We start from the raw sequence: 57,671 nt of genomic DNA, 5'->3' as shown, positions 1-57,671 counted from the left end.
AGGAGGAAGCGCCGTGAGCACCCTGGCACCCACCACACCCCGGGCCGAGGCCACCCCGGCCGGCGCCGGGCGGCGGCACCGGATCGACGACTGGCGCCCGGAGGACCCCGAATTCTGGCGGACGACCGGGGCCCGGATCGCCCGGCGGAACCTGTGGGTCTCGATCTTCGCCGAGCACGTCGGCTTCTCGGTGTGGAGCCTCTGGTCGGTGACGGTGCTCTTCCTCGGCCCGGAGTACGGCATCGACCCGGCCGGGAAGTTCCTGCTCACCGCCGTACCGGCGGCGCTGGGCGCGGTGCTGCGGCTGCCGTACACGCTGGCGGTGGCCCGGTTCGGCGGGCGGAACTGGACGATCGTCAGCGCGCTGCTGCTGCTCCTGCCGGCGGTGCCGATGACCGTGCTGCTCGAACCCGGTGTCCCGTACTCCACGCTGATGGTGCTGGCCTGCCTGACCGGCGTCGGCGGCGGCAACTTCGCCTCCTCGATGGCGAACATCAACCAGTTCTTCCCGCAGCGGCTCAAGGGCCGGGCGCTCGGGCTCAACGCCGGCGGTGGGAACCTCGGGGTGCCGGCGGTGCAGCTGGTCGGGCTGGCGGTGCTGGCCACCGCGGGCGCCGCGTACCCCCGGCTGGTCCCGGCGGTCTACCTGCCGCTGATCGTGCTGGCCGCGCTCGCGGCGGCGCGCTGGCTGGACAACGTCTCCGGGGCCCGCAACGAGCCCGGCGCGCTGCGCGCGGCGGCCCGCGACCCGCACACCTGGGTCATGTCGCTGCTGTACATCGGGACCTTCGGCTCGTTCATCGGCTTCGGCTTCGCCTTCGGCCAGGTGCTCCAGCTCCAGTTCGCCGACCGCTTCCCGACCCCGGTGGACGCGGCCTGGCTGACCTTCCTCGGCCCGCTGATCGGCTCGCTGATCCGGCCGGTCGGCGGCCACCTCGCCGACCGGCTCGGCGGGGCCCGGGTGACGTTCTGGAACTTCGTGGCGATGGCCGCCGGCGCCGCCCTGGTGCTGTACGCCTCGCGGGAGCGCTCGTTCGGGCTCTACCTGACCGGCTTCCTGGCCCTGTTCGTCTTCTCCGGGATCGGCAACGGCTCGACCTACAAGATGATCCCGGCGATCTTCCGGGCCCGGGCGGTCGCCGCGGTCGACGCCGGGCGGCGCGACCCGGCCGGGGCGCAGCGCTGGTCGGCCCGCATGACCGGGGCGCTGATCGGGATCGCCGGCGCGGTCGGCGCCTCCGGCGGGCTGCTGGTCAACGTCGCCTTCCGGCAGTCCTTCCTCAGCCAGGGCAGCGCGGACGCCGCGTACCTCGCCTTCATCGCCGCGTACGCGGTCTGCGTCGCCCTGACCTGGCTGGTCTACCTGCGGCCGGGGCCCCGGCGGCTGGCCGGGGTGTGACCTCTACCATGGGTGGGCGAGCGGGCCACGCGGGGGCGGCACCCCGTTTTGACCTGCCCACCGGGCGCCGGGTATCGTTGCCTGCTGTTGTACGACATCCAGCGGCGTGCCCCTGAGGTACGCTTGGTCGTTCGTGCGCGCTGGTCACCTCGGCGCGCGACCCCAGACCGACGACGAGACAAGGTAGACCTGTGCGTACGTACAGCCCGAAGCCGGGTGAGATCGAGCGTCAGTGGCACGTCATCGACGCCTCTGATGTCGTGCTGGGCCGCCTGGCCACCCACGCCGCCACGTTGCTGCGTGGTAAGCACAAGCCGACTTTCGCGCCGCACGTCGACACGGGCGACTTCGTCGTCATCGTGAACGCGGGCAAGGTCGCGCTGACCGGCAACAAGCGGCAGCAGAAGATCGCCTACCGCCACTCCGGCTACCCGGGTGGCCTGAAGCAGGTCGGCTACGACGAGCTGCTGACCAAGCGTCCCGAGCGGGCCATCGAGCTGGCCGTCAAGGGGATGCTCCCGCACAACAAGCTCGGCCGTAAGCTGATCAAGAAGCTGAAGGTCTACGCCGGTGCCGAGCACCCGCACGGCGCGCAGCAGCCGGTGCCGTTCGAGATCAAGCAGATCGCGCAGTGAGCGCGGGCGAAGGAAACAGCATGACCGACATCACCGCCACCGAGGTTGCCCCCGAGGCCACCGAGGCGCCGGCGCCCGTCGCCCGCGCGCCTCGTGGTGACCGGCCGATCCAGACCGTGGGTCGCCGCAAGGAGGCCATCGTCCGGGTCCGCATCGTGCCGGGCTCCGGCAAGATCACCTGCAACGGCCGGGACCTGGAGGCGTACTTCCCGAGCAAGGTGCACCAGCAGCTGATCAAGGACCCGCTGGTCACCGCCGAGAAGGCCGAGGCGTTCGACGTCATCGCCAACCTGCGGGGCGGCGGCACCACCGGTCAGGCCGGCGCGCTCCGGCTGGCCATCGCCCGGGCGCTGATCGTCAGCGAGCCGGACGACCGCCCGGCGCTGAAGAAGGCCGGCTTCCTCACTCGGGACGCCCGGGTCAAGGAGAGCAAGAAGTACGGCCTCAAGAAGGCCCGTAAGGCTCCCCAGTACTCGAAGCGCTGACCAACAGCTTCACGTTGTACTTCTGACGGACGGCCGGTCCGCCTCCCCGCGACGGGAGGTGGGCCGGCCGTTCCGCTTTTCTCCTTCATCGGCAGTTTCCACGGAGGTTGGCGGGTATGGGCCGGTTGTTCGGCACGGACGGCGTACGCGGGCGGGCGAACGCGGATCTCACTCCCGAGTTGGCGCTCGCGGTGGCCGTCGCGGCCGCCCACACGCTCGCCGAGACGGACCGGAGCCATCCGCCGCTCGCCGTGGTCGGCCGGGACACCCGGGCCAGCGGCGAGATGCTGGAGGCCGCCGTGGTGGCCGGCCTGGCCAGCGCCGGGGCGAACGTGGTCCGGGTCGGCGTGCTGCCCACCCCGGCCGTGGCGTTCCTCACCGCGGAGGCCAAGGCCGACCTCGGGGTGATGCTCTCCGCCTCGCACAACCCGATGCCCGACAACGGGATCAAGCTCTTCGCCGCCGGCGGGCACAAGCTGCCGGACGAGATCGAGATGCGGATCGAGGCGGCCGTCGAGGCGAACGCCACCACCGCCTGGGAGCGGCCGGTCGGCGCCGGGGTGGGCCGCGTGCACGACCTGCTCGACGGCGCCGACCACTACGTGCAGCACCTGGTCGGCACGGTGCCGCACCGGCTGGACGGGATCAAGGTCGTGGTCGACTGCGCCAACGGCGCGGCCGCCGAGGTGGCCCCGGCGGCGTACCGGGAGGCCGGCGCCGAGGTGGTCGCGATCCACGCCGAGCCGGACGGGCTCAACATCAACGACGAGTGCGGCTCCAACCACATCGAGGCGCTGCGCGCCGCGGTGGTCGAGCACGGCGCGCACCTGGGCATCGCGCACGACGGCGACGCCGACCGGTGCGTGGCGGTGACCGCCGACGGCGACGAGGTCGACGGCGACCAGGTGATGGCCATCCTGGCGCTGGCCATGCGCGAAGCCGGCACGCTGACCGGCGACACCCTGGTGGCCACGGTGATGAGCAACCTCGGCCTGCGGCTGGCGATGTCCCGGGAGGGCATCCGGCTGGTCGAGACCAAGGTCGGCGACCGGTACGTGCTGGAGGAGCTGCGAGCGTCCGGGCTGGCGCTCGGCGGCGAGCAGAGCGGGCACATCGTCATGCCCGCGTACGCGACCACCGGCGACGGCGTGCTGACCGGCCTGCACCTGATGTCCCGGATGGCGGCGACCGGGAAGTCGCTGGCCGACCTGGCCGCGGTGGTGACCCGGCTGCCCCAGGTACTGATCAACGTGCCGGTCGGCGACCGTACCGTCGGCGCGGCCGCGCCCGCTGTCCGGGCCGAGGTCGAGCGGGCCGAGGCCGAGCTGGGCGAGACGGGCCGGGTGCTGCTCCGCCCGTCCGGCACCGAGCCGCTGGTCCGGGTGATGGTCGAGGCCGCGACCGAGGCGACGGCCCGCGACATCGCCGAGCGCATCGCCGACCAGGTCCGCACCGCCAGCCCGGCCTGATCCCACCCGCCCGCGCGGCCCCGCCGGGCGGCGGGGCCGGCCCGGACGTCGGTCGCGCCACGGTGAGGCCGCCGCCGGCCGGGCGTCAGAGGCGCAGGCCGCTGGCCCGGGCGTACGTGGTGGCCGGGTCCTCGCCGCCGGTGAGGTCCACGTCCTCCACCACCCGGCCGTCGCCGAGCCGGACCAGCCGGTCGCACCGGGCGGCGACCGCCCGCTCGTGGGTGGCCAGCAGGACCGTCATCCCGTGCCGGTCGCGCAGGCCGAGCAGCAGGTCGAGGATCTGCGCACCGGTGGCCGAGTCCAGGTTGCCGGTGGGCTCGTCGGCGAGCAGCAGGCCGGGCGCGCCCATCAGCGCCCGGGCGATCGCCACCCGCTGCTGCTGGCCGCCGGAGAGCTGCGCCGGCAGCGCCCGCTCCCGGCCGGCCAGGCCGACCGCGTCGAGCAGCTCGCGGGCCCGGGTCACGTGCTCGGCGTGGCCCCGGCGGGGGAGCACCGGGGCGACCACGTTGTCCAGCACGGTGAGCGCGGGCAGCAGGTGGTAGCGCTGGAAGACGAAGCCGACCCGCTGGCGGTAACGGGACAGCGCGGCCCGGCGCAGGCCGGTCACGTCCACCCCGTCGACGGTGACGGTGCCCTCGTCGGCCTGCTCGATCGCGCCGATCAGGTGCAGCAGCGTCGACTTGCCCGATCCGCTGGGTCCGGTCAGGGCCACCACCGAGGCGGCGGCGATGTCCAGGGTGACCCCGTCGACCGCGCTGATCTGCTCCGCGCCGCCGCCGAACCGTTTCACCAACCCGGCGATCTCGACCCGACTACCGGCGGTGCTCTCGTCCATCGCTCTCACTCCTCTGCCAGCAGTCGTGCCGTGGGTAGGCGGTGCAGCAGCGTGGCGGGTGCCAGTGCCGCGGTGGCGGTGAGCAGCACGCCGCCCGCCGCTGTGAGCCCGGCGACGAGGACCAGCGCGCCCGGGACGTCCCCGACCAGCCAGGCCGCGCCGCCCACGCCCAGCCCGGCACCGGCGAGCGCGCCGAGTGCGCCGAGCAGCAGCCCCTCGTAGCCGACCAGCCGGCCGAGTTCGGGGTCGGTCCAGCCGGTGGCGCGCAGGGCGGCCAGTTCGTTCGCCCGGTCGCGGATGTTGAGGTAGAGCACGTCGGCGACGGCGGCGGCGCCGAGCAGCACTGTCGCGGTGGCGGCGAGGGCGTCGGCGCCGCGGACGGTCAGGGCGATGGTGTCGCCGAGCAGGGTGCCGACGACCGCGCCCTGGAAGGCGTAGCTGATGGCGGCCACGATGGTGAGTGCGGCCACGCCGATGGCGAGGGCGCTGGCGCCGAGCAGGGTGCGGCCGGGGGTGCGGACCAGGTTGACCAGGGCCAGGCCGAGCAGGGTGCGGGGCCGGCGTACCCAGCGGGCGGTGGCGATCGGTGGGCGCAGCGCGGCGGCCGGGTGGGCGCGGGCGGCCCGCAGCGCCGGCACCAGGCCGGCGACCAGGCCGAGCAGCAGCGCCACCGGTACGGCGAGCGCCGCCCGCCGCCAGTCGACGTCGATGCCGAGCGCGGCACCGAGCGGCACGGCGAGCCCGAGCGACAGCACCCCGGCGGCCAGGCCGAGCACCGCGACCTCGCCGAGGATCAGCGCGCCGATCCGGCGGGCCGGCCAGCCGAGGCAGGCCAGCACGGCCAGCTCGGCGCGGCGGTCCCGGACGGCGGCGGAGACGGCGTTGCCGAGGAAGAGCACGCAGACCACCAGGACGAGCAGGAAGAGCACAGCGCTCTTGCGGTCCACCGCCCGCACGATGGTGGAGGCGACCCCGAGCGCCGACCAGTTCTCGGTGAGCCGCAGCTCCGGGCGGCCGAACGCACCGGCCGGCAGCTCCACCGTCTGCGGCGCGGCCGAGGAGCCCAGGGTGATGTCAACGTCCAGGCCGGTCGCCCGGTTGATCTGCTCGGCGATCAGCCGGACCCGCTCGGCGGACCGCTCGCTGTAGCCGTCCACCCCGGCGACCCGGACCCGGATCGCGCTGATCGGCGCGGTGCGTTGCGGGCTGTTGCCGCCCTCCAGCAGCTTGGGCACGCTGGCGAGGTTGGTGAGCACCAGCGGCGGCGCCGACAGGTAGCCGGCCGGGTTGCCGCTCGGCTCCAGGGGCCGGCCGCCCAGTGCGGCCCGACTGCGGTCGTCCGCGCCCTCGGCACGCGGCGGCTCGTACGTCTCCAGCGGAACCCCGCCCAGGTCGCTGAAGCCGGCCAGCTTCTCCGGGTCGAAGACCCCGACGGCCTGCCACTGGTGGTACCGGGTGGCCGCGCCACCCTCCTTTCCGGCGAGGGCCCGCACCGACCGGAAGCCGTTGTCCTCGGCCAGCCAGGGCCGGGGCAGGAAGTTGTGGGTGAACTGGGTGCCGTACACCTCGGGGTCGGCGGGCGGGACCGCGTCAGCGCGCAGGGTGCCGTCGGGCAGCTCGCGGTATGTCACCGGACCCGCCTGGATCACCCGCTGGAACTGGCCGCGGCAGCAGGCGTCGCCGTCGATCCCCTTCGCCAGCTGGGCCCGATAGGCGGCGCCCGCCTCGACCTCCGCCGACCCGGCCGGAATCCCGCTGGCCCGGCCCAGGGTTCGTTCCAGTTCCGTGGCCGGCACGGTTGCCGGCCGGGCCGTGGGCAGCCGGGTGAACCGGGCGCGCACCGTGCTGTCGAAGAAGGGACGGTTGGTGACCAGCGCAGGTGCGGTACGGGTGACCTGGCTGCCGCCGCGCTGCTCGGTCACCGGCTCGTCGGGCCGGACCGACCGACCGCCGACCACCGCGGCGTCCAGTCCCACCAGCCGGTTCTCGGCGACCGGGTCGACGGCGGCGATCAGCAACGGCACGGTCATCTGATAGGTCAGCACCAACCGGTCGGCGGTGGTGGGGCCGGTGCCCGGGGCGAGCAGGCCGTTGGCCGCCTCGAACCGGCCGTCCGGCAGCAGCCGTACCGAGTCGAGGCTCCACAGTTCCCGTTCCGAGAGGGTGGCCGGGTTGGCCTGGAGGGCGCCGAACTGGGGGTCGCAGACCGGCCGGCTCCGTCCGTCGGGGAGCACCTCCCGCGGCACGGGTCCGCACACGATGTCCCACGGGTACGACCGGCCGTCGGTGTACGGCGTCCCCCGCTCGGACAGCTCACCGTCGAATCGGGGATAGATGAGGCGGTGCTTCGTCACGTACACGTAGCGCGGCTTGGCCCCGGCGGTGGAGAGGCCACGTTCGGCGACGAAGGTGGGATCGACGCGGATCACCTGCCGGTCCAGGCCGCGGTCGACGGCGTCGGTGACGTCGAACGACATCGGCACCGGTGCGGTGGAGTGGCCGAGCATCGCGATGGGTGCTGCCACGTCGACGCCGGTCACCGCCCGGACCTGCTCGTACTGGGCGGTGGTGATGCCGCCGAAGAGGCCGGAGAGGTAGTTGGGGCGGACCAGCCGCCGCTCGACCTCCAGCGGCGTGCGCGTCCCCTTCGGACGGACCAGGATGTCGTACGCCGCCCGGGTGTTCCGCTCGACGGTCCCGGTGACATCCAGACGGGAGGTGGTGGTGGCCCCGGTCAGGACGACGAACCCGGTGGTCGCCACCAGGACCCCGACCAGCAGGGCCACCGACCGCCCCGCACGGCCGCGAAGCTGCCTCCAGACGAAGCTGAGCATGTCGCGCCTCCCCGTGTGCTGCCCCCACTCTGCGCGATACATTGTGACAATGCAAGACCCGACCCGGAGGTGACATGGCGATCCAGCACGCCGTCCTGGCCCTGCTCGCCCACGGCCCCAGTCACGGCTATCAGCTCAAGGGCGCGTTCGAGGCCGCCGTCGGCCCGCAGTGGGGGCCGCTGAACATCGGCCACCTCTACCAGATCCTGGACCGGCTCTCCCGCGACGGCCTGGTCGTCTCGGCACGGGAGCCGCAGCCGGTCAAACCCGACCGGGTGGTCTACGAGATCACCCCCGACGGCCGGGCCGAGCTGGACCGCTGGCTGTCCGAGCCGAGCCCGCGCAGCGGCGGCTTCCGGGACGACTTCTTCCTCAAGGTCACCGCCGCCGCCCGGACGGGCACGCCGGAGACGGTGCGGTCCGTCCTGGCCAACCAGCGCGGGCACCTGATGCGGGAGCTGCGCAACCTGGACGGGCTGCGCCGGGGGGCGGCGGACCCGGTGGTCGGGCTGCTGCTCTCGGCCGCCAGCCGGCACGTCGAGGCCGACCTCGCCTTCGTCGACGACGCCGAGTCGGCGCTGCTCGCCGACGGTGGCGCGACGCTTGCCGCGCTGGCGCGCGACCGCCCGGTGGCGGCGGCCCCGGCCGAGGGCACGGGGCCGAGCCGGGCGGCCGGCTGACGGACCGGTCCGCCCGACAGGCCGGCGGGAGCGCGAGCCGGCGGTGTTACTCCTCTGCCAGCAGTCGTGCCGTGGGTAGGCGGTGCAGCAGCGTGGCGGGTGCCAGTGCCGCGGTGGCGGTGAGCAGCACGCCGCCCGCCGCCGTGAGCCCGGCGACCAGGACCAGCGCGCCCGGGATGGCTTCCACGAGCCAGGCCGCGCCGGTCATGCCGAGTGCGGCGCCGGTGAGTGCGCCGAGTGCGCCGAGGAGTACGCCTTCGTAGCCGATCAGCCGGCCGAGTTCGGGGTCGGTCCAGCCGGTGGCGCGCAGGGCGGCCAGTTCGTTCGCCCGGTCGCGGATGTTGAGGTAGAGCACGTCGGCGACGGCGGCGGCGCCGAGCAGCACTGTCGCGGTGGCGGCGAGGGCGTCGGCGCCGCGGACGGTCAGGGCGATGGTGTCGCCGAGCAGGGTGCCGACGACCGCGCCCTGGAAGGCGTAGCTGATGGCGGCCACGATGGTGAGTGCGGCCACGCCGATGGCGAGGGCGCTGGCGCCGAGCAGGGTGCGGCCGGGGGTGCGGACCAGGTTGACCAGGGCCAGGCCGAGCAGGGTGCGGGGCCGGCGTACCCAGCGGGCGGTGGCGATCGGTGGGCGCAGCGCGGCGGCCGGGTGGGCGCGGGCGGCCCGCAGCGCCGGCACCAGGCCGGCGACCAGGCCGAGCAGCAGCGCCACCGGTACGGCGAGCGCCGCCCGCCGCCAGTCGACGCCCACGCCCAGCATGGCGCCCAGCGGGAACGCAAGACCGACGGCGAGCAGTCCGGCCACCAGGCCCAGCACCGCGACCTCGCCGAGGATCAGCGCGCCGATCCGGCGGGCCGGCCAGCCGAGGCAGGCCAGCACGGCCAGCTCGGCGCGGCGGTCCCGGACGGCGGCGGAGACGGCGTTGCCGAGGAAGAGCACGCAGACCACCAGGACGAGCAGGAAGAGCACAGCGCTCTTGCGGTCCACCGCCCGCACGATGGTGGAGGCGACCCCGAGCGCCGACCAGTTCTCGGTCAGCCGCAGCTCGGGCCGCCCGAACTCGCCCGCGGGCAGCGTGACGGTCTGCGGGGCCGGGGAGGAACCCAGGGTGATGTCGACGTCCAGGCCGGTCGCCCGGTTGATCTGCTCGGCGATCAGCCGGACCCGCTCGGCGGACCGCTCGCTGTAGCCGTCCACCCCGGCGACCCGGACCCGGATCGCGCTGATCGGGGCAGCACGCTGCGGGCCCGCCCGTTCCAGCAGTTTCGGGACGCTGTTCAGGGTGGTCAGGACCAGCGGCGGGGCCGACAGGTAGCCCGCCGGGTTGCCACTGGGCAGCAGCGGTTCGCCACCGAGCGCGGCGCGGCTGCGGTCGTCCGCTCCCTCGGCCGTCGGCGGCTCGTACGTCTCGAGCGGCACCTTGCTGAGCTCGCCGAAGCCGGTCAGCCGCTCCGGATCGAACACGCCCACCGCCCGCCAGTCGTGCAGGGCTTCGTCGCTGGGGATGACCAGCCGACCCACCCGGCGGGCGCCGGTGTCGTCGCTGAGCCAGGGCCGGGGCAGCAGGCTGATCTCCGTCCGGTCGCCGAAGATGGCCGGATCGGGCGGTGACACCCGGGCGATGCGCAGGGTGCCGTCCGCCGCGCGCTCGTAGTCCACCGGGGCCGGCTGGGCGAGCACCTGGAGTTGGCCCCGGCAGCAGCTGTCGAAGGCGTCGTCACCGAGGCCGGCGGCGAGCATGCCCCGGTAGCTCTCGGCGAGGTCGATCTCGGCACTGCCGGCCGGGGTCCCCTCGGCCCGCCCCAACGCCCCGTCCAACACGTCCGGCGTCAGCCCCGCCGGGCGGGCCGTCGGCAGCCGGGTGAGGCGGGTGCGCACCGCGCCGTCCAGGAAGGGCCGGCTCGGGACCAACGCCGGGACGCTCCGGTCGGGCACGAAGCCCGGAACCGACGTGTCGGCGAGGGTGTCCGCCGCGTTCAGCGGGCGGCCGTCGACCACCGCGTCGGCCAGGCCGACCAGGCGCTGCTCGGCGTCCGGGTCCACGGCGGCGATCAGGAACGGCACGGTCAGCGTTTCCTCCAGCGCCAGCCGCTCGACGGTGGTGGGGCCGGTATCCACGGCGCCGACGGGCGCGCCGAGCGCGCGGTGGGTTACCTCGAAGCGGCCGTCGGGCAGCAGGCGAGCGGCGAGCACCCGCCAGATCTCGCGCTCCGACCAGCCGGGGTTGCCGACGACGACGGCGCTCCGCGGGTCGCAGATCGGCCGGCTGGTCCCGTCCGGCTGGACCTCGCGGGGGACCGCCCCGCACTCGTCGGACCAGGAGTAGACGCGACCGTCGGTGTACCGGGCCGAGTCCATCGTGTCCGGCTCGATGACCGGATAGATCAGCGGGTACCGGGTGACGTACACGTACTCGGGCCGGCCCGGGGCGGTGGAGAGGCCGCGCTCGGCGACGTACGTCCGGTCGATCCGGATCACCTGGCGGTCCAGGGTGCGGTCGACGGCGTCGGTGAGGTCGACCGACATCGGCACGCGCGACGTCGAGTGACCGAGCATCGCGATCGGGGCGGCCACCTCCACCCCGGCGACCGCCCGCACCCGCTCGTACTGCTCCAGGGTGATGCCGCCGTAGATGCCGGAGAGGTAGTTCGGGCGGACCAGCCGGTGCTCGGCCTCCAGCGCGGTACGCGCCCCTGTCGGGCGGACGAGGATGTCGTACGCGGACCGGGTCTCGCGCTCGACGGCGCCGGTCACCGCCAGCCGGGAGGTGGTGGTGGTCCCGGTGAGGACGACGAACCCGGTGGTCGCCACCAGCACACCGACCAGCAGCGCCACCGACCGGCCAGCACGGCCACGAAGCTGTCCCCACACCATTCGGAACATGTCGCGCCTCCCCGTGTGCTGCACCACACTCTGCGCGATACATTGCGACAATGCAAGGGAAGGGGCGCGCGGCGGCCCGCGGCGGTCAGTCCACCGGCAGCCGGCGCAGGAGGCGCTCGCCCAGCGCGGTCACCTGGCCGGCGTCCAGCTCCGTGGCCGGGCTGGCGACGGTCACCTCGGCCGTCGCCACGCCGGGCACCTCGGTGTTCCGCCAGCCGCCCACGAACCAGACCTTCTCCTCCTCGGCGAGGGCGAGGTTGGCGTCGTTCAGGGCGTCCGCCGGATGCGGCAGCCAGAGCCGGAACTGGTGGGTGTGCGGCGGCGCCGGGAACACCCGCGCGCCGGGCAGGCCGGCCAGCGCGGTGGCCACGGTGCGGGCGTGTGCCACGTAACCGGCGAGCCGGGGCAGCTCGTGGGTGAGGCCGGCGAGCGCGGCCAGGGCGGCCGGCCACTGCTGGAACAGCGTGCCGCCGTGCCGGTGCCGCCAGGCCCGGGCGTACGCGACCAGCTCGGCGGAGCCGGCCAGGGCGGCGCCGGAGTGCCCACCGAGCGACTTGTAGAACGAGACGTAGGTGCTGTCGGCGAGGCCGGCCACCTCGGCCAGCGGGTGCCCGAGGTGGGTGGTGGACTCCCAGAGCCGGGCGCCGTCCAGGTGTACCCGGGCGCCCCGGGCCCGGGCGGCGTCGACCACCGCGACCAGCTCCGCCCAGCTCGGCAGCACGAACCCGGCGTCGCGCAGTGGCAGCTCCAGCAGCAGCGTGCCGATCGGCTCGTCCAGCGCCGCCACCTCCTCGGCGGTGGGGTTGCGCGGGGCGTCGGTGGTGGACACCGCGCGCAGGCCGCCGAGCACCGCGTAGGCGTCCCGCTCGTGCCGTACCGGGTGGCTCAGCGGGTGCAGCCCGACAGCTGTCCGGCCGGTCAGCTCCGCGCCGTAGCGCATCGCGACCTGCTGGGCCATGGTGCCGGTCGGGAAGAAGGCGGCGGCCTCCGTGCCGAGCAGCTCGGCGACCCGGCGCTCCAGCTCCGCCACGGCGCCGCCCTCGCCGTAGTAGTCCGGCAGCGCGTCGTCCGCGGCCACCGCGCGCAACGCGGCGAGCTGCTCGGCGACCGAGTCCGGGCGTACGCCGGAGAGCACCGTGTCGCAGCCGCGCAGCGCGGTCAGCCGGCGGACCCGCTCGGCGTACCCGTCGCTCATCGCGTACCCGCCAGGCGGCGCAGCCGGGTGACCGCCTCGGTGAGCACCTCGGGCCGCTTGCAGAAGGCGAACCGGACCAGCCGCCGGCCCGCCTCGGGGTCGTCGTAGAAGACCTGGGTCGGTACGCCCACCACGCCGCACCGCTCGGGCAGCGACCGGCAGAACTCCACCCCGTCCCGCCCGCCGAGGGGGGTGACGTCGGCGGTGACGAAGTACGTCCCCTCCGGCGGAAGCACCTCGAACCCGGCGTCGGTCAGCCCGCCGACCAGTTGGTCCCGGCGGGCCTGCAGGCCGGCCCGGAAGTCGGCGAAATAGTCGTCCGGCAGGGCCAGCGCCACCGCGACCGCCGGTTGCAGCGGTGCCGCGTTGACGAAGGTGAGGTACTGTTTCACCCGCAGCACCGCGGAGACCAGCGCGGCCGGGCCGCTGACCCAGCCCACCTTCCAGCCGGTGCAGGAGAACGTCTTGCCGGCCGAGGAGATGCGCAGCGTCCGCTCGCGCATCCCGGGCAGGGTGGCCAGCGGCACGTGCGGGGCGGCCGCGTCGGTGAAGACCAGGTGCTCGTAGACCTCGTCGGTCACCGCGTACGCGCCGTGTTCCTGGCACAGCTGCGCGACCAGGGCCAGCTCGGCGGGGGTGAACACCTTGCCGGTCGGGTTGTGCGGCGAGTTCAGCAGCACCAGCCGGGTACGCGGGCCGAAGGCGGCGCGCAGCGCGGCCGGGTCGAACGCGTACCGCCCGTCGGGGCCGGGGCGCAGCGTGACCGGGCGCCGGACCGCGCCGGCCAGCGCGATCGAGGCGGCGTACGAGTCGTAGTACGGCTCGAAGCAGACCACCTCGTCGCCGGGCTCGCAGAGCGCCAGGATGCTCGCCGCGACGGCCTCGGTGGCGCCGGCGGTCGCCACGATCTCGCCGTCCGGGTCGTACTCCAGCCCCCAGAACCGGCGCTGGTGCGCGGCCACCGCGGCACGCAGGGCCGGGACGCCCGGACCGGGCGGGTACTGGTTCTGCCCGGCGCGCAGCGCCTCGGCCGCGGCGGCGAGCATCTCCGGCGGGCCGTCGGTGTCCGGGAAGCCCTGGCCGAGGTTGACCGCACCGGTGCGCACGGCCAGGGCGGACATCTCGGCGAAGATGGTCGTGCCGAACGGGCGCATCCGCGCCACCAGCGGGTCGACCCGGGCGGGGGTGGTCGTCACGCCCGCCAGCCTACGGACCGCCGGCGCGGCTTCAACCCCTCGCCTCAGCCGGTGCAGTTCACCCCGTACGCGCCCTCGTCCGTCGCGACGGTGCGACCGTCCACGGTGATCCGGCAGCTGATCCGATCGGGCTGACCGTGGTCCGCCAGGACCATCACCCGCTCGGCGCTCGGCATCCGCAGGCTCCGCCGCCACGGCAGCGTGACCTGCTCGACCTGGATGAAGTCGCCGTTGGCGTCGTAGTACTCCAGGTCCGCCGGGCCGCGGCCGGTCACCTCGTAGACCACGGTGACCCTGCCCGGCCCGTCGGACGGGGTCAGCGCCGGCCGCACCGTCGGGCGCGCCTGGGTCGGCCAGACCTGCGGCTCCTCGTAGTCGTAGTACGGGTCGTAGGTCTCCTGCGCGTACGGGTCGTCGGGGTAGGGGGTGTCGGCGCTGTAGACCAGGCCGGCGATGCCGAGGCAGGCGCAGAGCCCGAACGCGAGGACGGTGGCCACGGCGACGACGACGCCCACCACGGTCGACCGGTTGCCCGAGCGGGCCGGGGCCGCCGGCGCGTACGGCGGTGGATAGCCGGGCGGCAGGTGGCCCGGGGGAAGGTAGCCGGGCGGCAGGTGGCCCGGCGGGTACCAGGCCGGGCCGGGAGCACCGGCCGGCGGCGGGAGGCCCGGCGTGCCGGGCGGCGTCCACGGGTCGGGCGCCACCCAGGGCTGCGGCGGCGGGGTCGGGTCCGGCGGGGTCCACGACGGCGGCGCGGCCGGCTCCGGTGCCGTCGGCGTTCCCGAGGCGGCGGCGTCGGGTGCGGCCGGTCCGGTCGACGGCCCCGGGTCGGGCGCGGCCGGTCCGGTCGACGGGGTGGGGTCGGGGGGTGGCGGGGCCTCGGACATCGGTCTGCTCCGGTGGGGCGGGTGGGGCGTCCGCGACGGGGGTGGCGGCGTGCCGGCGCTCCGGGCCGGCGGCTCAATGTACGCGGACGGCCGCCGCCGTGGGCAGCACCGCGACGCCCGAAACCGGGCGAACAGCGCCGCCGCCCTGGCCCGCGGCTTCCGCGCCCGGAACCGCCGCCGATCCGCGGCCGGCCGGCGGGTCCCTACGCGGCGCCGAAGCAGCTGGCCCGCCACGCGCCGCGGCCGGCCGTCTCGGTCGTCGCCGCGCTGCCGTCCACGCTGACCGAGCAGGAGACCGCCCACATCGCGTCGTCGGGCTTGCTGGCCTGCACCATCACCAGGTCGAGCCGGTCGGTACGCACGCTGGTGCGCCACGGCAGCCGCACCTCGTCCAGCCAGATCGGCGCGCCGTTGGCGTCGTGGTAGAGGATGTCGGCCGCGCCGCGCCCGGTCACCTCGTAGACCACCCGGATCCGGCCCGGTCCCTGCGACGGGGTGGCCGCCGGGCTGGCCGAGGGGCTCTCCCCCGGTGCCGGGGAGGCGTCCGGGCCCTCCGCGCCGTCGACCTCGGCGCCCAGGTCGTCGATCGTCGGCGCGGCCCGTGGCCGGTCGTCGGGGCGGAGCAGCTGGTAGCCGCCGAAGCCGAGGCCGGCGGCGAGGACGAGCGCCCCGGCGAGCACGGCGGCCACCAGGCCGCGCCGTCGGCGGCGCACGGCACCGCCAATGTGAGCCGGCTCGGCGGGAGCGGCGTGCGGCGTCGGCGGGGTGGCGTACAGCGGGGTGGCGGGGATCCAGGGGTCGGGCTGTGCCGGGTACCCCGGATCGGGCCGCGGGTCGAGCGGCGCCCAGGGGTGCGGGTCGGCCGCCGGGCGCGGGCTCGGCGGATCGGTGGGCGGGGTCGTCTCGGACACGGTCGCTCCAGGTGCCGGGTCAGGTGCGCGGCCGGCGGGCCCAGGGACGACGCCGGCTCGGCGAGCCTGTCGTACCGCCACCGGGGTACGCAACCCGGTCCCCGGCGCCGGCCCGGATGGGTCGGGATATTCGCCCGATTGATCCCGTATTTCGACCTGATTGCTCAAGTTCAGTGATTGTTTACCCGGCTTTCGAGCACACCTGGTGAGCGATACTGGGTTAGGCTGCCACCCATGTGTGGAATCGTGGGGTACGCCGGCTCGCGCCCGGCGCTGGGCATCGTGCTGGACGGACTGCGGCGGCTGGAGTACCGCGGTTACGACTCGGCCGGGGTGGCCGTCGTCTGCGACGGCGAGCTGCTGACCGAGAAGAAGGCCGGCAAGCTGGCCAATCTGGAGAAGGTCCTCTCCGAGCGGGCCGCTGACGACCCGACGTCCTGCGCGGCCAGCCCGATCGGCATCGGCGACGGCACCACCGGCATCGGCCACACCCGCTGGGCCACCCACGGCGGCCCCACCGACCGCAACGCCCACCCCCACCTGGCCCCCGACGGCCGGGTCGCGGTCATCCACAACGGCATCATCGAGAACTTCGCGAAGCTCCGCGCCGAGCTGGAGGCCGACGGCGTCCAGTTCGCCAGCGACACCGACACCGAGTGCGCCGCGCACCTGCTCTCCGCCGCCCTGGCCGACCTGCGCGCCGCCGGCCACCCGGACGGGCCGCAGCTGCTCGCCGCCGGCATGCGGGTGGTCTGCCAGCGGCTGGAGGGGGCGTTCACCCTGCTCGCCGTCGACGCCGGGGTGCCCGGCGCGGTGGTCGGCGCCCGGCGCAACTCGCCGCTGGTGGTCGGCCGCGGCGCCGGCGAGAACTACCTGGCCAGCGACGTCGCCGCGTTCATCGAGCACACCCGGGACGCGGTCGAGCTGGGCCAGGACCAGATCGTCCTGATCACCGGCGACACCATCGAGATCACCGACTTCGCCGGTCAGCCCGCCGCCGGCAAGGACTTCCACATCGACTGGGACTCCTCGGCCGCCGAGAAGGGTGGCTACGACTGGTTCATGCTCAAGGAGATCGAGGAGCAGCCGCAGGCCATCGCCGACACGCTGCTCGGCCGGCTCACCGAGACCGGCGAGATCGCGCTCGACGAGGTCCGCCTCAGCGACCAGGACCTGCGCGACGTCGACAAGATCTTCATCGTCGCCTGCGGCACCGCCTACCACTCCGGCCTGGTCGCCAAGTACGCCATCGAGCACTGGACCCGGATCCCCTGCGAGGTGGAGCTGGCCAGCGAGTTCCGCTACCGCGACCCGGTCCTCGACCGGTCCACGCTGATCGTGGTGATCTCGCAGTCCGGCGAGACCATGGACACCCTGATGGCGCTGCGCCACGCCAAGGAGCAGAAGGCCCGGGTGCTGGCCATCTGCAACACCAACGGCTCCACCATCCCGCGCGAGTCCGACGCGGTCCTCTACACCCACGGCGGGCCGGAGATCGCCGTCGCCTCCACCAAGGCGTTCCTCACCCAGCTCGTCGCCTGCTACCTGATCGGCCTGCACCTGGCCCAGGTCCGCGGGATCAAGTACGCCGACGAGGTGGCCGCCGTGGTCGCCCAGCTCCAGGAGGTGCCGGGCAAGCTGCGCGAGCTGCTGGACCGGATCGAGCCGGTGCGCGAACTGGCCCGCGAGCTGAAGAGCGAGCCGACCGTGCTCTTCATCGGCCGGCACGTCGGCTACCCGGTGGCGCTGGAGGGCGCGCTCAAGCTCAAGGAGCTGGCGTACATGCACGCGGAGGGCTTCGCGGCGGGCGAGCTGAAGCACGGCCCGATCGCGCTGATCGACAAGGGCACCCCGGTGGTCTGCGTGGTGCCGTCGCCGGCCGGCCGGGGCATCCTGCACGACAAGGTCGTCTCCAACATCCAGGAGGTCCGGGCGCGGGGCGCCCGCACCATCGTGATCGCCGAGGAGGGCGACGAGGCGGTGGTCCGCTACGCCGACCACCTGATCTACGTGCCGCGTACGCCGACGCTGCTCGCGCCGCTGCTCACCACCGTGCCGTTGCAGGTGCTGGCGGCCGAGATCGCCGCCGCCCGCGGTCACGACGTGGACCAGCCGCGCAACCTGGCGAAGTCCGTCACCGTCGAGTAGCAGCCAGCGGCACACCCGGCCCCGGTCCGTCGCGTCGGCGGCGACCGGGGCCGACCCGTACGCGGGTCGGCCCCGAGCCGGTCGGTGCCGAGCCGGTCGGTGCCGAGCCGGTCGGTGCCGGGCTGGTCGGCGCCGGGCTGGTCGGCGAGAGGCCGGTCGGTGCCGGGCTGGTCGGCGAGAGGCCGGTCGTGCCGGGCTGGTCGGCCCCAAGCCGTCGACGTGTCCGGGTGCCCACCCGTGTCCTCGCCGCCCGGGCGGTCGGCTGTGCTGGCGGCGGTCGGCGGGCTTCACCGGCCCAGCACGATCCGGGCCATGCCGTCCAGCGCGGGGTTGTCGGCCTCCCAGTAGCCGGTGTGGCCGTGCCGGCCGCTCGGGAACGTCCGCGCGCCGAAGCCCGGGTCGGTGGGGTCGCGCCCGAACCACAGCTCGTGGCCGCCGGCCACCCCCGCGGTCAGGCCCAGCGGTGACGCGCCGAGGACCGCGCGCCGGGCCAGCTCGTCCGGCGGGCTGGCCAGCCGGATGACGTCGTCGGCCGCGGTGCTCGCCCAGACCTGGCCGGCCGGCAGGCCCAGCTCGGCGGCGTGCGCGACGCCGACCCCGGGCGAGCCGACGAAGACCAGCGCGTCGGCCGCCAGCCCGTGTTCGCGGACGGCGTTGCCCACCACCAGCGAGCCGTAGCTGTGCCCCAGCACGGTCTGCCGGGCCGGTGGCCCCTCGTGGGTGGCCCGCAGCCCCTCCTGGAACCGGTGCAGCGCCGGCCCGGCGTCCCGGGCCTGCCCCGGCCAGACCGCCTCGTGCAGGAAGTCGGGGGCGTCGTAGTCGAGCCACAGCACCGCCGCGGTCTCCGCGCCCGGGTCGAGGGCGGCGCAGCGGGCCAGCACCCGGCCGGCCCGGCCCAGCTCACCCGGGGCGTCGTCGAGGCCGGCGGTCATCCCCGGCACGTACGTCAGCACGCCGCTCGACCGGTCGGGATTGCCCAGCGCGACCACCGCCCGGCCCTCGCCCCCCGGCTCCAGCCCCAGCAGGTACGCCCGGGGCGCCCCGGACGCCGCCAGCCGGGCGTCGAGCGCGTCCAGCCCGGACAGTGCCGCCCCGACCCGGAGCAGCCCGGCCACCTCGACCGGCCCGCGCGGCACCCGGCCGAGCAGCCGCGACCGCTCGGCGACCAGTTCGTCGCGCCGGGCCCCGAGCAGCAGCCGGTTGGCCTGGTCGCGGGCCGCGACCGGCACCCCGTCGAGGCGGCCGACCAACCCCGGCTCGTGCGCCACCAGCCAGCGCCGCTGCGCCGGGGTGAGCCCCGCCCACCAGGCGTGGACCAGCGCCGGGTCGCCGCCCGGCGCGGGCCGACCAGGGGGCGGGGCGTCCGCCCAGCCGGTGCCCGCCGCGGCGGACAACCCGTCCAGCCGCGCCGTGGCCTCGCGGTCGGCCGCCCTCGCCAGGTCGAGTGCGTCGCGGATGCCCGCCCCCACCCGGGCGGCCGCCGGCCCGGCCCGCTCGGTCGGTGGTCGGGCCGGATCGGCGCGGACCCGGCCGTGCCGGTCGACCAGCACCCCCGAGCCGTCGGCCAGCGCCACGGCCGCGGCCAGCCGCCCTTTGGCCGTGGCCAGCCGGGCGGCGAACTCGGCGAGCACCTGGTCGGCCTCGATCAGGGCGGGCCGCAGCGTGGTCAGCTCGGCCCGCAGCCCGGCCAGCCGGGCGTCGGCCGCCCCGGCGGCCCCGCCCGACCAGCCGCCCCGGAGCGCGGTGGCGGCACCGGCCAGCGCGGCGGACCGCCGCTCGGCCAGCCGGGTGAGCCCCGCCCAGGCGGTGCCGGCGGCCCGCCAGGCATCCGGATCGGCCGCCCACAACTGGGCGTAGCCGACGCCGCCGGCGGCCGTCGCCGGTCGCCCCGCCGGCCCCGTCCCGCCGGCCCACAGCGGTCGCCCGGCGGGCCTGGTGGGGCCCGCCGGACGAGCCGGCCTCGGCCGGGTCATCGGGGCAGGGCGGCCAGCCGGGCGGCGGCCCGGTCGTCCGCCGCCCGGTACGCCTCGTCCGCCGCCGAGACCGCGTCGCCGGTCGCCGCCACCCGCGCGCCGAGCCGGCCGCACCAGCCGTGCACCGCCGACTCCAGCCCGGCCAGCGCGGCACCGGCCGACCAGCCCGGCGCCGGCACCACCAGACCGGGCACCCCGGCCAGCCCGTGCGCCAGCCGGTAGCCCTCGTCGGCGAGCCGGCCCGCGGCCCGCCGCAACACCTCCGGTCGGACGCTGATCGCCTCGTCGCTCATCCGGCCCCCCGCCTCGCGCTGGAAACATCGACGGACCCGACGCTAGGTGGCGGCGGCACCGCGCCGGGGGCCCTGTGGACAACCGGCCCCGGCCGCCGGCCGCGGCTGTCCACAGGCATTGCCGCGGACCGTGCCGGTGGCTAATCTGCCGCCCGCCACGCCGGTAGGGTGAGCTCGTGATCGTGGCTGTCGGCATCGACGTCGTGCTGGTCGACCGGTTCGCCCGGGCCATCGCGCGTACGCCGCTGCTGGCCGACCGGCTCTTCACCGAGGCCGAGCGGTTCACCCGCTCCGGCAATCCGCGCTCGCCCGAGTCGCTGGCCGCCCGGTTCGCCGCGAAGGAGGCGGTGGCCAAGGCGCTCGGCGCGCCGGCCGGGCTGAGCTGGCACGACTGCGAGATCGTGCCGGATCCGGACGGTCGTCCCTGGCTGACCGTCTCCGGCACGGTCGCCGCGGCGGCCACCGAGCGCGGGGTCAGCCGCTGGCACCTCTCGCTGTCCCACGACGGCGGGATCGCCTCGGCCATGGTGGTCGCGGAACGGTGATCGGGGGCGTGCCGCGCCGGCACGCCGGAACGGAGTGGCATGAGACCGGTGTGGCGGGTCGCGGACGTACGGGCGGCGGAGGCGGGACTGATGGCCACCCTGCCGCCCGGGACGCTGATGCAGCGCGCCGCCGCCGGGCTGGCCCGCCGCTGCGCGTTGCTGCTCGCCGATCGGGGCGGGGTCTACGGAGCCCGGGTACTGCTGCTGGTCGGCTCCGGCGACAACGGCGGCGACACCCTCTACGCGGGCGCGCGGCTGGCCGGGCGGGGTGCCGCGGTGTCCGCGCTGCTGCTGAACCCGGGTCGGGCGCACGCCGGCGGGCTGGCCGCGTTCCGCGCCGCCGGTGGCCGGCTGGTGGACCGGCCGCCCGCCGTGGTCGACCTGGTGCTGGACGGGATCGTCGGGATCGGCGCCAGCGGCGGGCTCCGGGAGACGGCCGACCAGTTGGCGGCCAGCCTGGTGCGGCACTGCGGGCGGGACGGCGACCGGGCCAGCGTGGTCGCGGTGGACGTGCCGAGCGGGGTGGCGGTGGACACCGGTCACGTCCCGCTGGCCGCCTCCGGCCGGCCCAACGCGGTCCGCGCCGACGTCACGGTGACCTTCGGCGCGCTGAAGCCGGCACTGGTGGTCGGCCCGGCCGCCCCGCTCGCCGGCCAGGTCGAGCTGGTCGACATCGGGCTGGCGCCGTGGCTGCGGGGCACCCCGGCGCTGCGGGTCACCGAGTGGTCGGACCTGGTCGACTGGTGGCCCCGGCTGGGCGCGGCGTCGGAGAAGTACAGCCGGGGGGTGGTCGGGGTGGCCACCGGCTCGGCGACCTACCCGGGCGCCGCGGTGCTCTCGGTGGGCGGCGCGCTGGCCGGCCCGACCGGGATGGTCCGCTACGCCGGCGGCGCCCGGGCCGAGGTGCTGCACCAGCACCCGTCGGTGATCGCCACCGGCCGGGTCGCCGACGCGGGCCGGGTGCAGGCCTGGGTCTGCGGCTCGGGGCTGGGCACCGGCGAGGAGGCGGCGGCCGAACTGCGGGCCGTGCTGGCCGCCCCGGTGCCGGTGGTGCTCGACGCGGACGCGCTCACCCTGCTGGTCGACGGCTCGCTCGCCGACCGGTTGCGCAAGCGGGACGCCCCGATCGTGGTCACCCCGCACGACCGCGAGTTCACCCGGCTCTGCGGGGAGAGCCCGGGCACCGACCGGGTCGCCGCCACCCTGCGGCTGGCCGCCTGGATGAACGCGGTGGTGCTGCTCAAGGGGGACCGCACGGTGATCGGCACGCCCGACGGGCGGGCGTACGTGAACCCGACCGGCACCCCGGCGCTGGCCACCGGGGGCACCGGGGACGTGCTGGCCGGGCTGCTCGGCTCGCTGCTCGCGGCCGGGGTGCCGGCGGACCGGGCGGCCGCGATGGCCGCGTACCTGCACGGGCTGGCCGGTCGGGAGGCGGCCCGGGGCGGCCCGGTGACCGCGCCCGACGTGGCGGACGCGCTGCGCCCGGTGCTGGCCCGGCTCGGCGCGGCGGTGGGCTCGGCCGGCCCCGGCCGCCGGGATCGGCCCGGAAAGTAGGCTGGGCCCATGTGGCAGGCCGAGGTACGCGTCGACCTTGACGCGATCCGCGAGAACGTGAGCCGGCTCCGGTCCGGCACCGGTGCCGAGTTGATGGCGGTGGTCAAGGCCGACGGGTACGGCCACGGCATGGTCCCGGCCGCACGGGCGGCGCTGGACGGGGGCGCGGACTGGCTCGGTGTCTGCACCCTGGACGAGGCGCTGGGCCTGCGGGCGGCCGGCATCACCGTCCCGGTGCTGGCCTGGTTGCTCGCCCCGGGGCTGCCGCTGCACGAGGGGGTCGCCGCCGGGGTCGACCTGGGCGTGGCGAGCCTGTCCCAGCTCGACGAGATGATCGAGGCGAGCCGGCGGGCCGGCCGTCCGGCCCGGCTGCACCTCAAGATCGACACCGGGCTCTCCCGGGGCGGCGCGACCGTCGCCGACTGGCCGGCGCTGCTCGACGCCGCGGCCAAGGCCCAGGCGGACGGCGTGGTCGAGGTGGTCGGGGTGTGGAGCCACTTCGTCTACGCCGACATGCCCGGGCACCCGACCACCGACCGGCAGCTCGCCGTCTTCCACGAGGGGCTGGCCATGGTGGAGCGGGCCGGGCTGCGGCCCCGCTACCGGCACCTGGCCAACTCGGCGGCCACCCTGACCCGGCCGGACACGCATTTCGACCTGGTCCGGCCCGGGATCGCCGTCTACGGCCTCTCCCCGGTGGCCGGCGAGACCTACGGGCTGCGCCCGGCGATGACCGCCCGGGCCCGGGTGATGCTCACCAAGCGGGTGGCCGCCGGCTCCGGCGTCTCGTACGGCCACACCTACACCACCGAGCGGGACGCGAACCTGGCCGTGGTGCCGCTCGGCTACGCCGACGGGGTGCCCCGGCACGCCTCCAACAGCGGCCCGGTGCAGCTCGGCGGGCGGCGGCGGACCATCTCCGGCCGGGTCTGCATGGACCAGTTCGTGCTCGACTGCGGCGACGACCCGGTGGCCGCCGGCGACGTGGTCACGCTCTTCGGCAGCGGCGCCGACGGCGAGCCCACCGCCGACGACTGGGCCGAGGCGGTCGGCACCATCAACTACGAGATCGTCACCCGGTTCGGTGGCAGCCGGGTGCCCCGGGTCTACGACGGCGAGCGTCCGTGAGCGCGAGGAGTGAGCCGGGTTTGCGAGCCCCGCGGTCGCGAACCAGGGTGGCGCCGTGAGCGCGAGGAGTGAGCCGGGTTTGCGAGCCCCGCGGTCGCGAACCAGGGTGGCGCCGTGAGCGCGAGGAGTGAGCCGGGTTTGCGAGCCCCGGGGTCGCGAACCAGGGTGGCGGCGTGAGCGGTCAGAAACACCGCATCCCGCGTCCGCGTACCGCAACCGGCAAGGTCGCCGGGCTGGTCGGGGCCGCGGTCGGGGTGGCGGCCGCCGGGCTCGCCGCCGGCGTCGCCACCGAGCGCGCGCTGGTCCGCCGGCTCAAGGCCGACCCCACCGACCGGTACGCCCACGAGGTCTTCGGCGACCAGCGGTACGACGAGTCGTTCCGGCTGGAAATGCCGGACGGCACCGACATCCACGTCGAGGTGGTGGAGCCGACCCGGCCGGTGGCCGGCAACCCGACGGTGGTGCTGGTGCACGGCTTCTGCCTGGACATGGGCACGTTCCACTTCCAGCGCAAGATGCTCGCCGAGCGGGGCGAGCACCGGATCGTCGCGTACGACCAGCCCGGCCACGGCCGGTCGGGCCGGCTGGAGACCGGCGAGTACGACCTCACCGCGCTCGGCCGCACGCTGCGCGCGGTGATCGACCGGACCGCCCCGGAGGGGCCGCTGGTGCTGGTCGGCCACTCGATGGGCGGGATGACCATCATGGCCTTCGCCGAACTGTTCCCGGAGATGTTCGGCGACCGGGTGGTGGGCACGGTGCTGATGGCCACCTCGGGCGGCCTGCTCGCCGAGACGAAGCTGGTCGCGCCGGCGCTGCTCGGCCGGGTGGGCGCCCCGGTGCTCTACATGGTCGGCAACGTCACCCGCTACGGCGGCACCGTGATCGACCGGGCCCGCAAGTCCACCACCAACGTCGCCTGGCTGCTCACCCGCCGGTACGGCTTCGGCGCCCGGAACCCGAGTCCGGCCCTGGTCTCGTACGTGGAGACGATGAACTCGCGCACCTCGGCGGACACGGTGACCCGCTACCTGCGCACGCTGGCCACCCACTCGCGGTTCCCGGCGCTGGCCGCGCTGGCCGACACGCCGGTGCTGGTGGTGGTCGGCGACAAGGACATGATCACCCCGGTGACCCACTCGGAGGAGATCGTGCGGCGCCTGCCGCACGCCGAGTTCGTCAAGATCAACGACAGTGGGCACGTGGTGATGCTGGAGCACGCCGACGAGGTCAACGCCGCGCTGGCGCGCTTCCTCGAATCGTTGTGAGCATGGAGGAACTGTGACCCACGTGGTGAAGCTGCCCACGGCCGCCGACACCCAGGAGTTCGGCCGCCGGCTGGCCGGCGTGCTGCGCGCCGGCGACCTGTTGCTGCTCACCGGCCCGCTGGGCGCCGGCAAGACCGCGCTGACCCAGGGCATCGGCGCCGGGCTGCGGGTGCGCGGCGACATCACCTCGCCGACCTTCGTGATCGCCCGGGTGCACCAGCCCGACCGGGCGCGGGGCGGCCGGGTGGCGCTGGTGCACGCCGACGCGTACCGGCTGGGGGACGCGGCCGACCCGCGGGCCGAGATCGACGACCTCGACCTGGACGCCTCGGTGGAGGAGTCGGTGACCGTGGTCGAGTGGGGCGAGGGGATGGTCGAGCAGCTGGTCGACGCCCACCTGCGGGTGCGCATCGACCGGCGGGACGACGACACCCGGGTGGTGGAGCTGGAGCCGGTCGGTGGCGACTGGGCGCAGCGCCTGGCCGGCCTGGGCTGAGCGCTGTCGTACCCGCTGCCTAGAGTTCGGCCGACCGAACCGACCGGCGAAAGGTTGCCGATGCCCGACGACGCCCCCACCCTCGACCTGCTGGCGCTGCTGCCGGCGGACTGGCGGGCCGTGCTCACCCCCCACCTCGACCCGGCCCGCACCGCCGCGCTGGCCGATTTCGTCGCCCGCGAGTACGCGACCGCGACGGTCTTCCCGCCGGTCGAGGACCTCTTCTCCGCCTACCGGCTCTGCCCGCCCGGCGGCTGCCGGGTGCTGATCCTCGGGCAGGACCCGTACCACCGGGCCGGGCAGGCGCACGGGCTGAGCTTCAGCGTCCGCCAGGGGGTGACGGTGCCGCCGTCGCTGCGCAACGTCTTCAAGGAGCTGGGGGAGGACCTCGGCGTGCCCAAGCCGCGCAGCGGCAACCTCGACGGCTGGGCCGCGCAGGGCGTGCTGCTGCTCAACTCGGTGCTGACCGTGCGGCAGGGCACGCCGGGGTCGCACGCGAACGCCGGTTGGGAGGAGTTCACCGACGCCACCATCCGGGCCCTGGACGCGCTGGACACCCGGGTGGTCTTCCTGCTCTGGGGCGGCTACGCCCGCAAGAAGGCCGCCCTGGTCACCAACCCCCGGCACGTCGTGCTGGAGGCCGGCCACCCCAGCCCGATGAACCCCCGCGGCTTCCTCGGCAGCCGCCCGTTCAGCGCGGCCAACAAGGCGCTGGCCGACGCCGGCCTGCCCACGATCGACTGGGAACGCTCGGCCGGCTGACGGCTGACGGCTGACGGGCTGGGCCCCGCCGGTGCGGGTCCGGATCGCCGGCCCGTCAGGGGGCCTGGCCGCTCGTGGCGGTTCCTGCGCGGTGGCGGTAACGGCGCAGCAGCCCGGCGGCGGCCGGGTCGGTCAGCTCCAGGGCGACCAGCGGCACCACCCGGTAGCCGCGGTCGCCGTGCCGCACCTCGACGGTCTCGGGCAGCTCGTCGCACATCACGGCCCGCAGCTCCCCGTACCGGGTCAGCCACCGGTGGGCGCCCGGTTCCTCGGGCTCGACCGGCACCCCGCCGAACTCGCCCCACCGGTCGTGCCACCGCTGCCCGTAGGCGGCCCGCAGCCAGGCGGCGAACCGCGCCGAGTCGCGCCAGCGGACCGCGATCTCCACGGCGTCGACCGGCACCGGCGCTCCCTGCAGCAGCGCGGCGGTGCCACCCGTGAGCACGTGCGGCAGGTCGCCGAGGCGGTCCAGGAGCCGGTCGAGTCCCAGGGCGTCGACCCGCTCGGCCAGCGGCCGGGCGGCCAGCTCGGCCATCCGGGCGTCGAGCTGCGCGTCGAGCGGCTCCACCGCGACCGCCAACTGCAGGTCCATGGCCGCGAAGAGCCGGTCGACCAGGGGAAGGCGGGGTAGGCGGTCGCCCCGCTCGATACGGGCCACCGCGCCCTGAGTGGTGCCGGCCAGCTCGGCAAGCTTCTCCTGGGTGAGATACCGCGCCTCGCGTTCCCGGCGCAAGGTGGTGGCGATCTGGTTCGCGAGGTGACTCTCCGGCACCACCAGATGGTGACGTCTCGAAGTGACCCGCATTCCGCTCCGTCATATTTATGCCAGAGCGGAATGACGCTCGACGGCGACATGCCACCGGCCTGGTTCCTGAACGAGCCGGGATCACCACGGCAGTGCCCGGGGGGCGGGCGTGCGTCGGGGGTGGGGGCGGGGCGGCTAGGCTGGCATACCGTGCTCGTACTCGTGGTGGACAGCTCCACCCCCGCGGTGACCGCGGCCCTGGTGGAGGTCTCGGCCGGCGGCGTCACACTCCGCGCGCAGCGGTGCACGGTCGACGCCCGTGCGCACGGCGAACTGCTCGCCCCGCAGGTCGACGCGGTCCTCGCCGACGTCGACGCCCGTCCGGGCGACCTGGCGGCGATCGTCGCCGGCCTCGGTCCCGGCCCGTTCACCGGGCTGCGGGTGGGGCTGGTCACCGCCGCCACGATGGGCCAGGTGCTCGGCATCCCCACGTACGGCGTCTGCTCGCTGGACGCGATCGGCCACCCGGCGGCCGCCGGCGAGCCGGTGCTGGCCGCCAGCGACGCGCGGCGCAAGGAGATCTACTGGGCGGTCTACGACGGCGCCGGCCAGCGGCTGGCCGGGCCGGAGGTCTCCGCGCCGGCGGTCGCCGCCGAGCAGGCCCGGGGCCTGGCGGTCACCGTGGCGGTCGGCGACGGCGCGCACCGGTACGCCGACGCGCTCGGGTTGCCGCTGCGGGCGGAGCCGCGCTACCCGGATCCCGCGTCGCTGGCCGCCCTGGCCGCCGAGCGGGTCCGGGCCGGTGCCCCGGGGGAGCGGCTCACCCCGCTCTACCTGCGTCGCCCGGACGCCGTGGCGGCGACCGCGCGCAAGCCGGTCCTGCCGTGAGCGTGGTCCGCCTGGAGCCGTTCCGCTGGTGGCACATCGACGAGGTGCTGCCGATCGAGGCGGACCTGTTCGGGCCCGAGCAGTGGTCCGCGGCGATGTTCTGGAACGAGTTGGCCAACGGGCACTTCTACCGGGTGGCCCGCGACGACGACGGCGCGGTGCTCGGCTACGCCGGGCTCACCGCGGCCCTGCCCGACGAGGCCTGGGTGCAGAACATCGCCGTCCGCCGGGACGCCCAGCGTCGCGGCATCGGCCGGCTGCTGCTGGAGGCGCTGCTCGCCGAGGCCGCCCGGCTCGGCGCTCGCAACACCCTGCTGGAGGTCGCGGCGGACAACGCCCCGGCCCAGCGGCTCTACGCCGCGTACGGCTTCGAACCGATCGGGGTACGGCGCGGCTACTACCAACCGAGCAACACCGACGCGCTGGTCATGCAGCGCGTCGAGGCGGCGACCGGAGATGGGACCGACCGTGGCTGATGAACCACTGATCCTCGGCATCGAGACCTCCTGCGACGAGACCGGTGTCGGCATCGTGCGCGGGCACACGCTGCTCGCCGACGCGCTCGCCTCCAGCGTCGAGCAGCACGCCCGGTTCGGCGGCGTGGTGCCCGAGGTGGCCAGCCGGGCCCACCTGGAGGCCATCGTGCCGACCATGGACCGGGCGCTGGCCGAGGCGGGGGTGACCCTCGCCGACATCGACGCCATCGCGGTGACCTCCGGCCCGGGCCTGGCCGGCGCCCTGCTGGTCGGGGTGGCCGCGGCGAAGGGGTACGCGCTCGCCGCCGAGAAGCCGGTCTACGGGGTCAACCACCTCGCCGCGCACGTGGCGGTGGACACCCTGGAGCACGGCCCGCTGCCCGAGCCGGCGATCGCCCTGCTGGTCTCCGGTGGCCACTCGTCCCTGCTCCGGGTCGACGACCTCGCCCGCGGCGTCACCCCGCTCGGCGCCACCATCGACGACGCCGCCGGTGAGGCGTTCGACAAGGTCGCCCGGCTGCTCGGGCTGCCGTTCCCGGGCGGCCCGCCGATCGACCGGGAGGCGCGGGCCGGTGACCCGGCGGCGATCGCCTTCCCGCGCGGCCTGACCGCCGCCAAGGACCTCGCCGCCCACCGCTACGACTTCTCCTTCTCCGGGCTGAAGACCGCGGTGGCCCGCTGGGTGGAGGCGCGGCAGCGGGCCGGGGAGCCGGTGCCGGTCGCCGACGTCGCCGCCTCCTTCCAGGAGGCGGTCTGCGACGTGCTGACCGCCAAGGCGATCGACGCCTGCCGGGCCGACGGCATCGACACGCTGGTGATCGGCGGCGGCGTGGCGGCCAACTCGCGGCTGCGGGCGATGGCCGAGCACCGCGCCGCCAAGCACGGCATCCGGGTCCGGGCGCCCCGGCCGAAGCTCTGCACCGACAACGGCGCGATGGTGGCCGCCCTCGGAGCGCACCTGGTCGCGGCGGGCGTAGCGCCGAGCCGGCTGGACCTGCCCGCCGACTCCGCCATGCCGCTCACCACGGTCAGCGTGTGACGGGGGCCGACGTGATCGTCCGGATGTGGGAGGCGCGCGCCGAGCCGTACGGGGTGGCCGACCTGATCACCTGGGTCTGCGACACCGCCCTGCCGGAGTTCGACCACGACCCGCTGCACCTGTCCAGCGAGGTGTTCTCCTCCACCGACCACCGGGTGGTGGTCATCTCCAAGTGGCGGGGCAACCCGCGGGCGCTGCCGGATCCGCCCCCGACGCTGCTCGCCCGGCCCCCGCACTCGTGGGACTTCACGCAGGTCGACCGCTGACCGCCGGGCGGTAATTGGTTCGCGCGACGGATGGCCGTCCGTCTAGCTTCGAGGGGCTATGCGCTCCTTACCGGCCGGCGATCCCGGCGTACCCGACGCGCGGTCGGCCACCCGCTACCTGGTCTGGCTGGCGATGCGGCACAAGGCCGTGTTCAGCGCCGGCATCGCCCTCGGCGTGCTCTGGATGGTCGCCCAGGCGCTGATGCCCGCCGCCGTCGGCCGGGCCGTGGACGGGCTCACCCGCCGGGACGAGGGCGCCCTGGTCGCCTGGGGGCTGGTGCTGCTCGGCCTGGGCGTGCTCCAGGCGGTCGCCGGGATCCTGCGGCACCGGTGCGCGGTGTTCAACTGGCTGGCCGCCGCGTACCGGACGGTGCAGCTGACCGTGGAGACCGCCAACCGCCTCGGCGCCGCCCTGCCCCGCCGGGTGGCCGCCGGCGAGGTGGTGAGCATCGGCACCGCCGACATCAGCCACATCGGCCACGCCATCGACATCACCGCCCGGGGCACCGGCGCGGTGGTCGCCATCGTCACCGTCGCGGTGATCCTGCTGGGCGCCTCGGTGCCGCTCGGCCTGGTCGTGGTGCTCGGCGTACCGCTGCTGATGGCGGTGGTCGGCCTGCTCATCCGGCCGCTGCACCGGCAGCAGCAGGCGTACCGGGACTCCGAGGGAGCGCTCACCACCCGGGCCGGTGACATCGTCTCCGGGCTGCGGGTGCTGCGCGGCGTCGGCGGCGAGCCGGTGCTCTCCGCCCGCTACCGGGCGCAGTCGCAGGCGCTGCGCGCCGACGGCGTACGGGTGGCCCGGGTCGAGTCGCTGCTGGAGGCGGCGCAGGTGCTGCTCCCCGGCGCCTTCCTGGTGCTGGTCACCTGGCTCGGCGCCCGGTTCGCGCTGCGCGGCGAGATCAGCGCCGGCCAGCTGGTCGCCTTCTACGGCTACACCGCGTTCCTGGTCAGCCCGCTGCGGCAGCTCACCGAGGCGGTGGACAAGCTGACCCGCGGCCACGTGGCCGCCCGGCGGGTGGTCCGGCTGCTCCGGCTCACCCCGGAACTGGTCGACCCGGCCCGTCCGGCCCGCCTGCCGGACGGTCCCGGCGAGCTGGTGGACGTCGAGTCCGGGGTGACGCTGCGCCCCGGCCGGTTCACCGCGCTCGCCGCTACCGCGCCCGAGGAGGCCGTGGCGATCGTGGACCGGCTCGGCCGGTACGTCGACGGGGAGGCGACCCTGCACGGCGTACCGCTGCGGGACCTGCCGCTGGCCACGGTGCGCGAGCGGATCATGGTGGCCGACAACGACGCACACCTGTTCACCGGGTCGCTCCGGGCGGAGCTGGACCCGCACGACACGGCCGACGACGCGACGATCGCGGCGGCGCTGGCCGCGGCCAGCGCGACGGACATCGTCGAGGCGCTGCCCGACGGGCTGGACAGCGCGGTCGCCGAGCGGGGCCGGGAGTTCTCCGGCGGGCAGCAGCAGCGGCTGCGGCTGGCCCGGGCGCTGGTCGCCGACCCGGAGACGCTGCTGCTGGTCGAGCCGACCAGCGCTGTCGACGCGCACACCGAGGCCCGGATCGCCGACCGGCTGGCCGCCGCCCGCGCCGGCCGGACCACCCTGGTCTGCACCACCAGCCCGCTGGTGCTCGGCCGCGCCGAGCACGTGATCTTCGTCGAGGACGGCAAGGCGGTGGCCGAGGGGACGCACGCCGAGCTGCTCGACAGCGAACCGCGCTACCGGGCCACGGTGAGCCGGGAGGAGGACTGATGGGCACCGCACTGCCGGTCGCCGACGCGGCGCAGGTGCGCCGGTACGCGCGCGGCCTGGTCCGCCGGCACCCGCGCGCGCTCGCCACGGCGCTGGCCCTGCACGCGCTGGCCGCCGCGGCCGGCCTGGTCGCGCCGCGGCTGCTCGGCGACCTGGTCGAGGGGATCTCCCGGGGCACCACCGGCACCACGGTGGACCGGATCGCCCTGCTCATCGCCGGGTTCGTGGTGGTGCAGTCGGTGCTGGTGCGCTTCGCCCACCTGGCCTCCGCCCGGCTGGGCGAGCGGGTGCTGGCCGAGCTGCGCGAGGAGTTCGTCGACCGGGTGCTGGCCCTGCCGCTGGCCACCGTCGAGCGGGCCGGCACCGGCGACCTGCTCACCCGTACCTCCCGGGACGTCTCGGCGCTGTCCCGCACGGTCCGCTTCGCGGTGCCGGAGACGCTCATCGCGATCGTCACCGCCGGCTTCATCATCGGCGCGCTGGTGCTGGTCGGCCCGCTGCTCGCGCTGCCCTGCCTGATCGCGGTGCCGGTGCTCTGGGCCGGCACCCGCTGGTACCTGCGCCGCGCCCCGCAGGGCTACCTGCGGGAGAACGCCGCCTACTCCGACATCACCGACGGGATCAGCGAGACCGTCGAGGGGTCGCGGACCACCGAGGCGCTGCGGCAGCAGGCGCGCCGCCGGGCCCGCATCGACGCCGACATCCGCCGGTCGTACGCGGCCGAGCGGTACACCCTCTGGCTGCGCACCATCTTCTTCCCGGTCGCCGAGATCGGTTACGTGGTGCCGGTGGCCGCCACCCTGCTCATCGGTGGCTGGTTCTACCTGGAGGGCTGGGTCAGCCTCGGTCAGGTCACCGCCGCCACCCTCTACGTGCAGCAGCTCGTGGACCCGGTCGACCGGCTGCTCTCCTGGCTGGACGAGTTCCAGGTCGGCGGCGCCTCGATGGCGCGACTGCTCGGCGTGGCCGGTGACCAGCCAGCCAACCCGGCCGCCACCCCGCCCGCCGCCCCGACCACGACGGCCACCGCCCCCGCCGGCCCGGCGGGGGAGACGGGGCCGGGCGCGGACCGGCGGCTCGCCGCCCGCGACGTCCGGTACGCCTACCGGCCCGGCCGGGACGTGCTGCACGGGGTGACCCTGGTGCCCGAGCCGGGCGAGAAGCTGGCCATGGTGGGCCCGTCCGGCGCCGGCAAGTCCACCCTCGGGCGGCTGCTGGCCGGGGTGCACGCGCCCAACTCCGGCTCGGTGACCGTGGCCGGCCGGCGGCTGGACGAGCTGCCCCTGGACGAGCTGCGCTCGCACGTCGCGCTGGTCACCCAGGAGCACCACGTCTTCATCGGCACCCTTCGGGACAACGTGGCGATGGTCCGGCCGGGCGCCGACGAGGCGGCCGTGGAGTCCGCGCTGGCCGCCGTCGACGCGCTGGACTGGGCGCGGGCGCTGCCGGACGGGCTGGACACCGTGGTCGGCTCCGGCGGGCACCCGCTCTCGCCGGCGCAGGCGCAGCAGCTGGCGCTGGCCCGGCTGGTGCTGGCCGACCCGCACACCCTGGTGCTCGACGAGGCCACCTCGCTGATCGACCCCCGGGCCGCCCGGCACCTGGAGCGTTCGCTGGCCGCCGTACTGGCCGGCCGGACGGTGATCGCGATCGCGCACCGGCTCTTCTCGGCCCACGACGCGGACCGGGTGGCGGTGGTCGAGGACGGCCGGATCACCGAGCTCGGTCCGCACGACGAGCTGGTCGCGGCCGGTGGCCCGTACGCCGCCCTCTGGCGCTCCTGGCACGGCGACCGGCCCTGACCCACGCCCCTGGCCGGCCCTGACCAGCCTCGACCGGCCCTGACCGGCCCTGACCCGGCGCGCGGCAATTCGGACGAACGGCCGTGCGCCGCCGGTCCGCCATACCACCATGTGTGGCGGGGGTGGGGCGTGGAGGCGCTGGTACTGATCGTGGTGCTGGGCACCACCGTGCTGGTCGGCACCACCCTCGGCGGCCGGTACAGCGTGGCGCCGCCGGTCCTGCTGATCACCATGGGCGCGCTGCTCGCGCTGCTGCCCCCGCTGTCGGAGGTGGTGCTCGACCCCGAGGTGGTGCTGCTGCTCTTCCTGCCGGCGATCCTCTACCGGGAGAGCATCACCACCAGCCTGCGGGAGATACGGGCCAACCTGCTGTCGATCGCGCTGCTCGCGGTGGGCCTGGTCATCGTGACCATGGTGGCGGTGACGATCTTCGTGGAGCGGTTCGGCGTCGACCCGGCGGCGGCCTGGGTGCTCGGCGCGGTGCTCGCGCCGACCGACGCGGCGGCGGTCTCCGGCCTGGCCAAGCGGATGCCGCGCCGGATCCTGACCACCCTGCACGCGGAGAGCCTGATCAACGACGGCACCGCGCTGGTGCTCTTCTCGGTCGCCGTGGGCCTGGTCGTCGGCGGTGTCGAGCCGGGCCTGTTCGCCCTGACCGAGCGGTTCCTCGTCGCGTCGGCCGGCGGCATCGCCGCCGGCCTGGTGGTCGGACTGCTGGTCATCCTGATCCGCAAGCGGCTCGACGACCCGCTGCGCGAGGGCGGGCTGAGCGTACTCACCCCGTTCACCGCCTTCTTCCTCGCCGAGCTGCTCCACGCCAGCGGCGTCCTGGCGGTGGTGGTCGCGGGGCTGATGCTCGCCTACGCCAGTCCGCGGGTGATCCGGGCCCGTTCCCGGATCATGGCGTACGACTTCTGGGACCTGTCCACGTTCCTGATCAACGGCAGCCTCTTCATCCTGCTCGGGATGCAGATCCCGCGGGCCCTGCGCAGTCTGACCAGCACCTCCACCGCGCAGGCGCTGACCATCGCGGTGGGGGTGACCGGGGTGGTCATCGCCACCCGGCTGCTCTACGTCCACGTCACCACGGCCCTGATCCAGGCGGTCGACCGCCGCAGTTCCCGGCGGGCCATGCGGGTGCCGTGGCGGGTTCGGACCGCGGCCGGCTGGGCCGGCTTCCGGGGCGCCGTCTCCCTCGCGGCCGCCCTGGCGGTTCCGATGGCCACCACCGCCGGCGCCCCGGTGCAGGAACGCGATCTGATCATTTTCACCACCGTGGTGGTGATCGTGCTGATCATGCTGATCCAGGGCACCACACTGCCGGCCGTGGTCCGCTGGGCGGGTCTGGTCGGCGACGTCCAGCGGGAGAACGAGGTGCGGCTGGCCCGGCGGCGGGCCACCGAGGTCGGGCTGGCGGCGCTGCCCGAGGTGGCCGCCCGGCTCGGCATCGAGCAGGAGGTCGTCGACCGGCTGCGCGGTGAGTACGAGAAGCACCTGGACACGGTGGCCGCCGAGGAACGGGGCGAGGCGCCGGAGCAGACCCGGGAACTCGACCGGCAGTTGCGCCTCGCCATCCTCGACCACAAGCGCCGGGAGGTCACCCGGCTGCGCGACACGAACCAGATCGACGACATCGTGCTGCGCGAGGTGCAGGCCGTGCTGGACATCGAGGAGATCCGCCTGCTCGGCCCGACCCAGAACGAGTAGCGGCCGGGCCGGCTCAGGTGCGGCGGAGCATCCGGTAGGTGGCGATCCCGCCGGTGCCCAGCGCGGCGAGGAAGACCAGCCAGACCACCGTGCTGCTGACGCCCATCTGCGGGCCGGTGTTGGCCGAGGCGGCGGCGAGCAGCCCGTCGTTGCCGGGGGCGGGCAGCGCGGCGGGTGGCAGTTCCGGCCAGCGCACCAGCCCGGTGCTCTCCAGCATCTGCATGTGGTGCATGACGAACCGGTTGGCGTCCTCGGCGAGCTTGCGCACGATCGGGTCGCGGGTGCTGGCCCGGATGGCGCCGATCACCGGGAAGATCTTGCCGTGCGCGACCCGCAGGCGGGTGACGAAGATCTGGTCGAAGCGCGCGCCGGAGGCGTTCTGCATCTCCTTCAACCAGCCCTTCTGCTCGTCCGTCGGGTCGGTCGGGATGGTCGCGCCCAGCTTGTTGGCCGCCTCCACGGTCAGCCGGTCCAGCTCCTCGTGCTCGGTGGCGATGGCCGCGCCGATCTCCCGTACCTTGGCCGACTGGCCCTTCTCGGCGGCCATCTGCCCGGCCGGCATCTCCCAGAGCCCGGCCAGCCGGACGCCGTTGAGCAGGGCGGCGTCGGCGGCGTTGAGCTGCTGTCCGGCCGGCGCGGCGACCGCCACGCCGGGCAGCACGCCCAGCCCGGCGGCGATCGTGACGAGCAGCACCGCCACCCGACGGGTGCGGTGCCCCTGCCGACGGCGGGCGGATCTGAGCGATGCCATGACTGTGCTGCCTCCTCGGTCCGTACGCGTCCGCCGGGCGATCGCGTCCCCGCCGGTCGCCCGTCCGCCCACTGGTACGGGCTGATCGCCCGATCAGTTCATTCGGCCGGGGCGGCGGGGTCAGCGGACGGCGGCCAGCACCAGCCCGAGCAGCAGCAGGGTGAGCGCGGCGGCGGCGAAGATCACCAACAGTTCCCGCCGGCCGTGCTCGGCGGACGGGTCGGCCGCGATCGGGGCGGCGGGCGGGGGCAGGTCCCGGGTGAGCGCGGCGAGGTCGCCGAGCGTACGGGCGGTCCAGACGGCACCGGCCCGTTCGGCGAACTCGTCGAGGGTGAGCCGGCCGGCGGCGGTGTGCCGTTGCAACTCGGCGACCATCCGGTGCCGGTCGTCGTCGGAGGCGCGCAACTGGACGTCCACGGGGGACAGGCTACGCAGGAACGGCGCGCCCCGGGTCCGCCGGACAGCCGAGTGTTCGCCCGGCCGGTGCCGCCGGTCAGCCGGCGTCGAGCGGGTCGGCGAGCAGCCGCTCGAAGGCCAGCTCGGCCGCGCCGATCAACGCGGCGTCCTCGCCCAGCTTGGGGGTGCGCAGGCGGACGTGTTCCAGGCAGGCGGCCAGCCCGTTGGAGTTGAGCCGGCTGCGCACCTGGGCCGCCGCGGCGAGGTAGAGGTCGCGCATGGTGCCGCCGAAGATGACCATCTCCGGGTTGAAGATGTTGACCAGGTTGGCCACCCCGAAGCCGAGCCAGTCGCCGGCCTGGCGGACCGCCGACTGCGCCCGGGCGTCGCCCCGGTCGGCGGCGTCGAAGACGGCCAGCAGCGCCTCCCGCCCCCGGGCGTCCGAGCGGCCGGCGTGGCGCAGCAGCGCGTGCTCGCCGATCTCGGTCTCCCAGCAGCCCCGGGAGCCGCACTCGCAGTGCTCGCCGTCGCGGACCACCTTCATGTGGCCGACCTCGCCGCCGTACCCGCCGTGCCCGGTCACCCGCCGGCCGCCGGCGATGATGCCGGCGCCCACGCCGACGTCCCCGTAGAGGTAGATGACGTTGTCGCAGCCGGCGGCAGCGCCCCGGGCGTGCTCGGCGAACGCCGCCACGTCGGCCACGTTCCCGACCGTGACCGGCACCTCGCAGCCCAGTTCCGCGCCGAGCGCCGCGCCGATCGGCTCGTCCACCCAGCCGGTGGTCGGGCCCAGCCGGACCAGGCCGTCGGCGCGGCGCACCATGCCGCAGACCGCGACCCCGGCGCCGACGCAGATCGACTCGCCCGGCACCCCGTGCTGCATCTCCTTGACCGCCCCGGCCAGCAGCGGCGCGGCCTCCGCCGCGGTCAGGTCGCGGGGGCGGTCCAGCTCCCGGCGGTCGAGCACGGTGCCGCCGAGACCGACCCGCGCGGCCCGCAGCCGGTCCACCTCGATGCTGTACGCGTACGCGTAGACCCGCGCCGACTCGGGCCGGACGACCAGCGACGGTCGTCCGGCCCGGCCGGTCTCCTTCGGCGTCCCCTCGCTGACCAGCCCGGCGCCGGCCAGGTCGGCGGTCAGCGCACCGATGGTGCTGCGGTTCAACCCCAGCGCGGTGGTCAGCTCCGCGCGGGTGGTCGCCCCGTGGACGTGCACGTAGCGCAGCAGCGCACCGAGGTTCTGCCGGCGGATCTCGTCCTGGCTCGGCCCTGCGCGCATTACTGTCGCCACGTCGGTACCGCGGGGGTCAGCGGGTGCCGGTCGCCGCGGAACGGCGCCGGGAGAAGGCGTCCACGCTCGCGGCGAGCAGCAGCACCACGCCGGTGACCACGTACTTCACGCCCGAGCTGTACCCCATCAGACCCATCCCGTTGTCGATCACCGCGACCACCGCACCACCGAGCACCGCGTCCAGCACCCGGCCCTTGCCGCCGAACAGGCTGGTGCCGCCGATCACGGCGGCGCCCACGGCGTAGAGCAGTACGTTACTGCCACCGGTGTTCGGGTCCACCGAGTTGGCCCGGCTGGCCGCCACGATGCCGCCCACGGCGGCCATCGAGGAGCAGATCATGAAGACCGAGATCCGGATCCGGTCCACGTTGATGCCGGCCCGGCGCGCTGCCTCCTTGTTGCCACCAACCGCGTAGACGTGTCGGCCGTAGCTGGTGCGCTGGAGCACGAAGGTCCAGAGGACCAGCAGCAGCGCGATGATCGGCACGACGATCGGTACGCCCTTGAGCGAGCTGATCAGGACGTTGCGGCTGCGCTCCAGGTTGAGGATGAAGACCGCGACGCCGAGGATCACGGCGAGGCCGCCGATCCGGACGAACACCACCGCGAGCGGATCGGTGACCAGCCCCCGGTTGGCGCGGTTGCGCCGCCGCAGCAGCTGCACCGCCGCGAAGCCGGCGACCGCCACGGCGGCCAGCAGCCAGCCGAGGACGGGAGGCAGGTTGCGGTTGGCGATGGCCACCAGCACGTCGTCCCGCACCGAGATGTTGGTGCCCTCCTCCATGAGCATCAGCACGACACCCTGGAAGGCGAGGAATCCGGCGAGGGTCACCACGAAGGACGGAATTCCGATCTTGGCGACCAGGAAGCCCAGCGTCGTGCCGATCACCACGCCGGTGACCAGGGCCGCGAGCACCGCTACGTACCAGGGGTAGCCCAGTACGGTCACCACGTTGGCCAGCACCGCGGCGCAGACGCCGCTGGCGAAGCCGGCGGAGAGGTCGATCTCGCCGAGCAGCAGGACGAAGACCAGACCCATGGCGATCAGCGTGACCGCCGCGCCCTGGGTGAACAGGTTGGCGAAGTTGCCGGCGGTGAGGAACGACGGCCGCATGATCGAGAAGACCGTGCAGAGCACGATCAGGCCGAGCACGGCCGGCAGCGCGCCGATGTCGCCGCCGCGTACCCGGGCGACGTAGTTGCGTACGTGGCTGCCGAGGGTGGGCGTCGGTGTGACCGCCGCCGGGCCCTCCTTCTGCACGACCGTGGTGGTCACTGGACGCCTCCTGTGGTGGTCTCGGCCGGCTCGGCGCCGTGGCCGTTGCTGGCCGCCTCGGCGGGGAGGCCGAGCGCGCCGGAGCGGCCGGCGGTGATCAGCTCCACCACCTGGGCGTGGGTGATGTCGGTGGTCTTCACCTGGGCGACCATCTGGCCGAGGTAGAGCGCGGCGATCCGGTCGGAGACGGCGAAGACGTCGTTCATGTTGTGCGAGATGAGCACGACGGCCAGGCCGTTGTCGGCCAGCCGGCGGACCAGTTCGAGCACCTGCGCGGTCTGCGCGACACCGAGCGCGGCGGTCGGCTCGTCGAGGATGACCAGCCTGCTGTTCCAGAGCACCGCCTTGGCGATGGCCACCGTCTGGCGCTGACCACCGGAGAGGCTGGAGACGTGCTGCCGCAGCGACTTCACGGTGCGGACCGAGAGCCCGGCCAGCGTCTCGGCGGCGAGCTGCTCCATGGTCGGCTCGTCCAGGACGATGCCGCTGCGCTTCTCCCGGCCGAGGAACATGTTCTGCACGATGTCGAGGTTGTCGCAGAGCGCGAGGTCCTGGTAGACGACCTCGATGCCGAGGGCGGCGGCGTCCCGGGGACTGTTGATGGTCACCGGGCGGCCGTCGAAGAGGAACTCGCCAGCGTCGGTCTGGTAGATGCCGCTGATGCACTTGACCAGGGTCGACTTGCCGGCGCCGTTGTCGCCGACCAGGGCGGTCACCTCGCCGGGGTGGGCGGCGAAGGCGACGTCACGCAGGACCTGGACGGGACCGAAGCTCTTGTCGATCCCGCGTAGCTCCAGCAGTGGTGTTGCGGACACGGGGTGTCTCCTTCGGATGGAGGGGAGATCTCGGAGCCCGTCCGGCGAGTGCCGCCCGGCACGGGGGAGTCCCGTGCCGGGCGGCTCGCCTCGGCGGGTACGACGTGGAGCGTCGGTCAGCTGATGCCGGCGTCGGCGCAGAGCTTGGCGTAGTCGGCCGTGCAGACCTCGTCCTTGGTGACGAAGCCGTCGGCGATCACGTCCTTGACGTTCTCCTTGTAGATCAGCTTCGGGGTGAGCAGCACGGACGCGACGTCACGGCCGCCCTCCGGGTCCTTGACGGTCTGCCCGGTCTCCTTCTTCTCACCCTTGGCGAGCGCGATGGCCAGGTCGGAGGCGGCCTTCGCCTCCTCCTTGATCGCCTTGTAGACGGTCATGCACTGGTCGCCGGCGAGGATGTTCTGCAGGCCCTGCGGGGTGGCGTCCTGGCCGGTGACCGGGACCTTCCCGTTGAGCTTGTTCTTCTTCAGCACCGAGATGGCCGCGTTGCCCAGCCCGTCGTTGGCGGCGAGCACGCCGTCGATCTTGCCGCCGGTCTGGGTCAGCATCTGCTCGAAGATCGTCGCGGCCTGGGCGTTGTCCCAGTCCGGCACGGACTGGTCCGGGCCCTTGGTGTACTCCTTGGAGTCGAACTTGGGCTTGAGGATCGAGTCGTACCCGTTCTTGAACAGGGTGGCGTTGTTGTCGGTCGGCGAGCCGTTCAGGTAGGCCACGACCGGGTTCTTGGCGCCCTTGTCGGTCAGGCACTTGGCCAGACCCTCGCCCTGGAGCTTGCCGACCGCCTCGTTGTCGAAGCTGACGTAGTACTCGGCGGAGCCGCCGAGGGTGAGCCGGTCGTAGTCGATGGTGGCGACGCCCTGCGACTTGGCCTTGTCCAGGACGGCCTTGCCGGTGCCGGAGTCCAGGTTGACGATCATCAGGGCGGTGACGCCGTTGGTGATCATCTGGTCGGCGATGGTCTGGAAGGCGGTCTTGTCGCCCTGGGCGTTCTGGATGTCGTACTGGACGCCGGCGGCCTTGAACGCCTCTTCCAGGAACTTGCGGTCGGCGCCCTCCCAGCGGGCGGAGGACTTGCTGTCCGGGAGGATGACGCCGATCTTCGGGGTCTTGGCGCTGCCGGCCTGGTCACCGCTGCCGGAGTCGTCGCCACAGGCGGCCACGCTGCCGACGGTCAGGAGGCCCACGGCGGCGAAGGTGAGGAAGCCCTTGCGCATGTGCAGGGTCCTTTCGAGGGTGGGGGTAGGTGATGTTTTGTTGTGCCCGGCAACGTATTCCGCTCTCCGACCCCACCACAAGGGTGCCGAGGTCATGAGTTTGTTGGCAGCGGTAACAATTCAGCAACGCCCCCGACGCCCAGCCATCCCCCAAAGAAGCAGCTCCCACACCCCCACCCCTCCCCGCCCTCACTTCGCCCGCCCCTCGCACCGACATGGTGATCATGGGGTTTTGCGGCGTATCCAGCCGGAACTGCGCCCGCTAACCTCATGATCACCCCACGGAGCCGGGGGAGGCAGGGAGAAGAGCGGACGAGGGAGCGAGGAAAGCGGGGGCACGAAGGGAAGAAGCGACGGGGGCGGAGGTGGAGGCGGGGTCAGGGGTGGTGGAAGGGGGGCAGTGCGGGCGGCGGTGAGGGTGACCAGGTCCGGACGGGGCGAGCTGGGTTGCGAGAAGCCGCGCCGACCCGGCGGCGGTGAAGATGATCGAGATCCAGCGCGGAGGTCGAGCACGGTGGGCAGCCGCCTGCGCTGGCTTAGCGGGCTGATCCCGCCCGGACGCGTAGCCGGTGACCCGCTCGGCGACCGTACGGTCGGCCAGCGCCGCCCGCTTGCCGCACGCCGCGGCGAGGCGCCCGAGGTCCAGCTTTCGCCGGTGACCGGCACGACCGCCACCGTGAAGGCACCCCGTCGACCTCGGTGACCGAGTGGCGAACGCCCGCGCTCCGGCGGCACGCCGAGCGCACCTCGGCGACCAGCCCACCGTAGTTGGGCGCGATCGGGAGCGTCGTACGGATGGAAGTGCTGTGCTGCGCGATGGCACCACCGCTTCGCCAGCAGCGCTGTCGCCGGCGTTCCCCCTGTCCCGCCATGACCGACAAGCTAGCGGTGCCCCGCCCGCCAGGCCATCCGATACCTGCGCCCTGAGGCGGGCGGCGCCGGGCGGCGAAGCGGCGAGGGTGGTCGAGGGCCGGCACGGGTTGGCAGAGCAGGGTGAGGTGGGGCGCCGGCCACCCGGGTGACCCAGGCTGGCCGGATTCTCCCGGCCAGCCGCAGGTCGCCCGGCGGGTGGTTCAGCTCCAGCGCCAGAAGCCGCGCTTGAGATCCACCAGGCCCACCCGCCGCTTTCGCGGAACGCGCGCAAGCCGCGGAGGTGAGAACGGCGGCGTCGGTGACCGCCAGGCAGCAGGCGTACGGGGTGGTGGCCGGCGCGTCAGCGTAGGGTAGGCGATGTCCGGGGTCGGCAGCGTGGCGTCGGAGGCGTCCTCGGCCAACTCGGCGGCCAGGTGGGCGCAGACCGCGGACGTTGGGTCATTACAGGTAGCGGCGGACCAGCCCCACCGCCGCCTGCGGTCGCACCACGGCGCCGGTGAGCGCGTGGGCGTCCCCGCCGCTGCCCGGTGGCCCGGCGGGGACCTCAGCCCAGCCGCACCAGAGGTCGCCTCATTCAGAGGTCGCCCGTCCACACTGACCCGCCCGCCTCGGCACCCGGCGGGATCGGCGTGGTCCCAACCCGAGGCGCCACCTTCGCACGGTGTACGGCACCGTTCGGTAGCCCGAGCACGGGGGTCGGCGGCGGGAGTAGGCGCTCGAGGTCGAACACCCGCCGCCGGTGCCGGTCTGCCGCCGCGCCGGATCGCAGAAGACGCGTCGATGACGGTGCGACGTTGAGCGCGCGATGGCGTGCCGCGCTCGACGGTGGGCAGCTCGGCGCGCAAACCGCCTCGGCGTTCGCCGCGAGAAGCCATCGGCGGTGGCCGAGGTCGACCTCCGCGCCGTACGCCCGGATGCCGGCGCGGGCGGCGGCGGCGCGTCGGCGCGCCGGGCCCGCAGCCCAGGTCGGCAGGGTGCGCGCACCGGCGGCTCGCAACCATAGGCCCGCCGGCCGGCCACCACCCGGCGGGTGGCCTGCTCCAACCCGGCGCGGGTGAACATGCCGGCGGCGGCGGTCAGGCTGCCGGCCGCCCGGCGGCAATGAAACTGGGTCCAGCGCGGCGGCGAAGCCAGCCCGGCCGGGACCCCATTGAGCGGGTAGCGCCGACGCCTGCGCGGCCAGCGGATTAAAAAAAAAAAAATCGCCGCCGTGGCCTCGACCGCACGGCGAGCGCGGCCGACGCCTCGGCGGGCAGGGGCGGCGGCTGGTCCGGTCCCACCCGGCCATTGTCCCGGCCTTCCGTTCCTCCCTACGCGTGCCGGTCATGTCGGCGCGTCGATTCACCGCGGCCCGCGCCCGTCGGGGCGGGCCCTACCAAAAACGCCGCCAGGCCGTCCGTCTCGCGCGGCTGCGGTGGCGCTGCGGCGCCATGTATTCCGGCGGTGTGGGAGGTGTTGCGGGGTCGGATATGTCGCCGATCTGGTGTCGATCATGGAGTGGCCGGGAACGTGGCATCCCGATGTCGCTGTGGGGTGGCGCGGAACGCGGGGATGAGTCGGCGCTGCTGACTGGTGCTGGACAGCCGGGTTGGTGCTGCCGGGTCGGTGCGCGGCCACGCTGGCAGACCCGGACGGCGCCGGCCCGTGTCGCCCCTCGGCGCAGGGGGCGCAGCTCGCCCGCAGAGTGGCGGCGGGTCGGGGTGGCGGTGACGAGCCCGCCAGTTCGCCGGGGCGAAAGGTGAGAAGCGCCGAGGCCGGTCGGGTCGCTTGCTGTCCCGGACGGCGACCGCGAGCAGGTTGTCGGCGACCTCGACGCACGCGCCGTTGTTAGTGCTCCGGGGCTTTGCGCCAGGCGGCGCGGGTCAGGTGTCTTGGCCACTTCCTCGATCAGCCGGGCGGACTGCCGGCGCAAGGCAGTCTCACCAGTCACAGTCTGCAGCGTCGTTCGGGCGGCAACGTCGTTGGGGCTGTCCACGGTCAGCCCACGGGCTGGTTGTCAAGGTGGATCAGCTCACGGCGCCGCTGGCAGGCCGGGCCAGAAGGGCAGAAACCGCCGACCCGGTGTGCCAGGGGAGTCGCACGACGCGGACTGTACTGCATTCGGCTCCGCGCCGACGGCCAACCAGGTGCTGCGTCATCTGGTGCGCGCATGGTGGCTGATCTCGGCCTGCGCCGCAGCTCTGCTGCGGGACCGCGACGAACTGGGGCCTGGGTCGCCGGTCAACCTGACTTGCCGGGCCAACCGAGGTCACCACCCGCGCCTCCAACTCGTCAGCGCTCAGCTCCCCGCCCACCCCGAGCATCGCCCGGTACTCCTCGGTCTGGGTAGCCGGGCACCGCGGTCTGCCTCACTCCGCAGCGCCACCGTCTCCCGCTCGATCTCCTCCCAGGGGCGGAACCAGTCGGAAGCGCGGCGTGGAAGCCGGATCGGCCAGCATGGCGACGAGAAGAGACCCGCCAGGTGTCCAGCACCGCGTCGACCCGGGCCAGGTAGTCCCGGCTGGACCGGGCGTTGCCGATCTCGACGGCGCTCCACCTGCGACGGCGTGGATTGATCGCTTGCCCCAGCTCCTCCTGGCTGACCCGCGCGCCTGGCGGGCCCGGCGGGCTGACCCCTGGAAGCGTCAGTGTCGGTACCCGGGATCGGTGCTCCCTCCCCTCGGCATCCGCGCCGGCACCGGACGGTGGGGGGTTGACCACGCTGCGGCAGGCGTTGCCGGCGTGTCGCGGTATCCCGTGGCAGGTGATGGCGGGACGAGTGGCGACACGAGGTTCAGGCGCGTTAGCGCTCTCCTTGACCAGGAGTGCTAGCCGGAGGTAACCTGCGATTGCTCTCACCTGAGGGGTGCCAGCTTCCAGGCCCATCGGTCCGGGGCTGAACGCCAGGCGGACCAGCTGCCCACGGCGAGCGCCCGGTGGCATGGCAGATTGACGCTGGTCGGCATGCCGACGGGTAACGAAACCAGTACTAGGAGGGTATGCCCGTGACTACCGCGACCAAAGGTTGCGATCAAAGCCGCTGGGGACCGGATCGTGGTCCAGGCGAACGAGGCTGGGAACCACGGCGTCGGGCATCGTGGTGATCCCCGGCACCGCGCAAGGAGAGAAGCCGCAGGAGGGGCACCGTCACCGCTGTCGGCCCGGGCCGGATCGACGACAGGGCAACCGTGCCGATCGACGTCAAGGTCGGCGACACCGTGATCCTCTCTACTCGAGTACAGCGGCACCGAGGTCAGAAATACGCCGGCGAGGAGTACCTGGTGCTCTCCGCCCGCGACACGTCTCGCGGTCATCAGTAAACAACCGATCCGTGTCGTTGCCCCGGTCCGGCTCGCCGGGCCGGGGCAACATCGAAAGGGGACATCCATGGCGAAGATCACGGAAAGCTTTCGGACGACGCCCAGCACCTGCGCCAGGCACGGTCAACGCCTCGCGGACGGTGAAGGTGCCTACGGCCCGCGCGGGCAGCGTCGTCCTGGACAAGAAGGATTCGGTGCGCCCACGATGCTGATGGTGTGACCATCACATGGGGGGTGCAGGGCTCACCAACCCGTACGGAACACTCGGCGCGCAGCTGGTCAAGGAGGTGTGGGCGGGCCTTCAACGACGTCGCGGCGACGGGACCACCACCGCGACCGTGCTGGCTGGGCGATGTTCCGCGAGGGCCTGCTGCAGCGTGGCGGCCGGCGCCAACCCGACCGGCCTCAAGCGGGGCATCGACGCGGCGGCCAACAAAGGGTCGCCAGGCGCGCAGCGTACGCGGTCGAGGTGTCCGGCAAGGCGGTCGGCGCGTCGCGGTGATCTGGCACCAGGACGCCGCCATCGGCGACCTGATCCGCCGAGGCGATGGAGAAGGTCGTACGACGGCGTCATCACCGATCGAGGAGGGCTCCACCCTGCACACCGAGCTGGACCGGCCAGGGTTCCCAGTTCGACAGAATCTCGCCGAACTTCGTCACCGACGGAGGCGCAGGAGGGTGATCCTTTCGAGGGACGCGCCCTGCATCCTGATCACCGCAGAAGTCGGCGATTGGGATGCTGCCTTTGCTGAGAAGAAGGTCCTCCAGAACAACAAGCCGCTGCTGATCATACGCCGAGACGTCGAGGGCCAGGCGCTGTCCACCACTTGTGGTCAACGCGATCCGCAAGACCGTCAAGGTCTGCTGGTGAAACCCGCGGGCTTCCGGCGACCGCCGCAGAGCGATGCTGCAGGACGCATGGCGATCTGACCAGCGCCGAAGCTGTAGTCGCCCGGGCTGGGCTACAAATGACCAGGAGTCGGCCTGGAGGTTAGCCGGCACCGCCGCGTGGTGGTGGAACAAGGAGAACACCACCATCGTCGACGGCGGCGGCCGGGCCAGCGAGGTCGCCGACCGGGTGGCCCAGATCCGCAAAGATCGAGAAGACTCGGACTCCAGTGGGACCGGGAGAAGCTCGCCGAGCGGCTGGCCAAGCTCTCCGGCGGCATCATAGGTATCAGGTGGGCGCGGCGACCGAGGTCGGGGTGGAAAGGAGCGCAAGCACCATCGAGGACGCCATCGGCCGGGCCGCGGTCGAGAACGCGAAATCCCCGGCGGTGGCGCCGCCCTGGCACCAGATCCTCTCGGCGCTCGACGACGACCTGGGGCTGCTTCGGCGTATACAGGTCGGCGTCTCGATCTGCGCAAGGCGCTGGTCGGCGCGCTACTGGATCGCTAGAACAGCCAGCGGCTACGTCGTGGTGCAGAAAGTGGTCAGCAAAGGAGTGGGGCCACGGCCTCGACGCGGCCACCGGTAGTACGTCGACCTGGCCGCATCTCCGGCATCAATCGACCAGGAAGGTGACCCGCAGCGGTCAGCAACACCGCGTCGATCGCCGGCCTGCTAGCACCACCACCGAAGGCCTCGTGTGGTGGAAGCCGGCCGAGCCGGAGCTGACGCCGCCGGTGCGGCGCTCGCACGGTCACGGCCACGGCGCTCCAGCACGGCCCGGGCTTCTGACCCGGTAGTACGACCGGTCCGGGCACACCGTCACGCCGACGGTGCCGGCGCCGGTCCAACCCGGCGCGGGCCGGCGACGATCGGTGGGCGCGGCTCGCACCCTCGCGGATACGGAACGCTGACGTGGCTACCGGCCGGGCCGGGCGATCGGAAAGACTGGCGATGAGCACCGTACGCGTACGCGCGCTGGCGGGTTCACCGCCGCGCGGTGGCGGTCGACTCGGCGGTGGTGGCGGTGCTGACCGACCCCGCTCGGCCCCGCTGGTGGCGGTCGGCGGACTGGTCGTGGACACGTTCCCAGGCCCAACTCAAGCAGCTCGATCGCTGCGCTCGGCACGGCGCGACAAGATCGCTGCTGGTCGGGCGGCGCTGCTGCTCGGCGCGGTGGGCCCGCGCGCCTACTCAGGTGCTGGCCGTCCGCCGGCTGGCGTCACTGCGGCGGCATGCGGCGCCTTCGCGGCGCTCGGGGTTAACCGCGCTGACCCGGGCGGACCTCGCCGACGCCTGCCACTTGCTCTCACGGCGCCGGGGCGGGGGCGCTGGTGCTTCTGTGCTGATGGCCGAGCCCGCTGGAACTCGACCCGTGGCCCTGGTCGCCGCCGAGCCACTGCCCGCCACCGCGCGCACCCACGGCCCGGGGCCGACTGGGCAGCCGGACGCCCGGCCGGCGGGGCCGTTGGGAGCACCGATCGAAGTCGCGGCGTGGCGGTTCCTCCGCAGGCAGGTGCTATCGGCGCAGCCTGCCGGGCTGGGCGGGCGGAGGTGATGGCTGGCCAGGCGGCGGGGCGTCTCGGCAGCGGGCGGCGGCGCGGCTGCCCGCCCCGGTCTCCGCGCACCGCCGGTGCCGGCCGGGGCCGTCTGTCGCTGACTCGCGCCCTACATTTTGCGAGATCTCGGCTTCTGGATCCAGCGACACCGCGCTGGTCGGGCGCCGCAGGGTCAGACCCGGAGACCTGGCGGCTGCGTCTGGGCGGGTCTAAAAACCCGCACGCGTCAGGCCCGCCGACCTGCTGAGGCGACACTGGTCGAAACGGTGCGTGACCTGGCCTGCGTGTGTCCAACGAGGTCGGCGGCGACGCCTGATCGGCAACGCCCGCTGGCTGGGCGTGCCGCTGAAGGACCTGCTTTGGACGAGTGGGCAGATACGCCGACCAGGTGGTCGGGCGGTCGGTGGACGGCTGGACTACGGCACCCCGGCAGCGGTGCTGCGCGGGCGGCGGAACCCTGCTGGCGGTGAGCATGAACGGCGAGCCGCTGCCGTTAAACACGGCTTCCGGTGCGAGATGGTGCCCGGCGCCTGCGGCGCGGCTACGTCTCGGCCTGCAAATTGGGTGACCGAGCTGCGGGCCCAGCCAGCTTCGCCCGGTAGCTTCACGGCGCGTACCGGAATTGCGCGCGCGACTGGTCGGCGCAGGGGGCCAGTGAAGACAGGGCCGATCGCCGGTCGACCGCCAGGCCCCGGGAGGGGGCAACCGGCTCACCGCCGGCCCGATCACCGTGAGCCCGGGGTGGCCTGGGCCCAGCACCGGGGGCATCCGCCGGGTGGGGTCGGGTCGACGAGGGGCCCGTGGCAGGGAGGGACCTGGCCCGCCTGATCTCGTGGAGCACCTGGGTGCGATGGTCGTGGCGTGGGACTTCCAGGCGAGAAGCACACCCCTCAGAATTGCGGGCGACCGAGCGCACCGGCGAGAAACGGAACCGCCCGCACCGCCAGGACGTCGCCCCGACGGCGCCACCGGCAGCACACCGTCCCCTCACCATCCGCTGACCCCAGGTCGGTTGATCATGAGGTTGACGGCGTGAAGTCGAGATCGACACCGCCGTCAACCTCATGATCACCGGGGCGAAGGCGGGGGGCGGGGCGGGGGCAGAGAAGCGGGGGGCGGGGGCGGGGGCGCAGCGCGACCACGCCTGGGGGGCGTGGCGTCGCGGCAGTGGGGGGAGTGGGTCGAAGGCGCGATCTTGCGTTGGGCGGGGACGGCGGTCTTGTGCGGGCGGCCCAGGCGGGCCTCCAGGCGGGCCACGTCGACCCGGGTCTGCCGGCGGTCGGCCAGGTCCTCCCAGCCCATGGCGAGCAGGCGCAGTCGCTCGGACTCGCTGAAGCCGCCCCACACGCCGTACGGCTCGCGGACCGAGAGCGCGTGCGCCGCGCACTCGGCGCGCACCGGGCAGGTGCGGCAGACCGCCTTGGCGCCGGACTCGCGGCGCAGGCGGGAGGAGCCGCGCTCGCCGTCGGGGTGGAAGAACTGGGCGCTGTCGCGGCCCCGGCAGGCACCGAGCCGCTGCCAGTCCCACAGATCGACGATGGGTCCGGGCAGTCTACGTACGTTCGACATCAGCACCCCTCCTCCCGCGCGGCACCGCGAGATCCTTCTGGCCGGCTAACCGGGCGGCGGGCCGCGCTGGCGCACCGTTCCCGGCCTGGACCTCCCGGTACCCGAGCTTTTGCCGACTCACACTTCTGTGATCGAAAACTTCCGGCAACTTGCGGCATATGCCCTAACTGTCGGAAAAGTTCGGAGGATTGCCGGGAACCCCCTCGGGGGTGCGCCCGGTCATGGTCTGCTCATTGGCGGAGAGGAGACCCACTGTGCGTACGGTTCTCGTGTGCGTTCGGACACCGCTCGCCGCCCAGCACCTGACCTCGGCGGCGGCCCGGCTCGGGCTGTCCGCGGTGGTGCGGACCGCCGTCTCCGATCCCGAGGTGATGCTGCGCCTGGCCGAGCGGCCGGCCGACGTGGTGCTCGCCGACACGGCGCTCACCCGGCCGGACAGCGCCGGCTTCGTCCGCCGGGTGCTCGCCCGCGCGCCGCAGGCCGCCGTGGTGCTGCTCGGGGCGGAGGAGTCGGAGGCGGCCGCCGCCACCATCAGCGCCGGCGCCCGGGGCCTGATCCAGGGGGTCGACCACGACCTGACCAGCGCGGTGGCCAAGGCGCTGCTGCTGCTCTCCGCCCCCGGCCGCGCGGCCCGGCACCGGATCACCGACCCGGCCCGGGACACCGCCGCGGTCGGCGGCCCGGGTCGCCCGGCGCAGGGCGGCCGGCCGTCGGGCGAGCCCAACCCGACCTGGCCGGCCGGATCGGCCGAGGGGGCCGGCGGCGCCCCGGCGGTGGTGCCGGTGCAGCGCGGTGACGACCCGGCCGAGCCGGCCGCCGGCGAGCCGGAGGAGGCCGCGCCGGAGCCGCGCCGCGGCGCGCCGGCCAACCGGTCGAACCGGGCGCCGGTCGGGCTGACCGAGCGGGAACTCCAGGTGCTGCTCGGCATGGCCGAGGGCAAGAGCAACGCGGAGATCGGCCGCGAACTGTTCGTCTCGGAGGACACCGTCAAGACGCACGCCCGCCGGCTCTTCCGCAAGCTCGGCGCCCGGGACCGGGCGCACGCGGTGGCCGCCGGCTTCCGGGCCGGCCTGGTGGCCTGACCCGCCGCGGCCGCCGTCGCCCGCCGGCTCCGGGTCGAGTCCGGTGCCGCCGGGACCTACTCGCGGAGCTGCACCGCGTTGGACGTCCACGCGCGGGGCCGGGCGGGCTGCCGCGCCGGGCCACCGGAACCGCCCACTGGGCGTCAGTCGGCGGAGCCGGGCTCGTCCTCGGTGCCCTCGGTCAGGGTGTCGTGCACCCCGTCGGCGTAGCCCCGGGCGTAGTCCCAGGTGACGTAGTGGTCCGGATCCGGGTCGTAGGCCGGCTCGTGCACCCGGGGACGGCCGGAGCTGAGCAGGTGGCGCAGGTTGCCGCGGAGCAGGTCCCAGTCGAAGTAGTGCGGCTCCCGGCAGTCCTCACACTCGATCACCAGCCCGCGGATCCCGATCGGGGCCAGCAGCGCCTGGTAGATCTCCAGGTCGGCGAGATCCTCCAGCACGTCCTGGCGCTCGCCCTCGGTCAGCGGGTCGAGCGGGGCGTCGTCGCCGGGATCGTGCAGGCCCGCTGCCGGATCGGCCGGGTCGCCGTTGAACGGGTCGATGGGCTCGTCGTGCACACCATCACCGTAGACCTCCCGCAGCGGCGACGCCCGCCCCCCGGCCGGCGGTGTCCGCGCCCGCCGCCGGCGGGTCCGGCCCAGGTCACTGGGTACGATGGGGCGACGCGCCGTCACCCGGCGTACGCCGGTGCCCGTCCGCGCCACCTCGCTGAAGCCCGTCCGAGCAGCTCAGGGGAGCAATCGTGGAAATTTCGCCCAGCACCGACCTGTCGAGCGGCGCCGACCACGGCGAGCTGGGCGGTCACCTGCCGGAGCTGCCCGCCGGCTCCGCCCGGGTGGTGCCGCTCGGGCTGACCTTCGACGACGTGCTGCTCCAGCCGGGCGAGTCGGACGTCGTGCCGAGCCGGGTGAACACCGTCACCAAGCTCACCCGCAACATCAACCTCAGCGTGCCGCTGCTGTCCAGCGCGATGGACACGGTGACCGAGGCGCGGATGGCGATCGCGATGGCCCGCCAGGGCGGCATCGGCGTGCTGCACCGCAACCTCTCCCTGGAGGACCAGGCGCTCCAGGTCGACCTGGTCAAGCGCTCCGAGTCGGGCATGATCACCAACCCGGTGACCGCCAGCCCGGAGGACACCCTGCGCGACGTCGACGCGCTCTGCGGGCGCTACCGCATCTCCGGCGTGCCGGTGGTGGACGCCGAGGGCCAGCTGGTCGGCATCGTGACCAACCGCGACATGCGCTTCGTCTCCGACCCGGCCACCCCGGTCCGCGAGATCATGACCCGGACCCCGCTGGTCACCGCCCCGGTCGGGGTGAGCAAGGAGGACGCGCTCGGCCTGCTCCGCCAGCACAAGGTGGAGAAGCTGCCGATCGTCGACGACTCCGGCAAGTTGCGCGGGCTGATTACCGTCAAGGACTTCACCAAGAGCGAGCAGTACCCCAACGCCACCAAGGACGAGGCGGGCCGGCTGCGGGTTGCCGCGGCCGTCGGGGTGGGCGAGGACGCGTACAAGCGGGCCCGGGCGCTGGTCGACGCCGGCGTCGACGTGCTGATCGTGGACACCGCGCACGGCCACCAGCGGGCCGTGCTGGACATGGTCCGCCGGCTCAAGAAGGACGTGGGCATCGAGATCGTCGGCGGCAACGTGGCCACCTACGCCGGTGCGAAGGCGCTGGTCGACGCCGGTGCCGACGGGGTGAAGGTCGGCGTCGGCCCGGGCGCCATCTGCACCACCCGGATCGTCGCCGGGGTCGGCGTACCGCAGATCACCGCGATCATGGAGGCCGCCCGGGCCGCCCGCCCGGCCGGCGTGCCGGTGATCGGCGACGGCGGCATCCAGTACTCCGGCGACATCGCCAAGGCCCTGGTGGCCGGCGCCGACACGGTGATGCTCGGCAGCCTGCTGGCCGGCTGCGAGGAGAGCCCCGGCGAGCTGATCTTCATCAACGGCAAGCAGTACAAGGCGTACCGCGGGATGGGCTCGCTGGGCGCTATGCAGTCCCGTGGCCAGGGCAAGTCCTACTCCAAGGACCGCTACTTCCAGCAGGACGTGCTCGCCGAGGACAAGCTCGTCCCGGAGGGCGTGGAGGGCCAGGTGCCCTACCGCGGGCCGCTCGCCACGGTCGCCCACCAGCTCGTCGGTGGGCTGCGCGCCGCGATGGGGTACGTCGGCGCGGAGAGCATCCCCGAGCTGCACCGGCGCGGCCAGCTCATCCGGATCACGGCGGCCGGGCTCAAGGAGAGCCACCCGCACGACATCCAGATGACTGTCGAGGCGCCCAACTACCACTCCCGCTGACCCCCACCACACCACCCCCGAAGACACCTGGAGTCCCCCATGCGTGACGTGGTCGAGATCGGGCTGGGTAAGACCGCGCAACGCGGCTACCACCTGGACGACATCGCCATCGTGCCGAGCCGCCGCACCCGGGACGTCGACGACGTCTCGACCAACTGGCAGCTCGACGCCTACCAGTTCGGCATCCCCTGCGTCGGGCACCCCTCCGACGCCACCATGAGCCCGGCCTCCGCGGTCCGGCTCGGCCAGCTCGGCGGCCTCGGCGTGCTCAACGTCGAGGGGCTGTGGACCCGCTACGAGAACCCGACCAAGGTGCTCGAGGAGCTGGCCGCGCTCGACGAGGACGCCCGCGCCACCAAGCGGCTCCAGGAGGTGTACGCCGAGCCGATCCGCCCGGACCTGATCGCCGAGCGGGTCCGCGAGCTGCGGGCCGGCGGTGGGACGGTGGCCGTCCGGGTCTCCCCGCAGCACACCCTCGCGCTGGCCCCGGTGATCCTGGACGCCGGCGTGGACATTCTGGTCATCCAGGGCACCATCGTCTCGGCCGAGCACGTGTCGACCACCGACGAGCCGCTCAACCTCAAGGAGTTCATCGCCGACCTCGACCTGCCGGTCATCGTCGGCGGCTGCACCGACTACAAGACCGCGCTGCACCTGATGCGGACCGGCGCGGCCGGCGTGATCGTCGGCATCGGCGGCGACGAGTGGTCCACCACCGAGTCGGTGCTCGGCATCCGGGTGCCGATGGCCACCGCGATCGCGGACGCCGCGGCGGCCCGGCGGGACTACCTGGACGAGACCGGCGGCCGGTACGTGCACCTGATCGCCGACGGCGACCTGCAGACGTCCGGCGACATCGCCAAGGCGCTGGGCTGCGGCGCGGACGCGGTGATGCTCGGCGAGCCGCTGTCGCTCTGCACCGAGGCGCCGGCCGGCGGCGCCTGGTGGCACTCCGCCGCCAGCCACCCGTCGCTGCCCCGCGGCGCGTTCGAGGTGGCCGGCGAGCCGCTCGGCTCGATGGAGCAGCTGCTCTTCGGCCCGGCCGACGAGCCGGACGGGCAGCTCAACCTCTTCGGCGGGCTGCGCCGCGCGATGGCCAAGTGCGGCTACCGCGACCTCAAGGAGTTCCAGAAGGTCGGCCTGGTCCTCGACCGCTGACGCGCCGCCAAGAGACGCCACCCGCACCGGCCGCGCCGATAGGCTCGGCCGGTGCGTCGTACTCGTGACCTGATCCCGCTGGCGCTGGCCACCGTGGCGGTGCTCGGGCTGCTGACCGGCTGCCCCGGCGACCGGCAGGGCGACCCCGACGGTCTCCGTCCGGGCAGCGCCGACCTCGCCGACCCGTACGTGCCCGGCGCCGGCAACGGCGGGTACGACGTCTCGCACTACCGCCTGGCGGTCCGGTACGACCCGGCGACCGACCGGTTGAACGGACGCGCGACGGTCACCGCCACGGCCAGTCACGGGCTGTCCCGGTTCACCCTCGACCTGGTCGGCCTCGACGTCAGCGCGGTCACCGTCGGCGGGCAGCGCGCCGAGCACCGGCGCGACGGCGACGAGCTGGTGGTCACCCCGGCCGACGGGATCCCGCAGGGCCGGCAGTTCGCGGTCGAGGTCGAGTACGCCGGGGTGCCCGCCCCGGTCCCCGACGGCGTGCTGGGCAACGGCGGCTTCCAGCACACCGCCGACGGCGCGATAGCGCTCGGCCAGCCGCACTCGGCGGCCACCTGGTTCCCGGTCAACGACCACCCGTCCGACAAGGCCACCTACGACATCGAGGTGACCGTGCCGGAGGGGCTGGAGGCGTTGAGCAACGGGGTGCCGGGGGAGCAGACCACCGCCGATGGCTGGACCACCTGGCGCTGGGCCGAGCGGGCACCGATGGCCAGCTACCTGACCACCCTGGTGATCGGCGACTACCAGGTGCGCACCGGCACCCACGCCGGCAAGCCGATGGTCACCGCCGTACCGGCGGGCCTGCCGGCGACCGGCCCGGAGGCCGCCTCGCTCGCCCGCACCGGGGAGATCGCCGACTTCCTGGCCAGCCGCTTCGGGCCGTACCCGTTCGACTCGTACGGCGGGATCGTGGTCACCGACGACCGGATCGGCTACGCGCTGGAGACCCAGTCGCGGCCGGTGTACGGGCCGGGCTTCTTCCGCGGCGGCCGGCCCAACACCGGGGTGGTCGCCCACGAGCTGGCCCACCAGTGGTTCGGCAACAGCGTCGCGCTGACCAAGTGGCAGGACATCTGGCTCAACGAGGGGTTCGCCAGCTACGCGGAGTGGCTGTGGGAGGAGCACGACGGCGGCCGCACCGCGCAGCGCAACTTCGAGCTCCAGTACGCCGCCACCGACTGGTCCCGCCCGTCCGTCGACCCGGGACCGACGCAGATGTTCGGCACCGCCGTCTACAAGCGCGGTGCGCTGGCCGTGCACGCGCTGCGCCGCACCGTCGGCGACGAGACCTTCTTCCGCATCCTGCGGAGCTGGACCGCCGAGCGGCGCAACGGCAACGCCACCACCGCCGACCTGATCGCGCTCGCCGAACGGGTCGCCGGGCGGTCGCTGCGCCCGCTCTTCGACGCCTGGCTGGTCGGCGGCAGCGCCCCCGCCCTGCCGTGACGGGTCCTTGATCGACGGTCGGTAGGCTGCCGCCGGGCGGGCCGGCCGCGACGCGGGTCCGCCGGTGGCCACCGCCCGGCCGGACCGGCCGGCGGGACGGCCCGTCGGCACAGGGAGGGGCGAGGCGATGGCGCTGCCGCGGCGGGTTCTGCTGGTTACCGGCCTGCTGGTCACCGGGGCGCTCGGCGTGGGCGGGTGCGGGTCCCCGGCGGAGCCCGGGATCGACTCGGCCGCCCCGTCGCCGAGCAGCACCCGGCAGTTCAAGCCCGGCGGCGCCGGCGCGGGCGACGACTACTTCCCGACCTACGGCAACGGTGGCTACGACGTCGGCCGGTACACGGTCAAGGTGCGCTACGACCCGGCGACGGACCGGCTCACCGGCACCACCACCGTGCAGGCCGCCGCGACCGCGAACCTGTCCGCGTTCAACCTCGACCTGGCCGGGTTGACCGTGCGCGAGGTGACGGTGGACGGCGCCCCCGCCCGGCACTCCCGCAAGGGCGACGAACTGGTGGTCACCCCGGCCCGCGGCCTGATCGCCGGCAACGGCTTCGTCGCCGAGATCAGCTACGACGGCGAGCCGGAGCCGCTGCGTACCGAGGCCCTCGGCCAGGGCGGGTTCCTGCACACCTCCGACGGCGCCATCGCGCTCGGCCAGCCGGAGTCGGCGAGCACCTGGTTCCCGGTCAACGACCACCCCTCCGACAAGGCCAGCTACGACTTCGAGATCACCGTGCCGGACGGGCTGACCGCGGTGAGCAACGGCGTGCCGGTGGGCCGGAGCAGCGCGGACGGCTGGACCACCTGGAGGTGGGCCGAGCGCAACCCGATGGCGAGCTACCTGAGCATGGTGGCGATCGGGAAGTTCCGGCTGACCCGGGGTGAGCACAAGGGACGGCCGGTGTTCCACGCGGTCACCACGAAGCTCGCCGAGGGAGCGGCGGACCGGTCGATCGCCGAGACGGTGAAGGTCGCCGACTACCTGGAGCGGCTCTTCGGGCCGTACCCGTTCGAGTCGTACGGCGGGGTGGTGGTCTCCGACGACCGGATCCGGTACGCGCTGGAGACGCAGAGCCGCCCGGTCTACGCCGCGTCCTTCTTCCGGCAGGGCGAGAACACCGGGGTGGTCGCGCACGAGCTGGCCCACCAGTGGTTCGGCAACAGCGTGGCGCTGACCAGGTGGCAGGACATCTGGCTCAACGAAGGGCTGGCCACGTACGCCGAGTGGCTCTGGACCGAGCACGACGGCGGGCGGAGCGCCGCGCGGACCTTCGACGCCCGGTACGCCGCCGCCAGCAGCCGGGTCTGGCGGACCCCGCCGGGCAGGCCGGGGGTGGAGAACCTGTTCGGCGAGTCGGTCTACCAGCGCGGCGCGATGACCGTGCACGCGCTGCGGGTGGCGGTCGGCGACAAGGCGTTCTTCGAGATCCTCAAGACCTGGGCGGCGGAGAAGCGGGACGGCAACGGCAGCACCGCCCAGTTCGTGGCACTGGCCGAGCGGATCTCCGGCGAGCGGCTGGACGACCTCTTCGACGACTGGCTCTACGGCACCGAGCGTCCCGCCCGCCCCGAGCGACTCTGACCCCGGCCCACCCCGGGCGGGCGTCGAACACCGTGCCCCCGCGCGGCGCTGCCGCCCGGGCGGCCGGGTCAGGTCTTGACCCGCAGCTGCGGGTGCTCGGCGAGGTGGGCGTCGGCGCGGCCGGCGCGCAGCGCGGTGAGGAAGTCCCGGCCGACCTTGGTGAGCTGCTCGCCCCGGTAGCCGCTGCCCCGGCCGACCGACGCGCCCGGGAGCCCGACCAGGACGAACCGCTCCGGCGGCAGCTCGCCGAGGGCGTACGCGAAGTCGACGATCCGCCGCCCGCCGAGCGCGGAGTAGACCAGCGTGTCGCCGAGCGCGGCGACCACCTGCTCGACCCGTTGCGGCTGCCGGGCCAGGTCCTGGTCGAGGATCTTCCGGACCAGGGCCCGGACCAGTTGCTGCTGGTGCCGTTGCCGGGCGTAGTCGCCGCCGGTGAGGTAGCGCTGCCGGGCGTAGTCGAGCGCCTGCCAGCCGGTCAGGTGCCGCTGGCCCTTCTCGTAGACCATCTGCGGCCCGGTGTAGCCGCCCGGCGCCGGGTCGCGGTGCCGGCCGTCCGGGCGGCGGTGCCGGGAGGCCACCCGCTGGTCGACGTAGATGTCCACCCCGCCGAGGGTGTCCACCAGCTTGTCGAAGCCGCCGAAGGTGACCACCGCGCCGGCGTCGATGCGCAGCCCGGTGTAGCCGCTGACGGCGCTGCGCAGCAACTCGTACCCCTGCGCGGTGCTCGGCTGCTTCGGCTTGCCCGGCACCCGGCTGCCGTAGCTCATCGCGTGGGTCAGCTTGGTCCGCCCGCCCCGGTAGCCGGCCTTGGGGTAGGCCGGGATGTCCACCACCAGGTCGCGGGGGAGCGAGAAGAGGTACGCCCGGCCCAGCCCCTTCGGCACGTGCAGCACCAGGACGGCGTCGGCGTGCGGCTCCCAGCCCGGCACGCTGACCCGGGTGTCCACGCCGACCAGCAGCAGGTTGAGCGGGCCGGTGATGTCGGCGCCCGGCGGTGGGCCGGTCGGGCTGGCGCTGGCGCTCGGCGGGCCGGCCGGGGTGGCGCTCGGCGTGCCCGCTGCCCTCGTGCCGGACCCGCCGTCGGCCCCGACCAGCCGGGTCACCACGACGCCGGCCGTCGCCACCAGCACCACGGCGGTGAGCAGCACCAGCCCCAGCAGCCAGCGCCGCCGTGGCGTCCGCGATCGGAGGACCATGTCGACCCCTCTCCCCGTACCTGACTCGACGCTCCGACGGTGGCCTCGGGTTGCGTCCGGGGCGGCGGGGCGGTGGACGGGGTGCATGATCGCGCGAAAACTGGCCCTGGCGCGACAGCTACTGACCGGTAATGATGCGTCCATGCGGTACGACGTGCTCGTCATCGGGTCCGGCTTCGGCGGCAGCGTCACCGCGCTCCGGCTCGCCGAGAAGGGCTACACCGTCGGCGTGCTGGAGGCCGGGCGGCGATTCGCCGACCACGAGTTCCCGCAGACCTCCTGGCGGCTGCGCCGCTTCCTCTGGGCGCCGCGGCTCGGCTGCTACGGCCTGCAACGGATCACCCTGCTGCGCCCGGCCGACCGGCGGGCCGGCGGCGGGGTGATGGTGCTCTCCGGCACCGGGGTCGGCGGCGGTTCGCTGGTCTACGCGAACACCCTCTACGAGCCGCTGCCGGCCTTCTACGCCGACCCGCAGTGGCGGGACATCACCGACTGGCGCGACGAACTGGCCCGGCACTACGACCAGGCGAAGCGGATGCTCGGCGTCACCACGTACCCGATGGTCACCGGCGCGGACCGGGCGATGCGGGCGGTGGCCGAGCGGATGGGGGTGGGGCACACAGTGCACGCCACCCCGGTCGGGGTGCACATCGGCCGGCCGGGCGAGCGGGTGGCCGACCCCTACTTCGGCGG

General features: G+C 74.3%; 45 protein-coding genes and 4 pseudogenes (1 of these 49 cut by a window edge). 28 read left to right on the top strand and 21 right to left on the bottom strand.

The window, feature by feature from the left end; genetic code table 11:
• Window positions 1–13 precede the first annotated feature (13 nt).
• The 4 genes from Q3W71_RS12740 to glmM all read left to right on the top strand — a co-directional run bounded on the left by Q3W71_RS12740 (window position 14) and on the right by glmM (window position 3,988).
• Window positions 14–1,399 (top strand): MFS transporter, encoded by a 1,386-nt coding sequence (locus Q3W71_RS12740; protein ID WP_302919486.1) that lies wholly within the window; start codon window positions 14–16, stop codon window positions 1,397–1,399.
• A gap of 191 nt (window positions 1,400–1,590) precedes the next feature.
• Window positions 1,591–2,034, top strand: coding sequence for a 50S ribosomal protein L13 (gene rplM / locus Q3W71_RS12735; protein ID WP_018720634.1), 444 nt, complete (start codon window positions 1,591–1,593; stop codon window positions 2,032–2,034).
• A 20-nt stretch (window positions 2,035–2,054) separates the two neighbouring features.
• On the top strand, window positions 2,055–2,519 hold the full coding sequence (gene rpsI, locus Q3W71_RS12730; RefSeq protein ID WP_030501567.1) for a 30S ribosomal protein S9: 465 nt from the start codon (window positions 2,055–2,057) through the stop codon (window positions 2,517–2,519).
• Between the two features lie 116 nt (window positions 2,520–2,635).
• Window positions 2,636–3,988, top strand: coding sequence for a phosphoglucosamine mutase (glmM, locus tag Q3W71_RS12725; protein WP_302919485.1), 1,353 nt, complete (start codon window positions 2,636–2,638; stop codon window positions 3,986–3,988).
• 85 nt (window positions 3,989–4,073) lie between these two features.
• Here glmM and Q3W71_RS12720 read toward each other — a convergent pair whose 3' ends face one another.
• Together Q3W71_RS12720 and Q3W71_RS12715 are read right to left on the bottom strand one after the other, a co-directional pair.
• Window positions 4,074–4,823 (bottom strand): ABC transporter ATP-binding protein, encoded by a 750-nt coding sequence (locus Q3W71_RS12720; RefSeq protein ID WP_302919484.1) that lies wholly within the window; start codon window positions 4,821–4,823, stop codon window positions 4,074–4,076.
• A 5-nt stretch (window positions 4,824–4,828) separates the two neighbouring features.
• Entirely contained in the window at window positions 4,829–7,657 is a 2,829-nt protein-coding gene (locus Q3W71_RS12715; protein ID WP_302919483.1) for an FtsX-like permease family protein, read from the bottom strand.
• 74 nt (window positions 7,658–7,731) lie between these two features.
• Between Q3W71_RS12715 and Q3W71_RS12710 the strand changes: the two genes are divergently transcribed.
• On the top strand, window positions 7,732–8,337 hold the full coding sequence (locus Q3W71_RS12710) for a PadR family transcriptional regulator (RefSeq protein WP_302919482.1): 606 nt from the start codon (window positions 7,732–7,734) through the stop codon (window positions 8,335–8,337).
• Window positions 8,338–8,383: 46 nt separating this feature from the next.
• Here Q3W71_RS12710 and Q3W71_RS12705 read toward each other — a convergent pair whose 3' ends face one another.
• The 5 genes from Q3W71_RS12705 to Q3W71_RS12685 form a co-directional block, all read right to left on the bottom strand.
• The gene (locus Q3W71_RS12705; RefSeq protein WP_302919481.1) at window positions 8,384–11,221 is read right to left on the bottom strand and encodes an FtsX-like permease family protein; all 2,838 of its coding nucleotides are present in this window, start codon (window positions 11,219–11,221) and stop codon (window positions 8,384–8,386) included.
• Window positions 11,222–11,306: 85 nt separating this feature from the next.
• The gene (locus Q3W71_RS12700) at window positions 11,307–12,416 is read right to left on the bottom strand and encodes a low specificity L-threonine aldolase (protein ID WP_302919480.1); all 1,110 of its coding nucleotides are present in this window, start codon (window positions 12,414–12,416) and stop codon (window positions 11,307–11,309) included.
• Complete coding sequence (locus Q3W71_RS12695) at window positions 12,413–13,612, bottom strand: pyridoxal phosphate-dependent aminotransferase (protein WP_302919479.1); 1,200 nt, start codon at window positions 13,610–13,612, stop codon at window positions 12,413–12,415. The genes Q3W71_RS12700 and Q3W71_RS12695 overlap by 4 nt, the downstream gene beginning before the upstream one ends.
• A gap of 44 nt (window positions 13,613–13,656) precedes the next feature.
• The gene (locus Q3W71_RS12690; protein WP_302919478.1) at window positions 13,657–14,499 is read right to left on the bottom strand and encodes an MmpS family transport accessory protein; all 843 of its coding nucleotides are present in this window, start codon (window positions 14,497–14,499) and stop codon (window positions 13,657–13,659) included.
• 203 nt (window positions 14,500–14,702) lie between these two features.
• Window positions 14,703–15,410, bottom strand: coding sequence for an MmpS family transport accessory protein (locus Q3W71_RS12685; protein ID WP_302919477.1), 708 nt, complete (start codon window positions 15,408–15,410; stop codon window positions 14,703–14,705).
• A 234-nt stretch (window positions 15,411–15,644) separates the two neighbouring features.
• On the opposite strand from Q3W71_RS12685, the gene glmS reads away from it, so the two are divergent.
• On the top strand, window positions 15,645–17,558 hold the full coding sequence (glmS, locus tag Q3W71_RS12680) for a glutamine--fructose-6-phosphate transaminase (isomerizing) (protein WP_302919476.1): 1,914 nt from the start codon (window positions 15,645–15,647) through the stop codon (window positions 17,556–17,558).
• Window positions 17,559–17,845: 287 nt separating this feature from the next.
• On the opposite strand, the gene Q3W71_RS12675 is transcribed toward glmS, so the two are convergent.
• A complete protein-coding gene (locus tag Q3W71_RS12675; protein ID WP_302919475.1) occupies window positions 17,846–19,405 on the bottom strand; it encodes an alpha/beta hydrolase in 1,560 nt (519 codons plus the stop codon).
• Between the two features lie 122 nt (window positions 19,406–19,527).
• Window positions 19,528–19,824, bottom strand: coding sequence for a hypothetical protein (locus Q3W71_RS12670; protein ID WP_302919474.1), 297 nt, complete (start codon window positions 19,822–19,824; stop codon window positions 19,528–19,530).
• Between the two features lie 176 nt (window positions 19,825–20,000).
• On the opposite strand from Q3W71_RS12670, the gene Q3W71_RS12665 reads away from it, so the two are divergent.
• The 6 genes from Q3W71_RS12665 (at window position 20,001) to ung (ending at window position 25,580) form a co-directional block, all read left to right on the top strand.
• Complete coding sequence (locus Q3W71_RS12665) at window positions 20,001–20,369, top strand: holo-ACP synthase (RefSeq protein WP_302919473.1); 369 nt, start codon at window positions 20,001–20,003, stop codon at window positions 20,367–20,369.
• A gap of 39 nt (window positions 20,370–20,408) precedes the next feature.
• Complete coding sequence (locus Q3W71_RS12660; RefSeq protein ID WP_302919472.1) at window positions 20,409–21,926, top strand: NAD(P)H-hydrate dehydratase; 1,518 nt, start codon at window positions 20,409–20,411, stop codon at window positions 21,924–21,926.
• A 9-nt stretch (window positions 21,927–21,935) separates the two neighbouring features.
• Window positions 21,936–23,054, top strand: coding sequence for an alanine racemase (gene alr, locus Q3W71_RS12655; RefSeq protein WP_302919471.1), 1,119 nt, complete (start codon window positions 21,936–21,938; stop codon window positions 23,052–23,054).
• Window positions 23,055–23,248: 194 nt separating this feature from the next.
• Window positions 23,249–24,322: an alpha/beta fold hydrolase gene (locus Q3W71_RS12650; RefSeq protein ID WP_302919691.1), complete on the top strand. Its 1,074-nt coding sequence runs from the start codon at window positions 23,249–23,251 to the stop codon at window positions 24,320–24,322.
• Window positions 24,323–24,335: 13 nt separating this feature from the next.
• Window positions 24,336–24,818, top strand: coding sequence for a tRNA (adenosine(37)-N6)-threonylcarbamoyltransferase complex ATPase subunit type 1 TsaE (gene tsaE, locus Q3W71_RS12645; protein WP_302919470.1), 483 nt, complete (start codon window positions 24,336–24,338; stop codon window positions 24,816–24,818).
• A 60-nt stretch (window positions 24,819–24,878) separates the two neighbouring features.
• A complete protein-coding gene (ung, locus tag Q3W71_RS12640; protein WP_302919469.1) occupies window positions 24,879–25,580 on the top strand; it encodes a uracil-DNA glycosylase in 702 nt (233 codons plus the stop codon).
• A 55-nt stretch (window positions 25,581–25,635) separates the two neighbouring features.
• On the opposite strand, the gene Q3W71_RS12635 is transcribed toward ung, so the two are convergent.
• Complete coding sequence (locus Q3W71_RS12635; RefSeq protein ID WP_302919468.1) at window positions 25,636–26,352, bottom strand: helix-turn-helix domain-containing protein; 717 nt, start codon at window positions 26,350–26,352, stop codon at window positions 25,636–25,638.
• 183 nt (window positions 26,353–26,535) lie between these two features.
• On the opposite strand from Q3W71_RS12635, the gene tsaB reads away from it, so the two are divergent.
• The 7 genes from tsaB to Q3W71_RS12600 all read left to right on the top strand — a co-directional run bounded on the left by tsaB (window position 26,536) and on the right by Q3W71_RS12600 (window position 34,262).
• Complete coding sequence (gene tsaB / locus Q3W71_RS12630) at window positions 26,536–27,213, top strand: tRNA (adenosine(37)-N6)-threonylcarbamoyltransferase complex dimerization subunit type 1 TsaB (RefSeq protein WP_302919467.1); 678 nt, start codon at window positions 26,536–26,538, stop codon at window positions 27,211–27,213.
• The gene (gene rimI, locus Q3W71_RS12625; RefSeq protein WP_302919466.1) at window positions 27,210–27,689 is read left to right on the top strand and encodes a ribosomal protein S18-alanine N-acetyltransferase; all 480 of its coding nucleotides are present in this window, start codon (window positions 27,210–27,212) and stop codon (window positions 27,687–27,689) included. Before tsaB ends, rimI begins: the two co-directional genes overlap by 4 nt.
• Entirely contained in the window at window positions 27,682–28,728 is a 1,047-nt protein-coding gene (gene tsaD / locus Q3W71_RS12620; protein ID WP_167179767.1) for a tRNA (adenosine(37)-N6)-threonylcarbamoyltransferase complex transferase subunit TsaD, read from the top strand. The genes rimI and tsaD overlap by 8 nt, the downstream gene beginning before the upstream one ends.
• A gap of 11 nt (window positions 28,729–28,739) precedes the next feature.
• Window positions 28,740–28,994: a hypothetical protein gene (locus tag Q3W71_RS12615; protein ID WP_088997394.1), complete on the top strand. Its 255-nt coding sequence runs from the start codon at window positions 28,740–28,742 to the stop codon at window positions 28,992–28,994.
• 58 nt (window positions 28,995–29,052) lie between these two features.
• Complete coding sequence (locus Q3W71_RS12610) at window positions 29,053–30,753, top strand: ABC transporter ATP-binding protein (RefSeq protein ID WP_302919465.1); 1,701 nt, start codon at window positions 29,053–29,055, stop codon at window positions 30,751–30,753.
• Window positions 30,753–32,555, top strand: coding sequence for an ABC transporter ATP-binding protein (locus Q3W71_RS12605; RefSeq protein ID WP_302919464.1), 1,803 nt, complete (start codon window positions 30,753–30,755; stop codon window positions 32,553–32,555). The genes Q3W71_RS12610 and Q3W71_RS12605 overlap by 1 nt, the downstream gene beginning before the upstream one ends.
• 129 nt (window positions 32,556–32,684) lie before the next feature.
• Window positions 32,685–34,262: a Na+/H+ antiporter gene (locus Q3W71_RS12600; RefSeq protein ID WP_302919463.1), complete on the top strand. Its 1,578-nt coding sequence runs from the start codon at window positions 32,685–32,687 to the stop codon at window positions 34,260–34,262.
• A gap of 13 nt (window positions 34,263–34,275) precedes the next feature.
• Here the strand turns inward: Q3W71_RS12600 and Q3W71_RS12595 are convergent, their stop codons facing one another.
• The 8 genes and pseudogenes from Q3W71_RS12595 to Q3W71_RS12560 form a co-directional block, all read right to left on the bottom strand.
• Entirely contained in the window at window positions 34,276–35,013 is a 738-nt protein-coding gene (locus Q3W71_RS12595) for a DUF4142 domain-containing protein (RefSeq protein WP_302919462.1), read from the bottom strand.
• Between the two features lie 120 nt (window positions 35,014–35,133).
• Window positions 35,134–35,430 (bottom strand): DUF1707 domain-containing protein, encoded by a 297-nt coding sequence (locus Q3W71_RS12590; RefSeq protein WP_302919461.1) that lies wholly within the window; start codon window positions 35,428–35,430, stop codon window positions 35,134–35,136.
• A 76-nt stretch (window positions 35,431–35,506) separates the two neighbouring features.
• A complete protein-coding gene (locus tag Q3W71_RS12585; RefSeq protein ID WP_302919460.1) occupies window positions 35,507–36,688 on the bottom strand; it encodes an ROK family protein in 1,182 nt (393 codons plus the stop codon).
• Between the two features lie 28 nt (window positions 36,689–36,716).
• Window positions 36,717–37,976: a sugar ABC transporter permease gene (locus Q3W71_RS12580; RefSeq protein ID WP_302919459.1), complete on the bottom strand. Its 1,260-nt coding sequence runs from the start codon at window positions 37,974–37,976 to the stop codon at window positions 36,717–36,719.
• A complete protein-coding gene (locus tag Q3W71_RS12575) occupies window positions 37,973–38,791 on the bottom strand; it encodes an ATP-binding cassette domain-containing protein (RefSeq protein ID WP_302919458.1) in 819 nt (272 codons plus the stop codon). The genes Q3W71_RS12580 and Q3W71_RS12575 overlap by 4 nt, the downstream gene beginning before the upstream one ends.
• Window positions 38,792–38,907: 116 nt before the next feature.
• Window positions 38,908–40,005, bottom strand: a complete 1,098-nt coding sequence (locus tag Q3W71_RS12570; protein ID WP_302919457.1) for a sugar ABC transporter substrate-binding protein — start codon at window positions 40,003–40,005, stop codon at window positions 38,908–38,910.
• A 396-nt stretch (window positions 40,006–40,401) separates the two neighbouring features.
• Window positions 40,402–40,692 (bottom strand): annotated as a pseudogene (locus tag Q3W71_RS12565) (YbaK/EbsC family protein); the annotation flags it as partial.
• Between the two features lie 1,946 nt (window positions 40,693–42,638).
• Window positions 42,639–42,744: pseudogene (locus Q3W71_RS12560) on the bottom strand (DUF397 domain-containing protein); the annotation flags it as partial.
• Between the two features lie 1,143 nt (window positions 42,745–43,887).
• On the opposite strand from Q3W71_RS12560, the pseudogene Q3W71_RS12555 reads away from it, so the two are divergent.
• From Q3W71_RS12555 to Q3W71_RS12545, 3 genes and pseudogenes are all read left to right on the top strand, one after another.
• Window positions 43,888–44,178, top strand: a pseudogene (locus Q3W71_RS12555) (co-chaperone GroES); the annotation flags it as partial.
• 497 nt (window positions 44,179–44,675) lie between these two features.
• The gene (locus tag Q3W71_RS12550; RefSeq protein ID WP_302919456.1) at window positions 44,676–45,107 is read left to right on the top strand and encodes a hypothetical protein; all 432 of its coding nucleotides are present in this window, start codon (window positions 44,676–44,678) and stop codon (window positions 45,105–45,107) included.
• Between the two features lie 251 nt (window positions 45,108–45,358).
• Complete coding sequence (locus tag Q3W71_RS12545) at window positions 45,359–45,655, top strand: hypothetical protein (RefSeq protein ID WP_302919455.1); 297 nt, start codon at window positions 45,359–45,361, stop codon at window positions 45,653–45,655.
• A gap of 2,158 nt (window positions 45,656–47,813) precedes the next feature.
• On the opposite strand, the pseudogene Q3W71_RS12540 reads toward Q3W71_RS12545, so the two are convergent.
• Window positions 47,814–48,194: pseudogene (locus Q3W71_RS12540) on the bottom strand (WhiB family transcriptional regulator); the annotation flags it as partial.
• A gap of 254 nt (window positions 48,195–48,448) precedes the next feature.
• Here Q3W71_RS12540 and Q3W71_RS12535 point away from each other — a divergent pair.
• A complete protein-coding gene (locus tag Q3W71_RS12535) occupies window positions 48,449–49,276 on the top strand; it encodes a helix-turn-helix transcriptional regulator (RefSeq protein WP_302919454.1) in 828 nt (275 codons plus the stop codon).
• A gap of 143 nt (window positions 49,277–49,419) precedes the next feature.
• Here Q3W71_RS12535 and Q3W71_RS12530 read toward each other — a convergent pair whose 3' ends face one another.
• On the bottom strand, window positions 49,420–49,830 hold the full coding sequence (locus Q3W71_RS12530; RefSeq protein ID WP_302919453.1) for a DUF5319 domain-containing protein: 411 nt from the start codon (window positions 49,828–49,830) through the stop codon (window positions 49,420–49,422).
• 185 nt (window positions 49,831–50,015) lie between these two features.
• Between Q3W71_RS12530 and guaB the strand changes: the two genes are divergently transcribed.
• The 4 genes from guaB to Q3W71_RS12510 all read left to right on the top strand — a co-directional run bounded on the left by guaB (window position 50,016) and on the right by Q3W71_RS12510 (window position 55,782).
• A complete protein-coding gene (gene guaB, locus Q3W71_RS12525) occupies window positions 50,016–51,578 on the top strand; it encodes an IMP dehydrogenase (RefSeq protein WP_302919452.1) in 1,563 nt (520 codons plus the stop codon).
• A gap of 39 nt (window positions 51,579–51,617) precedes the next feature.
• Window positions 51,618–52,736: a GuaB3 family IMP dehydrogenase-related protein gene (locus Q3W71_RS12520; protein WP_088991960.1), complete on the top strand. Its 1,119-nt coding sequence runs from the start codon at window positions 51,618–51,620 to the stop codon at window positions 52,734–52,736.
• Between the two features lie 99 nt (window positions 52,737–52,835).
• Window positions 52,836–54,200 carry a M1 family metallopeptidase gene (locus Q3W71_RS12515; RefSeq protein ID WP_302919690.1) on the top strand — a complete coding sequence of 455 codons (1,365 nt, stop codon included), beginning with the start codon at window positions 52,836–52,838 and terminating at the stop codon, window positions 54,198–54,200.
• A gap of 127 nt (window positions 54,201–54,327) precedes the next feature.
• Window positions 54,328–55,782, top strand: coding sequence for a M1 family metallopeptidase (locus Q3W71_RS12510; protein WP_302919451.1), 1,455 nt, complete (start codon window positions 54,328–54,330; stop codon window positions 55,780–55,782).
• Between the two features lie 68 nt (window positions 55,783–55,850).
• Here Q3W71_RS12510 and Q3W71_RS12505 read toward each other — a convergent pair whose 3' ends face one another.
• Window positions 55,851–56,978: an LCP family protein gene (locus tag Q3W71_RS12505; protein ID WP_302919450.1), complete on the bottom strand. Its 1,128-nt coding sequence runs from the start codon at window positions 56,976–56,978 to the stop codon at window positions 55,851–55,853.
• Window positions 56,979–57,120: 142 nt separating this feature from the next.
• Here Q3W71_RS12505 and Q3W71_RS12500 point away from each other — a divergent pair, with 142 nt between their 5' ends.
• Window positions 57,121–57,671, top strand: the start of a protein-coding gene (locus Q3W71_RS12500; RefSeq protein WP_302919449.1) for an FAD-dependent oxidoreductase. It continues 1,147 nt past the right edge of the window; 551 of the gene's 1,698 nt are visible here — the first part of the coding sequence; it begins with the start codon at window positions 57,121–57,123; its stop codon lies off the right edge, out of view.

The sequence above is a fragment of the Micromonospora sp. C28SCA-DRY-2 genome (genome assembly GCF_030519475.1).
GTDB lineage: Bacteria > Actinomycetota > Actinomycetes > Mycobacteriales > Micromonosporaceae > Micromonospora.
This window is presented reverse-complemented; position numbering and strand designations above follow the sequence as displayed.

Excerpts from the sequence above, each read along its gene's own strand:
- Q3W71_RS12570 (WP_302919457.1), bottom strand. The coding sequence starts at position 40,005 with ATGCGCAAGGGCTTCCTCACCTTCGCCGCCGTGGGCCTCCTGACCGTC.
- Q3W71_RS12595 (WP_302919462.1), bottom strand. The coding sequence starts at position 35,013 with ATGGCATCGCTCAGATCCGCCCGCCGTCGGCAGGGGCACCGCACCCGT.
- glmM (WP_302919485.1), top strand. The coding sequence starts at position 2,636 with ATGGGCCGGTTGTTCGGCACGGACGGCGTACGCGGGCGGGCGAACGCG.
- alr (WP_302919471.1), top strand. The coding sequence starts at position 21,936 with ATGTGGCAGGCCGAGGTACGCGTCGACCTTGACGCGATCCGCGAGAAC.
- Q3W71_RS12720 (WP_302919484.1), bottom strand. The coding sequence starts at position 4,823 with ATGGACGAGAGCACCGCCGGTAGTCGGGTCGAGATCGCCGGGTTGGTG.
- Q3W71_RS12705 (WP_302919481.1), bottom strand. The coding sequence starts at position 11,221 with ATGTTCCGAATGGTGTGGGGACAGCTTCGTGGCCGTGCTGGCCGGTCG.
- rpsI (WP_030501567.1), top strand. The coding sequence starts at position 2,055 with ATGACCGACATCACCGCCACCGAGGTTGCCCCCGAGGCCACCGAGGCG.
- Q3W71_RS12505 (WP_302919450.1), bottom strand. The coding sequence starts at position 56,978 with ATGGTCCTCCGATCGCGGACGCCACGGCGGCGCTGGCTGCTGGGGCTG.
- Q3W71_RS12700 (WP_302919480.1), bottom strand. The coding sequence starts at position 12,416 with ATGAGCGACGGGTACGCCGAGCGGGTCCGCCGGCTGACCGCGCTGCGC.
- Q3W71_RS12670 (WP_302919474.1), bottom strand. The coding sequence starts at position 19,824 with ATGAGCGACGAGGCGATCAGCGTCCGACCGGAGGTGTTGCGGCGGGCC.
- Q3W71_RS12660 (WP_302919472.1), top strand. The coding sequence starts at position 20,409 with ATGAGACCGGTGTGGCGGGTCGCGGACGTACGGGCGGCGGAGGCGGGA.
- Q3W71_RS12710 (WP_302919482.1), top strand. The coding sequence starts at position 7,732 with ATGGCGATCCAGCACGCCGTCCTGGCCCTGCTCGCCCACGGCCCCAGT.
- Q3W71_RS12585 (WP_302919460.1), bottom strand. The coding sequence starts at position 36,688 with ATGCGCGCAGGGCCGAGCCAGGACGAGATCCGCCGGCAGAACCTCGGT.
- Q3W71_RS12605 (WP_302919464.1), top strand. The coding sequence starts at position 30,753 with ATGGGCACCGCACTGCCGGTCGCCGACGCGGCGCAGGTGCGCCGGTAC.
- Q3W71_RS12690 (WP_302919478.1), bottom strand. The coding sequence starts at position 14,499 with ATGTCCGAGGCCCCGCCACCCCCCGACCCCACCCCGTCGACCGGACCG.
- Q3W71_RS12520 (WP_088991960.1), top strand. The coding sequence starts at position 51,618 with ATGCGTGACGTGGTCGAGATCGGGCTGGGTAAGACCGCGCAACGCGGC.
- ung (WP_302919469.1), top strand. The coding sequence starts at position 24,879 with ATGCCCGACGACGCCCCCACCCTCGACCTGCTGGCGCTGCTGCCGGCG.
- Q3W71_RS12610 (WP_302919465.1), top strand. The coding sequence starts at position 29,053 with ATGCGCTCCTTACCGGCCGGCGATCCCGGCGTACCCGACGCGCGGTCG.
- Q3W71_RS12510 (WP_302919451.1), top strand. The coding sequence starts at position 54,328 with ATGGCGCTGCCGCGGCGGGTTCTGCTGGTTACCGGCCTGCTGGTCACC.
- Q3W71_RS12715 (WP_302919483.1), bottom strand. The coding sequence starts at position 7,657 with ATGCTCAGCTTCGTCTGGAGGCAGCTTCGCGGCCGTGCGGGGCGGTCG.
- glmS (WP_302919476.1), top strand. The coding sequence starts at position 15,645 with ATGTGTGGAATCGTGGGGTACGCCGGCTCGCGCCCGGCGCTGGGCATC.